Origin of the sequence: Polynucleobacter sp. Nonnen-W13 (assembly GCF_018881735.1) — a bacterium.
Classification (GTDB): domain Bacteria; phylum Pseudomonadota; class Gammaproteobacteria; order Burkholderiales; family Burkholderiaceae; genus Polynucleobacter.
Genome location: NZ_JACVPU010000002.1, coordinates 284,476 through 342,146 on the forward strand (window position 1 = coordinate 284,476; position 57,671 = coordinate 342,146).

Genomic DNA, 57,671 nt, shown 5'->3' on the forward strand with positions numbered 1-57,671 from the left:
GAGCATCAGAAGTTAATTTTGCCCAAGCATCATTTGCAGTCCGATCAAAATAGTCCTGCAACTTACTACGTCTATTTAAATAAGAAATAGCACTCATGATTAGTCAAATCCCAGTAAGTCAAATATTTCACGGTCTTTGAGTGACTCTGTCAGCAAAGGATCGTCGTCTAAAAGTAGGCTAGCAGCTAAACGCATGTATTCATCTTTAACCTTCTCAATCTCCGGGGTCGATTCCATTTCAAAAACGGTACATTTTTTGAGGCGGCTTTTACGAATCGCATCGAGATCTGGAAAGTGCGCCATTGTTTTTAAACCTACCCGCGTATTGAACTTATCAATCTGGTCTGTATCCGCGCTTCGATTAGCGATCACGCCACCCAAACGCACGTTATAGTTTTTTGCTTTAGCACTGATAGCCTGAACGATGCGATTCATGGCAAAAATAGAATCAAAATCATTCGCCGCGACAATGAGGGCTCTGTCAGCATGCTGTAACGGGGCAGCAAAGCCACCACACACCACATCGCCTAAGACATCAAAAATAACAATGTCGGTATCTTCGAGTAGGTGATGCTCTTTCAAGAGCTTTACAGTCTGACCTACAACGTAGCCACCGCAACCGGTTCCCGCAGGGGGGCCACCAGCTTCTACGCACATCACACCGTTAAAGCCTTCGTAGACAAAGTCCTCTACTCTGAGCTCTTCCGAGTGAAAATCGACTGACTCTAAAATATCAATGACGGTAGGGACTAGTTTTTTAGTCAACGTAAAAGTGGAATCATGCTTTGGATCGCAGCCAATCTGAATGACTCGCTTACCTAGCAATGAAAACGCTGCAGACAAATTAGAAGAGGTTGTACTCTTACCAATTCCCCCTTTGCCATAAATGGCAAATACTTTAGCATTCCCAATTTTTTCATTGGGGTCTAGGTGAACCTGTAAGCTCCCCTCGCCATCGGTTGGTTTACTTCGAGTGTTAATCGAAGAAACTGGCACACTAACTGTATTCATTAAATAGGTACTCCCTCATAAACGCCTTCAAGTCGATCTTCAAAGTCATTAGCAACGCGACGCAAGGTCTCTAATACTGATGGCTCTGGCTTCCAATAATTTCTTTCTGATGCTTCCAATAGTCGACTTGCAACTTTTGCTGATGAAGTTGGATTGAGCTTCATCAATCGCTCCCGCATTTCTGGATCCAATATGAATGTTTGTGTTAGATGCTGGTAAACCCAAGGCTCTACCTGACCAGTCGTAGCAGACCAGCCAACAGTGTTAGTCAAATGGCTTTCTAATTGACGAACACCTTCGTAACCATGTTTGAGCATCCCTTCGTACCACTTTGGGTTCAACATGCGTGAACGGGTCTCTAGTGACACCTGCTCATTAAGGGTTCTGACTACGGCAGTACCGCGAGTTTGATCGCCAATATATACGGGTGCTGCTTTTCCACCTTTTGCTCTTCTGACCGCTCTACTAACACCACCCAAGGTATCAAAATAAGTATCGATTGTGGTGACGCCAAGCTCAATGGAGTCAAGGTTTTGATAAGTAAGCTCAACATCAGCAAGGATATTATTAAGAAGCTCACTTTGCAGCATAGGGACACCAGTTCTGCCATATGCAAAACTTTTGCGACGAGTATAAGTTTCAGCTAACTCGTTTTCATCCTTCCATAAGCCGTTATCAATCATCATATTGACATTGGCGCCATAGGCACTCTCAGCATTACCAAAGACACGTAGCGCAGCAGTCTCAAGATCACAGCCGTTTTGAGCTTGATAAGCTAAGGTATGTTTTCTAATAAAGTTCTGCTCAAGCGGCTCATCAGCACAAGCCGCTAAGTAGGCTGCCTCTGCAAGGATACGGATTTGCAAAGGCATCAAATCTCTGAATATGCCTGAAATCGACACCATGACATCAATTCTGGGTCTACCCAACTCTTCTAAAGAAACTAGTTGAGCGCCAGCCAATCTACCGAAGCTATCAAAGCGTGGTAACGCCCCCATCAGCGCCAAAATCTGGGCAATCGGTCCGCCTTCAGTTTTTAAGTTGTCAGTACCCCACAACACCATCGCAATCGACTCTGGCAGTGGATTGCCATCGGCTTTATAACGCTCCAAGAGCATATTTGCTTGAACCAGACCATCCTTCATTGCAAATTTACTCGGAATACGGAATGGATCGAAGCCATGAATATTTCGACCAGTTGGCAATACCTGCGGGTTACGAAGGACATCGCCACCAGGTGCCGGGCGAATATAGCGCCCCTCTAATGCCTTCATCACACCTTGCATTTCGCTATCGGCCTGTAACTCCTTGTACACCGCCAGCAATTCTTCTAGCTCAGCACGTAGTGCAGGAGTCAGACTCATTTTTTGGGCTTTTACAAACTGCTCCAAACTGTCGCTATTAATCAGCATTTCAATACTAGCTCGATCAATATTTTTGAGTTCACCCTCTTGAACAGATAAAAAGCTCACCAACATATCCAAACTCTGTTCCATGCTCAGCGGGCTGCCAAGCACATGAAGTCCGTAAGGAATCAAGGTGTACTCCAACTCCAGAATTTGTTCATTCAGATGCATCACAATCTGGTTTACTTGGCTTGCGCTTAAATTTTTCCAAGCCGGCTCTTGTGAGGAAAATTCGAGTTCAACTGCTTGTGCTTGAATTGAATTCAGTAACTCTTGCTCGGTTTCGCTCCACGCTTGCGCTGTTTCATTTGGAACCAACTTACGCCAGTGCTCAACTGCTTCTTTAAATTCCAGCAAGCCTTGATATAGGCCAGACTGTGAAACAGGTGGAGTTAAGTAGCTAATTAAGGTTGCGCCAGCACGACGCTTGGCAATAGCACCTTCCGATGGATTGTTTGAAGCATAAATATACAGATTTGGTAAATCATGAATCAGGCGATCTGGCCAGCATGCACCTGACATCCCCGATTGCTTACCCGGCATAAATTCGAGTGCGCCATGGGTACCAAAATGCAATACCGCTGAAGCTGCAAAATCTTCGCGAATATAACGATAAAAGGCGGAGAAAGCATGAGTCGGTGCAAAACCTTTTTCATACAACAAGCGCATTGGATCGCCTTCATAACCAAACCCAGGCTGAAGGGCTACAAATACATTACCAAACTGTTTACCCAAAACAAAAAGTGAGGATCCATTGCTCAGAAAGTTTCCAGGCGCTGGGCCCCACTGCGCTTCAATCTCTTTTAACCAAGGCTCGCGACGAATGTGATCTGCCGCACCGATCTGGGCATGTACATTAGCATCTGTACCATGCTCTTTCGCATTGCCAATCAGAATCATGTCCCGAAATTCATCGATGGATGCAGGTACATCAACGCTATAACCTTCTGCTTTAAGGCTTTTTAGGGTATTGAATACGGATTCAAAAACACTTAAATGAGCGGCAGTACCAACCCTTCCCGCATTTGGAGGAAAGTTAAACATCACCAGAGCCACTTTGCGATCAGCACGCTCAGCTTTGCGTAAGGCAATGAGTTTTGATACACGTGCAGCTAACATCGCTGTACGTTCGATGCAGGTATGCATGTCATGACGATTAATGCTGGCCTCAAATACGCAGCCTTTATGACAACCTTTGCACTGCACATCTGCATCACCTGCTCTGCCACCAAATACCATCGGGACAATCGCGCCATCGAGCTCAGGTATGGCAATCATCAGAGTGTTTTCTACGGGCAATAATCCTCGGTCAGAGCTACCCCAGTCATTGAGTGTCTGAAACTCTAAAGGCTGCGCCGCGAGATAAGGGACATCTAAAGAGGCAAGCACTTCTTCCGCCGCTTTTGCATCGTTATAGGCAGGCCCACCTACCAAGGAGAACCCAGTAAGAGATACGACCGCATCAACTACTTTCTCGCCATTCTGATAAAAGAATTGATCGATAGCCGGTCTTGCATCCAAGCCCACTGCAAATATCGGCAGTACTTGTAGTCCTTGCGCCTCAATTGCAGCGATAACTGAGTCATAGTGCAAGGTATTGCCAGCCAAAATATAGGATCTGAGCAACAGCAAACCAACGCGACCCTTAGATTTCTTATCAGAAACCAATTTAGGCAAATCATCGATAGACTCACTCATACGACCTTTGAGCCGTGGGTGATAAATGCCATTATCTGGATAGATGACTGGCTCAACTAGCTTTTCTTTGGTCCTTAAAACTTCTCTTTCACCAGCGGCATAGCGATTGACTAAGTTGGTCACCATATGGAAGAGGTTCTCTTCGGAACCACCTAACCAATATTGCAGCGTTAAGAAATAGGCCCTGACATCTTGCGCATTGCCTGGAATAAATCGCAGAATTTTTGGCAGGCGACGCAACATGCGCATTTGAGCTGCACCACCAGTTTGAGACTTCTCTTTATTTCCGCGTAAACGCTTTAGTAAGCCCATCAAGCCAGTTGCCGGCTTACCCATATCAAACCCACCCATGCGAGTCAGGGAAACCACTTCACCTGCTGACATGGCACAAATCATGGCATCACATTCATTGCGCCGAGCTTTTAAGGCTTCAATCACTGGTTTGTAGTGATCTTCCATAAAGAGCATGGTCACAATCAGAATGTCTGCAGACTCAATATCGGTAATGCAGTTTTCTAGAGCTTTAGCATCCACAGTCCAACTAGAAGCCGCATGAATACTTAGCTCTAGACTTGGTAGCTTTTTCTTCAGAGCATAGCGAGCTCTCTCTGTCGCACTACTCAAGTGCGTATCCATCGTAATGATGGAGACTCTCATGGGGATTTTCTTATCTGCCATAGTGAGCCTTTGCATCGTAGAGCGTTTCAATAGTGATATGGCTAATACCATGCTCAACTGCAAATTTCTCAGTATTGCGTCGTGCTTTGCCTCTAACGAAGAATGGAATTTTTCCCAATTCTTTTTCCGCTTCTACATCCCATAATTTTGCTGGCTCTGTACCGTTAAATGTCTCTGCATTTACCTGGGTATGACTGACAACTGGAGCGACCTCATTGGATTGTGCATCCGGTGAGTGCAGATTTTCTTTCACGGCTGCTGAATGACCTAGATGAGAAGGTGCTGCCTTGGCAGTAAATTCAAAATCATCGCGGAACATCATAATCAGATGCTCTTCAAGACCCATCATAAGTGGATGAATCCAGGTATCAAACAATACATTGGCGCCCTCAAATCCCATCTGTGGTGAGTAGCGCGCTGGAAAGTCTTGAACATGGACTGGCGCAGAAATTACAGCACAAGGAATGCCCAATCTTTTAGCGATATGACGCTCCATCTGCGTACCTAGGACCAAGTCCGGAGTAAGTTCAGCTACCTTTTCCTCAACTTCTAAATAATCATCGGTAATTAAGGCTTCTACCTCGTACAGCTTGGCAGCTTCACGGACTTCGCGGGCAAATTCACGACTATAGGTGCCTAAGCCAACTACCTTAAAGCCAATTTCTTCTGAGGCGACCTTTGCAGCAGCAATGACATGACTTGCATCGCCAAATATAAATACACGTTTATCGGTGAGATAAGTGGAGTCGACTGATTTTGCATACCAATGGGCCCGCTCATCTTGAGACTGTAAAAAAGCCTCCGGATTGATATTGGCCAATGCAGCCACTTCTTGAACAAAGGCTCTAGTTGCTTTAGTGCCAATCGGAATGGTCTTTGTGAAAGGCTGCCCAAATGTTTTCTGTAGCCAAGTGCATGTGAGTTGAGCAACTTCTGGATACAGCATGACATTAAAATCTGCCTGAGGTAATTGGGTGATATCTGCAACTGAGGCATTGAGCGGTGCAACCACCTTCACCTCAATACCCATCACCTCTAATAGAGACTTGATTTCTTGAATATCGTCGCGATTTCTAAACCCTAATGCAGTAGGTCCAAGAATATTGCAGCTAGGCTTTTGATCTTGTTTTGCATTATTAGCTCGTACCTCTTGATACTGCTGAGCACTCACGGACTTATCAACTGGAAGCAATCCACGAACAATGTGATAGAAAGTTTCTGAAGCACCCCAATTTTCTTTTTTCTGATATGAAGGCAATTCCAGTGCAATGACAGGAATCGGCAAAGTAAGCGCTCTTGCCAAACCACCTGGATCGTCCTGAATTAACTCTGCAGTGCATGAAGCGCCCACGATCATGGCTTTAGGCTGGAAACGTTCATATGCAGAATTGACAGAATCCTGGAACAACTGCGCCGTATCCCCACCTAAGTCTCTTGCCTGAAATGTTGTGTAGGTAACAGGTGGACGGGTTTTAGCGCGTCCAATCATCGTAAACAATAAGTCAGCGTAGGTATCACCCTGTGGTGCATGCAAGACATAGTGCAAATCGGTCATGGAGGTAGCGATTCGCATGGCACCAATGTGCGGCGGGCCTTCATATGTCCAAAGTGTCAGTTGCATGTGAGCCCCTTAAGCCGCTAGTTTCAGACTGCGATTTAAAGGTCGCGCAAACAGCTCTGCTAAATCAGCAGCCTGCTCATATCCATGCACGGGGCTAAATACCAACTCAATTGACCACTTAGTCGTAATACCCTCAGATTCAAGGGGATTAGCTAAGCCAAGTCCACAAACCACGATGTCGGGCTTATCACTCCGACAGCGATCTAATTGCTTCTCGACATCCTGACCTTCAACAATGCGAATATTTTCTGGCAATAAATCAAATTCACATTCCAAATGTTGCTTATGAATATAGGGTGTGCCTATCTCCAGAACTTTCATGCCACATTCTTTGGACAAGAAGCGTGCTAAAGGAATTTCTAGTTGTGAATCTGGAAAGAAAGAAATGCTTTTATTTTCCAAAGCTGGCAGGTAGCGTGCGAGACTCTTTTTAGCCCGATCAATTCTGACTTGGGTTACTTGATCAAATTTGCTGTCATCAATACCCCAGGCCTTGGCTGCAGCTTTAAGCCATGCAGTGGTGCCTTCAACTCCAAACGGGAATGGTGCAGATAGTCTCTTTGCGCCCCGCTCCTCAATGAGTCTGGCGGTTTCAGCTAAGAAGGGTTGGGCAAGTAGGTATTGAGTATTGTTGTTGATCTCAACAACTTGCTTTGAACTCTTTGGCGGGAAGAACGATACATTGGTAATTCCCAACTCATTAAAAATGCGTTGGAATTGATCTTCAACGATATCTGGCAAGCAACCAACGATGAGTAAATTTTGCTCGGCTGCAGGAGCTTGTTTTGGTGTGTCAGATATTAAGGATGCCAAGCATGCATCCTCGCCTTGAGTAAAGGTTGTCTCAATCCCGCTGCCTGAGTAACTCAATATGCGACATTGATTGATCATCTCTTTATTCAATCTTTGCGCGGCACGAGACAGATCTAATTTAATCACTTCTGACGGGCAAGAACCTACCAAAAATAGCATCTTGATGTCGGGACGCCTTGTCAGTAAAGCCTTTACAACGCGATCTAGCTCATCATGCGCATCCGCAATTCCAGCAAGATCACGATCATCAATAATGGCTGTCGCAAACCTTGGCTCTGCAAAAATCATGACTCCAGCCGCTGACTGAATCAAATGCGCGCAGGTCCTAGAACCAACAACCAGGAAAAAGGCATCTTGAATTTTTCGGTGCAGCCAAATGATCCCTGTGAGTCCGCAAAATACCTCTCTTTGGCCACGCTCTTTATAGATTGGAATATTTTTACCAACATGGGACTGAGCTTCTTTTGGTAGATCAACGATAGCGTTCATGCTGCAACCTGGTCGTTAAACTGCAGGCGAGCCATCCGAAGCTTATAAATAAATTGGCCTGCATTAATAAAGTAAGACGTATATGCAGCCAGTGCTAGATACATCAGGCTACGATCACTCATACCGCCAGCCATGAGGAAGTAGAGATAAATCGTATGTAGGGAAATGACCAACATACTAAATACGTCTTCCCAGAAGAAACTATCGGCAAATAGATACTTTCCGAAAACAACCTTCTCCCAAATACTTCCGGTAAGCATGATCAGATACAAAAAGAAGGTTTTAACCACTACTGAGATAGTGGCTAATTCATAGTTACTTCCAGAAATGAGATATTGCAATACCAAATACAGACTAATGAGGCAGACTAAAAATTGAACTGGCGCCAAAATTCCCTGAACTAGGGTCCACACAGTAGCATCGCGTTTTGCGCGTTGTTCCTGACTGTATAGAGGCTTATTAATCTTCATTTTTGGACGTCATGTATTTGGCTATGTGTAAACAAAACTTTACGCCAATTAGAACTTACTAATACTAGTACTTTCCCTAATTTATACTGGTGTTTACCCTAGTTAATAGAAAATAATTGCCATTATTAGATCTCTAGTGTAATAATTATTTTACATATGTTTGTAAATAACACAACAATTTAGATCAAGGGCCATTTGGTGAATCCATCTTTTAAAAAAGAACTCATCATGGAAGTGTTCAGTACGCAACTACCCCGCTTAGTTGAGGAAATTGAACGCAAAGTTGAGGGAGCCAATAAGCCCAAAGCCTCTAACGAAGATGGTTGGATTGAGTCTCCAGCACCTTCCCTGGGTAAAAAGGGGGGCATGCTGGATGATGAGGAGATTAATCGGATCACCCAATTACTACTCTCTACTGAAGATGGTGCCTTTGAACTCGCAATCACGGTACTCAAAACTCATGGGGTATCAATCAATTACATCATCTTAGATCTGATACCCACTATTGCAAGAAGATTAGGCAAACAATGGGAAGATGACACTCTGAGTTTTGCTGAGGTATCGATTGGCGTCAATAGACTTGAGCGGGTTATTCATAAGCTCGACTACCTTTTTCAGGTGACTCAGCTAGAAAAAAGGGGGGATCATTCAATTCTCATCTCGGTTTTTCCAGAATCGCAGCACTCTTTAGGTACGCTCATTCTTTCAAATTACTTTATTCATTCCGGCTGGCGTGTTTATCGTCCAGAAAATACCAGCTTAAAGTCCATCAGCCGAGAGCTTGAGTCAAATAAGCATGATGCTATTGCCATCTCAATATCGTGTGACGAGCAATTAGAGCGGCTACCAAATACCATTAGTGTCCTGAGGGAAAAATCGAAGAACCCGAAAATCATCGTTCTTATTGGTGGCCCGCTCTATAATAAAGCGCCTGCAAAATTTGATCACATTCAGGCAGATATAAAAGCATTTACCCCTGAGGAATGTGTCGAAAGATTAAATCTTGTGCTCAGCCAAATACAAAAATAATTATTAGAAAAATCGGTAAATAAAATATAGTGGCCAAAATTTTTAATCTAGATTCTCAAGCAATCGATGCCTTAGATGTGCATCAAGCAGCCGCCATGCTGTCGCTTTCAGTCGATCTTGTTCTTGTGATGAATAATTCAGGCTTAATAGAGAATGTATTAAACGGATCAAAGCCGATTGCTAACAATACACAGTCTTTAATCGGAAAAAATTGGCTCGATACTGTGGCCATTGATAGTCAACCAAAAGTAAATGCCTTACTGAAGACGGGTGAGGATGATTCCGAACAAAAGTGGCGCCAAGTAAATCAATGGGTTGAAGGCTCGCCCTCTCTTCCAATTCAATTCAGTACGATTTTTTTTCCAAAAGAAAATAAGCTGGTTGCCATTGGCAAAGATCTCAGCAGCATCTCCACGCTGCAGCAAAAACTTGTAGAGTCTCAACAAGAAATTGAGCGTGACTATGCCAATCTTCATGCAATACAAAATCGTTACGTCCAACTATTTAATAATATTGATCAAGCCTATTTAATAGTAGACAGCCAAACTTTGAAAATTCTTGAGGTCAATAAATCCGCAGGCTTTTTAGTAGGCGATTTAAAAAAGATTCAAGGGAAACTATTTACTAATTTATTTCCTGTAAAAGATTATGAAGCGATCCAGACCTACTTGGCAGATTCAAAATCCGGAATTATGCAGTCTTCAATTCAATCAACGCTTGAGAATCTCAAGGAGAATGTAGAAATCTCTAGCGTCTTATTGCGTGAAGGCAATCAAAATATTTGCCTTGTGTCTATTAAGCCAAGATCGAAGAGCGTCCAGACTAATAATCTGAATGAGCAAACCACTTTACTTACACAGGCCATTGAAGACTTTCAAGATGGCTTTATTGTCTGCAGTACCAGTGGCGTCATCTTGACTGCCAATAGTACTTTCGTTTCCATGTCTCAATCTGCCCAAAAAGAAAATATTCTTGGCAAGTCTTTGGAAGTATGGCTTGGAAGAGCAGGTATTGATTTAAAAATAATTCTTGGCACCGTACGTGAATATGGTTCCATCAAAGACTACTCAACAACCATTACCGCTGATGATGGTAGCTCACCACGAGAAGCCCAAATTTCAGCAGTCAGCTTTATTAGTGGAAAACTTTCAGCGGTTGGCATCAGCATTCATCTAATCTCAAAATCTGTGCAACAACCCAGCGCTAAATCTGAGAACTTGGGAAAGAATGCAAAAGAACTGACCCAATTGGTTGGCAAAGTTCCTTTGAAGCAAATCGTTACTGAGACCACTGACATTATTGAAAAATTATGTATTTTGGCTGCTTTAGATCTGACTATGTCAAACAGAGCATCAGCAGCTGAATTGCTAGGCTTATCTCGACAAGGTCTTTATATCAAAATGAGACGTTTTGGTATCGTTGATAGTAATGCTGCCGAAGATCTTGATGCCTAATTTCTCATGACTAATCAGACAGCAGTATTAGCTTTAATTAATATTGCTGCTGGTTCTGGTGGATGGGGACTATCACGCTATATTCTGGGTAAATATCCCTTCACTGGAGTGCCCGGACTTCAGTTCTGCAAAGTATTGGGCTCTGGATTTAATGGGGGATTTAGCACAAAACCAAGCCTCACAAAACAAGGTTTCTTTTGTATATTTGATGAACCAGAAAATGCGGGCGCTTTCTTAAAGAAAGCTTCTATCGTGCGTGCATATCAAGATCATTCCAGTGAAATGTTTACCGCCACACTTCAGGCATATTCAAGTCGTGGTTCGTGGTCTACATTTTCAATTCAAGACTTGGTACAAAAACCCATTAGCGGACCTATTGCATCCCTCACTCGGGCCTCAATCAGACCTACTAAAGCGATGCAGTTTTGGAGTAAGGCAAAACCTGCTGAAGATTCTATTAAGCACGCATCTGGAAAAATACTAACTGCTGGACTTGGCGAAGCGCCCTACCTTCGCCAAGCTACATTTACCATCTGGAATGATGAGCAGTCTCTAGATCGCTATGCACAAGAAGGGGCGCACCTCGCTGCTATTAAAGCTGCATACGGTAAAGATTATTTTTCAGAATCCATGTTTACGCGCTTTGTAGTCAACTCAGCTCAAGGTGTATGGCAAGGTAAGTATGTTGACATCGCCTAAGGTTCTGATTATTGGAGCAGGTGTCGGCGGTCTTAGTGCCGCCTTGGCGCTATCTCATCAAGGTCTCGATGTTACGGTGATCGAAAAGAATGCAGGGCCAGGCGGAAAGATTCGCCAAGTACAAGCAGGTAATTCTTTTATTGATTCTGGTCCGACCGTCTTTACGATGAAATGGGTCTTTGAAGAACTCTTTTCAGATTGCGGAGAAGATTTTGATGCAGAATTTGAACTTGAGTCACTTGACATTCTCGCAAGACATAGTTGGGGTGATGCTTACTTAGATCTCTACGCTGATAGCCAAAAAAGTGCTGATGCTATCGGTCAATTTAGTGGAGCAGAACAAGCAAGGCAATTTTTACAGTTTTGTAAAACAGCAAAAAAGGTATACCAGGCACTTAAAACGCCTTTTATTGAGTCCCCTCGCCCCAGCATGATGGGAATGATGTCCTCTTTAGGGCTAGCAAAAAGTAAAGTGCTTTGGGATATTGGCCCCTTTAGTAGCTTATGGTCAGCATTGGAGCGCTACTTTCCGGATCCTCGTCTACACCAATTATTTGGGCGCTATGCAACCTACTGTGGCTCATCACCCTATTTAGCTCCCGCAACTCTAATTTTGATTGCCCAAGTCGAAATGGAGGGCGTTTGGTCTATTAAGGGGGGGATGATCAAAATCCCCGAGGTCATTGCACGCTTAGCCCAAAAGAAACAATGCAACTTTAGATACAACGCTGAAGTCCAATCATTGGATATTGCCGGGGATAAAGTAAAAGGTGTATCACTCTCTTCCGGCGAATATCTTGAATGTGATTACCTGATTTTCAATGGCGACATTAACGCCTTAAAGCATGGCTTACTGGGTCAACCAGCTAGTGAAGCAATTCCTAAAAATCTTCAACAGACAGACTCCCTGTCTGCAGTCACTTGGTCAATGCAAGTAAAAGCATCTGGCTTTCCACTGGTCAGACACAACGTTTTCTTTAATCAACCTTACCGCAATGAGTTTTCGGATATTTTTTCTCAGAATAAGATTCCAGAAAATCCGACGGTGTATATATGTGCTCAAGATAGAACGGATCATGCGATCGAGAGCGACTCACATGAACGACTGTTTTGCCTGGTCAATGCACCAGCAAATGGTGGCAGTTCATCCTACGATACAAAGGAAATAGATCGATGCGAGCAAAAAATCTTTTCACTCATGAGCCAATATGGTCTTCAGCTTCAGAATCTGGAAATGACTCGAACGAGCCCTCAAGAATTCGCCAAACTCTTTCCAGGTCGTGGGGGAGCTCTTTATGGTCAAGCAACCCATGGATGGATGAGCTCATTCCAGAGGCTCGGTTCTCAATCTCAAATCAGCAATCTACTACTGACGGGGGGAAGTACCCATCCGGGTCCGGGAGTTCCCATGGCAGCTATGTCCGGTCGCTTGGTGGCCGCAACCCTAATGGAACACCTCGGTTTGACCAAGCGGTAGATCCAGGCAATTATCTCTGGTGGTATATCGATGGTCTGAGTGATGATGGTCTTTATGGTTTTAGCATCATTGCATTTGTCGGCAGCGTGTTCTCGCCTTATTACGCTTGGGCTAATAAAAAACAGCCTGCCAACGCAAATGACTACTGCGCTATTAATGTTGCGCTTTACGCACCGAATTCAAAATACTGGACCATGACTGAGCGAGCTCAGAATGCAATCAAGAGAACAGAACATACTTTCACGATTGGCCCCAGTCATTTACATTGGGAAAAGGATGTATTAACAATCAATATTAAAGAGCGTGTGCCTTTACTGGGGCAAAAGGTAGAGGGCACAATTAAGGTATATCCAGATCAACTCTTTAATCAGGTTGTTGCATTAGATGATCTTGGAAAGCATCGCTGGGGGCCGATCTCTCCATCGGCAAGGGTCGAAGTCTCCTTTACCAAACCCAATTTGCATTGGAAAGGAAGCGCCTATTTTGACTCGAATGAAGGCGATGAGGCAGTCAGCCAATCGTTTAGCGAATGGGATTGGTCTAGAGCACATCTTAAGGACGGCAGTACAGCTGTTATTTACGATGTCCGTCAAAGCAATGGCGTCGAGCGCATCATTGCCTCCAAATTTAATCTCGATGGCACAGTTGAGCCCTTTGCAGCTCCCGAGAGAGTCTCTCTACGCAAAACTGGCTGGGGCATCAAAAGAAATATGCGCACAGAAAAGTCTCAGTCAATTGAGCTCTTAAATACCTACGAAGATACCCCGTTTTATGCGCGCTCCAGAATCCAATCCCACCTACTTGGGGAGGAAGTCATTTCAATGCATGAGACCCTCAACGTGAATCGCTTAAAGTCCAATATTGTGCAACTCATGTTGCCTTGGAGAATGCCTAGAAACCCGACAATGATTTTTTAAGCTAATCGGGTTTTTAGGCTTGCTGCTGAGCCTTAGCATGATAGCTTGCTGTTTTTCGGAGTTCGACTTTTTCAAGTAGTCCTACAACCCAAATTAATCTTTCCTCGACACTTCCAGTGTAATGAGCGTAAGGCTCTTCTGGCCTGACGACATCAACCAAAAACTGAATAGAGGCAATCTGACTAAAGCTACGGTCTGGCTTTGCAGTAAAAATAGCGGTTCTAAAAGCCTTAACGAGTAAGAGTAGCTTTCTCTTTTTAGAGACTACGGCACGTCGGGAGACTGAATCATAGGCTTGTCGCTCCACCTGGCGACTGATTTCCGAGTAAATAAAGCTAGCAGCGGCAATTGCTGACCTACAGTTACGCGGTAAGCCAGAAAATCCAAAGGATGAACGGTTGTAAAGGTCATCCGCGTAAGTAATCAGTCTTTTAACTACTCTGGATAATGCAGGACTGAATTGTGGATCGAGTAGCCACTGATCCGGATCAATACCCTCCTCTTGAAGCCATTGCTTTGGAAGATAGAGTCTGTGATTTTTTGCATCCTCACCAACATCTCTGGCGATATTACTTAGTTGCATTGCCAATCCGAGCTCGCATGCCCTCTCTAAGACAGCGCGATCTCTGACCCCCATGATTAAAGTCATCATGACTCCTACGGTAGAGGCTACTCTTGCCGAATAATCACAGAGTTCCTCTATCGTGTCATATTGCCTACCATGGCGATCCCACCTAAATCCCTCAACCAGAGCCTCTAGCAATTCCCTGGGAATCAAAAATCGTTCAACCACTAAGGCTAGCGCCCTATCTGCAGGGATATCAGCGGGATTCTGCGCATAAATGCAATCGAGTCGATGCTCAATTTGTTTGATGACATCATCTGGAGCATAGGGGTCGTCCACCATATCATCCAATAGTCGGCAAAAAGCATACAGGGCAATTGCGGAATCTCGTATTTTGCTGGGCAATATGCGCGAGGCGGAAAAGAATGACTTAGAGCCTTCTTTCATGAGATCTTCGCAAGTCTGGAGATCTTGCTGAAATCCAAATTCAGCGGTAATCGCTCTATCGTGCACGGCCACCTGCAACCTTGACGGGCTCGATTAAGGAATCAAGGGCTTTTGCTGAAGACAGCACTCCAGGTATTCCAGCACCAGGGTGGGTGCTGGCACCAACCATATACAGACCGTCAATGTCTTCGCTACGATTATGCGGTCTAAACCAAGCGCTTTGGGTTAGGAGTGGCTCCAGTCCAAATGCAGCACCCTTAAATGATAAGAGTCTATCTTTGAAATCCTCCGGAGTCATCACAAAGGATTCCACAAGATTTTCTTCTAAGCCAGGTAAAACTGTCTCTTCCAACATTTTGGCAATAGCCTGCCTATAGGGCTCAGCCTCTTTTTTCCAATCCGTTCCACTATCTAAATGGGGTACGGGAGACAAAACATAAAATGTGTCGCAGCCATCTGGTGCCAGACTAGTGTCGGTAGCAGTCGGTCGATGCAAGTAAAGACTGAAATCTTTTGCTAAGTGATGACGTTTAAAAATATCCTCTAGTAATTCTTTATAGCGTTTGCCAAGCAACATCATGTGATGCGGGATTTGTGGATACTGTTTCTTGGTTCCAAAATACCAAACAAATAAACTCATGGAATACTTCCCATTGTTTATTTTTCTATCTGTCCAAATCTTTCTATGCTTCGGCTCAATGAGATTTTTATAAGTCCACGCAGTATCTGCATTGGATACCACCTTATCGGCGTAAATTACCTCACCGCTCTCTAGGGTAAGGCCCGTGACCTTACGATCGACGATATTAATTTTCTTAACTGTGCTGTTATAACGAATTGAGACACCAAGCCCATCTAGCAAACCTACCAATCCTTTAATAATGGCGCCAGTGCCACCCATCGCTGAATGTACGCCCCACTTACTCTCCAAGGAATTAATTAAGGCGTAGACAGCTGTTACTGAAAATGGATTACCGCCAATGAGCAAAGGATGAAAGCTCATGACCTCTCGGAGTTGAGGATCTTTCATATGCTTGGCTACCAAGCTGTAGAGAGTTTCCCATGCCCGCATTTTGATCAGACTGGGGAATGCCTTTGCAAGATCGGCCAGACTATCAAAGGCGACATCGCCTAACTCTTCAAAACCCAACTTATAACGGTATTTAGCATCTTCCAGAAAGCGTAAATAACCCGGTAAATCCTTGGGATTAAATTTACTGACCTCCCGCTTCATTTGCTCTAAATCGCCGGTGTAATTAAAGATCCGTCCATCGGCAAATCGTATTTGGTAGAAGGGATCCATGGCTCGAAGATCAACATCGTCAGCCATTTTTTTACCGCACATCTCCCACAACTCTTCCAGCAGAAATGGGGCAGTAATGATGGTAGGGCCAGCATCAAAGGTAAAGCCATTCTTTTTATGAACGAATGCCCTACCCCCTGGACTCTCAAGTCGCTCCAATACTTGCACTTGATAGCCTTTTTTTGCCATGCGAATGGCGGAAGCTAGACCCCCAAATCCCGAACCTATAACTAGCACACGTTCAGCATGATGGCCGTCATTAAAGGTTGTGATTTGTTCCGGAATCTTAAATAGATCGACCTTTTGGTCCATCACACTTCCTTTAGTGAAATCCCCCTCTTACTCCCGATGAATAAGAGGGGGTCTACATCAATTCTTAGCGCTATGAATACTATCGCTCGGCTTAGTCTTAGCAGGTACGAGATATGGATAATCTTGCAGCATGCTTTTTCCTAATAGAGGCTTATTCACTCCTTGGTGGCAAGTTGCGCAATTGGCCTTGGCTACATCACCAGTAGGTCCCAAACGATTTGCTGGGAATACATCCGTTAAGGAGCTAATGAAATTCGTATTAACATCCTTCAGCATTTGGATACCGTGCCAAGCCTGAACGCGCTGTGGAGTACTTTGCTCCCAACTAGAGAAATTATTTGAGTTGTGGCAATAGGTGCAGTTCACATTCAGAGAAGTAGACATGTGAGTCATGAAACCGTACACATTTTCAGTGCTCTGCAGGGTTGCCTTATTACCAGTCGGCAATGCGGTATCACCAATCACTCTTGCAGCCCCAGACTTACTTGTTAAATAGCTTCCAAAAGGTTGATTTGGCAATGAAGTGTATCCAACATTGCTTGAGGGATCATTTTGCCCATTAGCATTGCCGAGCATATTGCCGCCCCGCTTTTCTTCAGGATTAAACCAAACGTTTTGTGGAATGTTATTACCTCGGTGACAGGTATAGCATGTCACCCCAGTAGTTTTCACGTGGTTATTCCAGGTGCCATTGATCTCTTGATTCATCAAGATCATTTTTCTAGCAACAGTCTTGGTATACAAAGAATCATCAGCAAAGTTTTGAACGTTATGACAGTATGCGCAACCCTCTTTTGGCGCAACCCAAGATGTCATCGACACCATGAAAGCACCAAACTGAGCGGTACTTAAGTTATTGAGCACCTTCACGTTCTTGTAAACAGCGCCAGCCTTAGGCCCATCGGCCGATGCTGGAACCCCTGCGGGCATTTCATTAATCTTTGCCAGTTGAGCATCTGTTCTCGGATTATTGATCTGATCCATGCCAGTTCCTCGGAAGCCAGTTTGCTTTGAATCTACTGGCGGCCGCTCGCATGCAGTCAGCATCAAAATACCGAGAATTCCCAATACAACTGTTAATTTATGGCGTAGGTTTTTCATTTTTTCTCCCCTATAGCAACTGGAGCAGCGGGCGCTGTAAGGGCAGGATCTGCCACTGTTCCATATATTGCTGGATAAGCGGGTGCAATGTTGTGCTTCACACCCCATAAATACCAGTTATCAACTACTGTTCCAGTTAACAAGATTCCAATACCACCTGTTAGCGGGGTAAGTACTGCAAACCACCAAGCCCAACGGTGAATGGATTCCATGGTTGCATTGAAACCCATGGTCCATCTCCAAAATAGTGCAGCGCGCTCTGAAGCTGTACCGCGATCAACAATTTGCTCGATTTCTCGCTCGCCACCAAATCGGCTTACCGCCAGAATAGTTGCTCCGTGCATTGCGAATAACAAAACAGACCCATACAAGAAAACAATCGAGAGCATATGGAAGGGGTTGTAAAACAAATTACCGTAGCGAATCGAAAATGCAGATACCCAATCTAGGTGGGAGAAAATTCCGAATGGTACTGCTTCACTCCAACTGCCCATTAAGACAGGCCGAATGAGGCCGAGTACTAAAAATAACCAGATTGCGGAAGCAAATGCCCAAGGAACATGGTTACCCATACCCAGTGCTTGTGCGCGACGGAAAGTTCTAAGCCACCACAACATAATGGAAATCGTGGAAAAGAGACCCACAATAAGCCACCAGCCGCCCTCATTTAGAGGTGGGAAGCTAAGACCATATTTTGGCGAGGGAGCATCCAAGGAAAGCCAAAACAGTTTTTTGACAAACTGGAGTGGATTCCATCCTACCTGGGCCAGCATATTCATACCGATGATGAAAAATGCAGTCATGCCAAAGATAAGTGATGCGACACCAAGTCGTCCCAGGTAAACCGGTCCGAGCTGAGCATTGCCCAGACGACCCAGTAAATGGCTAAAGCCAATTGAGCGAGTTCGCTCACGCATATCGTATGCGTTTATGGGCACGCCATGACTAGCAGGTCCAGTTACTTGAGTTTGAGTAAATAAGTTTTGATATTCCATGATGCTCTCCGCATATTTAAATCAGCTGAAAACTACCCCCAGATAGGCAAATTCAACCACCACGTCCACCACTCAGGCCATCCTTTTGTCCAGAAAGGCCCGCTGATCACGATACAAACTGCACTCCAAAATACGGCTGCTAATGCCAGGAATAAACCAAGACGATGAATTCCCAAGGTTCCTACTGAATAACCAATAATGTCTCTGAAGAAAGTATCTTCATGCTCTGGGGTTTTTACAGTCTGACCTGGAGCAGGATTTGTAGAAGACAAAATCAAAGCGCCATGCAGCGCAAGCGCTAGTGTTGTGGTGAAAAATAAGGTCACCGCAATCATGTGCGCCGGGTTGTAATGAAAGTGCAGATACTGATAACCCGTATTGGATACCCAATCTAGGTGACTCAATATTCCGTATGGGAATCCATATCCCCAGGCACCCATCAGTACCGGACGAATGACCACCAAGGTAAAGTACGCAAAAATTGCCATGCTAAAGGCCAGCGGCACATGAAGACCCATACCCAGTTTTCTGGAGATCTCTACCTCGCGCATAGCCCATGATCCGAATGCGCCCAATGCACAGATCGTGATGATCTGCCAAAGTCCACCCTCCATCATGGGAGCCGGTCCAAGACCATACTTTAGGTCTGGCGGGGCAATATTGATTTGCCAGGGATTAAATACCCCTGCGTGAGAGGCTCCCCAGAAAATCATTGCAGTCCCGAGAAACGTAAAGAAGACTGTAGTGACACCAAAAAATCCCACGTAAAACGGGCCTACCCAGAAATCAAATAGATCTCCACCGATAAGCGTTCCGCCGCGTACGCGGTATTTCTTTTCAAAGTTGAGCATGGCCATTTAGCGCTCCTTGCACTATGAGATTTTTTCTCATAATTAATTAATATTGCGTAGACGAATCACTATCTCTAGAAATTCGTCTACGGTTGGTACATCTACTTACTTCTTCGCTGCAGAAATTGCTGCTTTGTACTGCTCTTGACTCATACCATCCAACCATTTGTATTGAACAGTGCTCAATAAAATGAGATGAATCATCGCTGCCAAAGCAAAGAGAAAAACTCCTTGCGCAACCATTGCACGTAGTGGGTCGTATAACTTCCAAATTCTCCACATAATATTTCTCCTAATTTAAGTAAGACATAAAACCGTAAACACCTGATTCCACTGATTTGAAGAAGGACCCCCCATCAGATCCAGAAAATAACCACGCTTTCTGGGAAGCAGGCAATACAACCAAAAAGAGAGCCGCCATAAAGATCACTACATAGCTAATTACAAAAATAATCTTGAACGACAATGTATCGGGAAGATGATTCTTATTCATTAAATCCGTATTGGTCTTCATATAAAACACTCCTTTTAGTTGAATCTATTTACTATGTACTTACTGCTGCATCAAAAGAACCATGGACGCCATGCCCATACAAGTATGTGCGCGACGACTGCGATAGCAGTAAATCCAAGCAAACCTTGCACATAAAATGCATGGAATTCTTGAGCTTCTGCATCGGTAAGCCCAGATATAGATCTGTTTTCACTCATGATGACTACTCCTTGAAACTGACCTTACGGTCTTTTCTACATCACCCCTGTAGATTTGGGGATACAGCTTTACTACGCCATATACGTTTAGCCTTTTAATAAGGCAATTTCTTTTATCAAAAGTCATACTGTCTCTCCACTCATGTGGGATAGCGTTGACTTTTGAACACAGTCGACTGTCACTCTTTCAATATTTTGTTTGCGAGCCTCAAACTCAGCTTCATCTCGAATTCTTTTTGCAGCTGATATTTGTGTGAGCACGGGCTGATTACTGATTAATTTATTCATTAATGCTTGGGCTTCTTCTTCCCAAGGAATGGATGCGATCTGGCTCTGTATTCTTGCCGGGGTTGGATCCACCTTGTCCATCTCTGTGCCTAAAGGTAGGATGTGAAAAAGCGCATCAAATAGTGAGTTACACACTTCTTGAATCAGATATACCGCTCCGGAATAGCCCATAAATGGAGTTCCGGTATGCCGACGAATAATCGCACCAGGAAAGGAAGCGGGGATATAGGAAAAACGTGCATTCACTTCGCTGCCGTACATCCGTTCGTTATAGCTACCAAACATAACCAATGGTGTTTTTTTCTGTACTAGCTCTCTAATTTCAACGTTATTCGTTTTATTGCCTGGCAGTCTAGAGACGGCAAAGTTACAAGGCAGACCCATTTCTTCTTCTAGGAAATTTCGCACGCCGCGGGTATAGGTTTCGTTAGCAACAATGGCAAAGCTGGCTGTACCAAAGAAATCTTGGGTCACAGAGCGCCATAAATCCCATGCTGGCTTGAGTGTTGTGTGCTTTTCTTTTTCAATAAAGCCTTCCACATCGATCTCACAAAGTTCGCCAAGCTTACGAAGGAAGGCTGTAGTGGATTGCATCCCAATTGGTGCTTGTAAATATGGGCGCTCTAGCGTCTCACACAATAAACGTCCGTATTCGCGATACATACAAATATTGACATCTGCATTGACTAACTTGGCAACATCGGCAAGATGAGAGCTCAATGGGAATACCATATTGACCTCTGCACCAATACCTTCTACTAAACGTCTAATTTCTGCAAGGTCACTATATAAATTAAAGCTGCCATAGGCTGGTCCAATAATATTGACCCTTGGCTTTTCGCCCTCTGCTCTTTCGCGCTTTGGAATCTTTTTGAGGCCGTACTCTGTCCATAACCAATTCATGGCACGATTTGCGCACTGCCACTGATCTTCATCAATGGTTCTTGGTAAGAAACGCTTAATTCCAGTTCCTTCTGGTGTCACACCGCCGCCAATCATTTCAGCAATAGAGCCTGTAACTACTACTGCTGGTAAATTGGGATCGAGCACCTTATGGGCCCGCTTCATGGATTCTTCTGTGCCTTCTCTACCGAGCTGCTCTTCTGCTAATCCAGTAACCACAATCGGCAACTCATGCGGAGGCAATGCATCGGTGTAATGCAAGACTGAAGTCACTGGTAAATTTTCACAACCGACAGGTCCATCAATGACAACCTGCAGCCCCTTGATAGCTGTAAAAACATACACAGCTCCCCAATAGCCGCCAGCGCGATCGTGATCAATGACTAGCATTAGCCCATCTCCTCCGCTTTTTGCTTAGCGATTGCCTTTTCTAACTTACGGCGAACTTCAGCTTTGAATTCAGGGCGATCTACCGGTATGTCTTCCCACACACCAGTTGTGTGCTCGGTACCAACGCCTTCAAAGAATTCAGTCATATTATTGAATCGCTCTTTGTTAGCTAGAGCTGCATTAATAACCTGGGCTAATGATCCCGCACCTGCGGCACCCATTAGCGGACGTGCAGAAATTAAATTTGTGAAATACAAGGACGGTATAGCCAATTCTTTTGCTTTTTGGACCACTGGCGTAGTACCAATCACTAAATCTGGTGAAAACTCTTTCATTGCAGCAAGGTCTTGCTCAAGAGAAGCGCGGTATTGGACATGTATGCCCCTGGATTCGAGCCAATCTAAGTCTTTGCTGCTCCAAATTGTTTTTGGACAAGCTGTTCCAACATAGCGAACATCTGCCCCACTCTCAACCAATAGTCGAGCAACCAGCAACTCTGATCCCTCGTAACCACTGACAGTAATTCGACCTTTGATGGGCTTAGCATCTAAGGCCGCCTTAATCATTGGTAGAAATTTTGACTTTGCATTCCCAATTTTTTCAGCACTGACACCGCAGGCCTTGCCAATTTCATCAAGCCAGTCAGCTGTACCGTCATATCCTATTGGTGCAGAGCCAACAATTTGTCTGCCTGCAGTCTGAAACTCACGAATACTGGCTGTATAAAAAGGATGAATAGCAGCAACTACTTTTGAATCCATCGCTTGATACAGCTCGCGCCATTCTCTAGTGGGAACAACAGTTCCAACAGCCAAATCCATGGGCTCCAACATCATCCCAATACTGATAGGGTCTACCGGGAACATTTCTCCAAGTAAAGTGATGGTTGGCTTCTCTGATACACCGTTACGAGGAGCTTGAACTGGTCCGCTTTCAATTTCATTCCGCGCATAGCGCAACATAGCGCTAGCTAAAACATCTTTTGCCTCGGCATGGGTTGGAACTCCAAAGCCAGGAACATCGATACCAATGATACGAACACCATTAATTTCTTTTGGTAGTAATTGAAGTGGTACACCACTAGCAGTCGGTACGCATAAATTAATGATGACAATGGCGTCGTAAAGCTCGGGGTTAGCCTCTTTGTAAACTGCTTCACGAATGTCTTCGAATAACTTACCAGTTACCAAGGATTCCGAATTAAATGGCACATAACCTACACTGCGACGGGCACCATAAAAATGCGAGGTAAAAGTTAAGCCATAAACGCAACAAGCTGAACCCGACAGAATGGTAGATGTACGACGCATTCTTAAGCCAACTCGTAAAGATCCAAATGCAGGGCACATACTCTGCGGTTGGTCATGAGGCCCCTTTGGATAATCTTGAGCGTACTGCCCCAAGATCTCGCTCTTACTAGCATTTTTTGCTGCAGCGAGTAATCCTTCTGCGCCAGAGTGGCAAGCAATCCCCGATACATCGGCAGATGCATTTTGAATAGGAATTACTTTAGATGATTTCATTTGGCTCTCAGTCTCTATGCTTTGTCATAAATGACTTCGAGAGTTGGCTTAATCACTTCATTTTTGCCAACCATGTCAAAAATAGTTGCGGGCTCTAGTACCACATCTCTACCGACTTGGCTTGCAGAAAATAGTCCTAGCAAATCATCTGGAGCCATTGGTTTTGGTCTTACAGGTGGCGCCTCTGCAACATTGCTAGCTAACTCTTCAAAGAGTGGGCCCCATTGTGAATCTGGTCGACCGATGATTTCGTAACTAGCACTCTTTCTTCTAATATCGTCGTTTGCAGGAATAACAGAAAGGATAGGAATTCCAACTTGTTCAGCGAAGGCGGTGGCTTCACCAGTGCCATCATCACGGTTGATAACCATACCTGCGACACCTACATTGCCGCCCAACTTCCTGAAATACTCCACTGCAGAGCAAACATTGTTTGCTACATAGAGAGACTGCAAATCGTTACTTGCCACCACAATGACCTTTTGGCACATATCGCGAGCAATTGGAAGACCAAAGCCACCGCAAACTACGTCACCCAAGAAATCAAGCAATACATAGTCAAAGCCCCAGTCATGAAAGCCAAGCTTTTCCAAGGTTTCAAAGCCATGAATGATTCCGCGTCCACCGCAGCCTCTGCCAACCTCAGGTCCACCAAGCTCCATGGCGTACACGCCATCGCGCTTAAAGCAGACGTCACCGATTTTGACTTCTTCGCCGGCTAATTTTTTCTTTGAGGATGTTTCGATGATGGTTGGGCATGCCTTACCACCAAAGAGTAATGATGTCGTATCACTTTTAGGATCACAACCAATCAGCAGTACTTTTTTACCTTGCTGCGCCATCATGTAAGACAGGTTAGCCAAGGTAAAACTTTTACCGATACCACCCTTGCCATAAATGGCAATGATTTGAGTTTCTTTTTTGATCTCGCCGGTATGAACCTGATCAGGCTCGATAGCAGCTTCTTTCTTTAATGCTGCGAATTGAATCGTAATTTCTTTTGGGACGCTTGGCGCATTCATGATGCTTCTCTCCAGTCAACAATCATTTTGAGACAGTTTGGATCCTCAAATGCGGTGTGATAAGCCTCACCAATTGAGCTTGGGGTTCTGTGATGCGTAATTAATCCTCGCAGATTGAGGTGTCCGCTTGAGATCATTTGTTTAACATCGGCTAGATCCTGAGGCGCCCACTGAGCGGCAATTCTGAATCTTGCCTCCTTCATGAAAGCCTGTGGAAAGTTAAATTGAATATCTTTGTTATAAAAACCAGCTAAGGTAATTTCTCCGCCTGGCAACAGTTGTCCAACCAGTGAATTTAAGACGTCCACCTGGCCGCTAGCATCGCAAATGTTTTTATATTTACTCTCTTGATCTTCACTAGGATGAACGACGGTATAACCATCAGCCTTACCCATGCGATCTGAATTAATTTCCCAAACAACGGGGTGGCCACCTAACATGACCGCAATTCTGGCGATCAAGCGGCCCAGTACGCCATGCCCAACAATCAGGTCTGGTTGCAAAGCCTTCTTACCCTGAGTCACGTGATATGCAGTTGCTGCTAGAGCCAGCAATACGCCCTCCTCACCAATCGTTTCTGGGAGGGCAATAATTCGATCGCTTGGCACCACAACATGAGAAGAGGCACCGCCAAATAATCCCTTCACATCACCAAAGCATTTAGCGCCAGGCACGAACACCCGTTGGTTCAAGCTAAATTTGGATTTTTTACCGACTTTAGTGATGCGGCCAACAGATTCGTATCCAGGCACTAATGGATAGCCCATACCAGGGAAATCAGGCATGGTTCCATTCCAGAGTAATTTTTCTGTGCCAGTGCTGATTCCGCTCCACTCAATCTGAACAACTACGTCCTCATCCCTTGGCTCATCAAGCAAAAGACGCTTCAACCGAAGCTCGCCTGGAGACTCTAGTAAGACTGCTGTTGAATGAAGTTGACCTGGCATTTGTATATTTTTATTTACTTTGCTGTATGTAAACTAATTTATACACATTATAGGATATGAACATCAGTATTTACCCTTAATTAAAGGCTAATTAGCAAAACTTGGGCGTTAATCGGCATATTGGAGGGAAGAACTTCCACTTTTTTGAAGCCTGAACCGATCGCCAGGGCCGAAATCTCAGAAATACTCCTGGGTTTGCCGCGACCCATAGCAAGTAGATAAAAACCAAAATAAGCGCGTCCCATTGCAGGATGCCCCGGGGTATCAGCCATCGGCTCAGCAATCAATAGCTTTCCATTGGGTGGGAGTGCTTCAAAAATTGAACGTAAAAGAATTTTGACTCGCGCATCATCATGATCAAAGATCACCCGAATCAATGTAATCAAATCGGCTCCATGAGGCAGTGGATCCTTAAAAAAATCACCACCGAATACTTGAATATCTTTTTGTTTTTGGTCTTTCAAAAAACCATCTTGTGCAAGCTCCGCTACGCCTGGAAGGTCAAATAGTTTTCTCTGCAAGTGAGGCGCATTCAGATGCACTCGTTTTAAAAAAGTTCCTTGACCACCGCCAACATCCAGAAGACATTGGTGCCTAGAAAAATCGTATGCATCAACTACTTGGTCGGCGACTAGTGGGAGTGATGCCGACATCAAATCTGAATAATTTTTTACCCGCTCTTTATCCAATAAGGATTCTTGTTCCTTTTCATCTTCAGAAACATAAGGCCAAAATTTTTCTAGATTTTTATTTTTAATTCCACCTGATAGCAATAACAAAGGATCTTTAAGATCTTCATAAAGTACAGTGTGATGCTCGATCATGGCAGACAATGCGGTGTTACCAACCATGGGGGCGCCGAGTGTACCCAAGCCATATCTTTGGTGAGAGCGCAGCTCTAGTAGATGAATAGATACTGCACCATCGAGCAACTTCTGTAGCGCACCCAACTCAAGACTGCAATTATTTTTTATCTGCCCAATTTCTAATGGGCCATTTTTTAAGAGGTTAAATAGATTAATTCGAACGCAAGCAAGCAGTATTTGTGTATAGACAAATCCGGCCATTAAATCAAACAGTTGATTGGCTCTTTTTTTTGCAATTCGATTGATAAAAGGGATTTTTGAAACTGCATTTTGAAAACGACTATTTGCAATGAGCTTATCTCGATAGATACAGAGTTTGTCCCAAAGGCTATATTCCCCAAAGCCTGTATTGACCGCAGATGATTCTAGTAAGGACATATTGAATAAACGATTCGAGTTTAGGCAAGTTGTCTTTGGGTTGCTATCGCAATTTGTCTCTCGCCACGCTCGAACCAGGATGAAGGGAGTAGTCTCTCCGCCTCAAATGCCACCAGTTTTTTAAGTGCCACATCACCCGCACAACTTGGGATCGAAAGTATTGCTTTACCAACGAGAGAGTCAAAGTGTTCAACAGCGCCATTGAGTCCCAATTCTTTTGCAGAACTTGGACGATGGTGCTCTTCATCTTGTCCTGCTGGCTTACCAAGAAACTGAGCGTCCCCCAATACATCACGAATATCGTCGGCGATTTGATAGGCCTCACCTAGCCATTCCCCCAAGCCCATCCAGGTTTGTGCATCAGCACCAGCAGCTTGTGCGCCGCTAGCTGTTGCTGCGGCAAACAGCGCTCCTGTTTTTGATCTTTGGTAGTCACTGAGAACTGCTTGCGATTCACACTCCCAGGATTGGCCAGCAATAATTCCGAAGGGCGCTCCCACTCCCTCAGAAATTGTTTTAATAATTGGGGCTAGGCGTTGCGCTGATCTTCTCGAAGCAGCAGCAACTGTTTGGTATGCCATCACAATCAGAGCATCACCCGCAAGCACCGCTAGTCGCTCTCCAAACTCTTTGTGAACCGAGGTTTGACCTCGACGCATTTCTGCATCGTCAAAGCAGGGTAAATCATCATGCACCAGAGATCCGCAGTGAATCATCTCAATGGCAATTGCACTTGCCATCGATAGTTGTGGATCATCGTTACCGCAAGCATGTGCTACTGCCAAGGTGAGTTGGGGTCTAATGCGCGCACCCCCAGGAAACACTGCATGTCTAATGGCTTTACTCAGTAAAGCTGGGCCTTTTGCTGACTCATGTGACTTCAAGGCTTGCTCTAAGGCTCTATCCAAATGCTTGATTGGTGACATGTTCTGGCCCCTAAAAGGAATAAATTACTTTGTCAAAATAAGAATACGATTTAATATGTAAAAAAATATAGACACTATTTGGATGCCTGTCAAACCAATTTATTCGGGTAAACCCTTAATTTTTAAATGTAAGTTACTGAGGATGATGAAAAGAGTTCCAAAAGATTGGCCCAATAGCGCCTATAGCCAAGAAGTTCAGGTTGGGGATTTATTTTGGCACGTGCAAATTGCAGGAAATTCACCAAGTCATCTGCTTTTGCTTCATGGCACTGGATCATCAGCACATACTTGGGGACAAATCTTCACAGAGCTATCAAAGCATTACACCGTAATTGCAGTGGACCTGCCAGGTCATGGCTTTACAAAAAACTTAGGCAATAAAACACTTAGCCTGGATCAATTGGCTGACAGGCTTACAGACCTGAGGAAGGCTTTAAAGATTGATTATTTCGACAGCATTGTTGGGCACTCTGCTGGAGCAACGCTGGCCTTAAGTTACGCACTAAAAAATAAACAGCCAAAAACGATTATTGGACTAAACCCCTCGCTCATTAGCTTACCCAATTTTTACAACAAGTTCATAGCTCCGTTTCTCAATCCCATTGTGACCTCATCATTTTTTACGGCCGTGTTATCTGACTTGCTACCAAAGACAAAGATGATTGATAGCCTATTGGATTCGACCAAATCAGTCCTTCCGCCTGAAAAAAGAGAGCGCTATAAAACACTCTTCAAAAGTGCAGATCACCTCAATGGTTCCATGAGCTTCATGGCTGGGGCGGATATCCCGAGCCTACTCAATCAGTGCAAGAAAATTAACTCTAGATTGACATTTATCGTCACAGAGGATGATGGGTGGATTCCGATGAAGCAACTCTGTGAGGTGATTAGAAAAGACTTTATCAATCCTCATATCGTAGAGAAAAAGGGTGGACATTTATTTCATGAGGAATCAGAAAAACAAGCCCTTGAATTAATTATGGGCGCACTAACAGAAAAAGAGGTAAAGCATGTTCACGCTGATTAATATTGGACTATGCCTAGGTGCTGCAATAGGACTAGGACTTTTTATGAATGCTTACCTTAAAGGCAAGAAAGTCTTGAGTAAGCTTTCTCAAAAGAAACCTTATTGAACACTCGCAAGCTGTATAGCTGCATGCGAGATCATCTTGCCCGAGCCGTTATAGGGTAGAGCTAAATATTGTGCAGCCATCATGTCAGAAAGCTCTTGCGCCAAGACTTCAGGCTGAGGCGAGGTATCAACAAACAAAACGCAGTGATTTTTTAATCTCAGCTCTTTAGCCGCTAACAGGGCATCACTGTGAGCCTCAGATCTACCGCCCACTCCCTTGAGATTCACGTTTGCTTTGCCGTCACTCAGGATGACAATGATGGGGGTTAAGCCTTTTCTCTTCAGCACTACAGCCATTTCATTTGCCGCTCTAAATCCCGCTGCCAGAGGGGTGCCTCCACCACCTGGGAGTGTCGCTAGGTTTCTTTTTGCCCTCACAAGTGATCGAGTCGGCGGCAGAATTAACTCCGCTTTGGAGCCTCTCATCGACAGCATGGCCACTTCATCACGACGAATATAGCATTGCGCCAGGAGCTGCTCCAAGGCCCCTTTTGCCTCAGCTAGGCGCTGTGTCGCAGAAGATCCTGATGCATCGACTAAAAAAATGGTGACCGTTCCCCGTCTTTTTAGATACTGTTTTATATGTAAATCTTCAGACCGAAAATCGATTTTATTTTTTCCGGAACTATATTGCTGTGAGCTGACCTGTCTCTCGCGCAAACGCTGCCAAGGAATCGCAGCTCGAATGCTCTTTAATACATCCAAGCGCCGGCCACCTCCTGGTTGACCCTTGCGTGAACTCATTGGTCTCCCACTGATAAAGCTATTTTGAGACTCGCCAGATTTTCCAGAAATATGCGATGCTGCATTAGTCGAACGAGCGCCTTGTTTAGACTGAGCCAGGAAATCCTTGGGGACAGATGCTTTAGCCGCAGCAACTACGATATCTTCGAGCTCTTCCTGAGATGGTGGCTGGGGATTGGATTGCTGATCTTCAAGCTCTTGATTGTTGTCTACATCCTCTTCAGGACGATTACTTTCTGGATTCTGAGAATGACTCTCTTCATCTTTGGGGTTTTCTCCATCACCTTGATTTGGCTGCTCTGCCTCTGGTGGTGCATGTAGTATTTTGGAAAAGGTATAGACCAGGCGCGCTGCATCAACAACCTCATCTTGGCCAACCTCCTGTAAACCGCGCAATGCTGCCAATGTCTTAGCAGTCTCCACCGCAAATTGGTTGGCCCTAAAAGAACCAATACCAATCTTGAGGGCTGATTTAGTCAATACCTCGATGAAATCAATACTACAAACTACTCGGGGTAATAATGTTTTGGCGCTCTGAATGTCATCCGCATGAATCGCTAAATTTTCTTTCATGTCAGCGAGAGAAAATTGATCGAGATAGACTTCAAAAGCAAGTCTATCCATCATCCTAGGGCTAAACCTATCGCCCGCAGCTTCTGATTCATCTAGGGCGATTACTCCAAATTCAGAACCGTGCAAATTGCCGCTATCCAATGCTTGCGAGATTAACGCCAGCACCTGAGTATCCATGCGCTCAGCCATTGATAACAATAAGAAGTTGCCTTGAGCCTTCTCTAAAAGTCCTTGACTAAGTACTAAGGAACCTTGATTGAGAGTAGCTTCAATATCTAAGGAGCCCATTAATTGCTCTGCCACTAGGTTGGCAGGCGCCTTGATTAAGCGAGCTGTCGGGGCACAGAGATCTGAGAAATAACTAAGCCATGCATCTCTCACCGGACCAAACTGACCCTTGAGGCAGATACCCTTAAGCCCCCGAGGATTAATCGCTACTAGCGCAGCAACTATATTTGCATCAAACCACGCTACTTGATCTGAATTCACTTCGATGTATCGGCAAAGAATTCTTGCATTGCACGTTCAATGCGCACATTAGAGCTGCTGTCATCTAGTGGATTGCGGCGTAGACGATGACCTAGCGCAATAGGAGCAATTTTCTTTAAGTGCTCTAAGTTTGCTTTTTTCTTGCCCTCGAATGCGGCAAGTGCCCTTACCGCCCTCAACACAGTCAGCTCACCTCTTAAGCCATCTGTACCCAAGTGTGCGCAAAGCTTGGTTGCTAGCTCCAGAAGGCTGTCATCAACCTCAACTTTATCCAGCATTTTTTTGGACTTACTAATTTTTTTCTTAAGCTCTAACTCTTCTGCTTGGCATTGAGCAATAAATTGTGCGGGATTACGCTCAAACTCATCACGTTTTTTAATAATCGATACCCGCTCTTTAAAGTCTGCAGGGGTTCGCACTTCAATTGATAACCCAAAACGATCTAGCATCTGGGGGCGAAGTTCGCCCTCTTCAGGATTACCACTTCCAATCAAAACAAATCGTGCCGGGTGCCGAATACTCAAGCCCTCGCGCTCAATAATATTTTCTCCGGAGGCAGCAACATCAATGAGTAGATCCACCAAGTGGTCCTCGAGCAAGTTGACTTCATCAATATAAAGATAGCCACGGTTTGCTTTAGCCAGCAGACCCGGCTCAAATGACTTGATTCCTTGTGTCAGCGCTTTTTCAATATCTAAGGCGCCAACTACTCTATCTTCAGTTGCCCCCAAGGGGAGATCAACTACGGGTACGGGAATTAGCTGTGATGTGAGCTTTTGCCCGCTTGCTTTTTTAGCCAAGCAGTCTGTACACAGATTAGTGGAGTCTGGATCACAGTGATAGTGGCAAGCAGCAACCGATTTCATTTCCGGGAGCAAGGAAGCTAAGGAGCGAATGGTAGTAGATTTTCCTGTACCGCGATCTCCAAAAATAAGTACTCCACCAATTGAAGGGTCGATCGTACAGAGTATGATGGCAAGCTTCATTTCAGCTTGTGAGACTATTGCTGTGAACGGAAAATTAAGGGCCATCGTTATTCCAGGGCAGTTTAGTATTGAGTTTTAATTTTACTTAGATTAGTGTAACTAAAAGTGTGCGGAACCTCTCAATATTTGAGGGTTTTCATATAGTTAGCATCAGAAATAAACGCGCTTAGCCTATTCCTGCAACTGAAAGCCTCATTTCTAGGGACTTATCCTCCCTATTACCGATACCCTAAAGTGCACCCAGCACAATGCATCAATAAAAGAACTCTCAATGCCTGAAAACGAAATGCCAGCAAGCAATAAGCTAAAAGCCTTAAAAACGCTTTTGCCATTTATAAAACCCTATAAAAGACAGCTTTTATTAGCAGCAATTAGCTTAATTCTTGCCGCTGGGGCAACTCTAGTCATTCCGCTGTGCTTTCGAACCATCATTGACCAAGGCTTTAGTGAGGCAAGCCAAACCCAAATAAACCGCACTTTTATTAATTTATTTGGGGCGGCAGTCGTCTTGGCATTTGCTAGCTCTCTGCGCTATTACATCGTCTCATGGCTCGGAGAAAGAATCACTTGTGATATCCGAAAAAAAGTCTACTCCCATATCATTTCTCAAAGTCCTGAGTTTTTTGAAACCCAGCAAAGTGGTGAAATCTTGTCACGAATCAATAATGACACCACCATCATTCAAATCTTGCTAGGTACCAGCATTTCAATGGCAGTAAGAAATCTATTTCTGTTGCTTGGTGGCATGGCGATGATGTTCATTACCAGTATTGAGCTATCCCTACTGATTTTATTAACCCTCTTGCTTACGGTCATTCCCATCGTTTTGATGGGGAAGAAAGTTAGACAACTTTCTAGAAACTCTCAAGACAAAATCGCCCTGACGTCCGCAATCGCTGGAGAAAAGATTAATGCAATCTTTACGGTGCAATCTTTTGCAAATGAAGAAAAAGAAATCAAAGTCTTCAATGAATCGATTGAAAAATCATTTTTAGCGTCAAAAAATCGTAGCGCTGCACGTGGAAAACTGACTTTTGTTGCCATCCTTTTGGGATTTACTAGCATTATCTTAGTGCTATGGCTGGGCGCCTATGCCGTCAGCAATCAGGAGATATCTGGCGGTCAACTCACTCAGTTTTTTCTTTATGCGGTCATTGTCGCCGGTGCTATAGCGGCACTATCTGAAGTTCTTGGAGATACTCAAAGGGCGATGGGGGCGGGAGAGCGACTGCTAGAGCTTTTGAACTCTCAGTCCAAGGTGGTGAGCCCATTAACACCCCATATCAGGACTCAGAGTGCAGATAAAGCCATTCATGTTCAGATCGAGAACCTCAGCTTTGCTTATTCATCAAACCCCAATCTCGTGCTCTCTGATATCAATCTGTCAATTAAGGCGGGTGAGAAAATTGCTCTAGTGGGCCCTTCAGGGTCTGGAAAAACAACCCTCTTTAAATTAATACAACGCTTCTATGATCCCCAATCGGGTTGCATCAAATTTGATCATGTTGATATTAAAGAATTTAAGTTAGCGGATTTGAGAAGATTAATTGGTGTTGTGCCACAGGACATCAGTATATTTTCTGAAAATGCACTTGAAAATATTCGCTATGGTAAAGAAGATGCGACTGATGATGAAGTACATGAGGTAGCTGTGCAAGCTGCTGTTGATGAATTCATCTCCAGACTTCCAGAACGCTATGAGTCCTTTTTGGGAGATCGAGGGGTCAGATTATCGGGTGGACAAAAACAGCGTATAGCCATAGCCAGAGCGCTACTGAAAAATCCTCCATTACTACTTTTAGATGAAGCAACGAGTTCCCTAGATGCAGAATCAGAGAGGCTTGTCCAACAAGCTCTTGAAATTGCCATGAAAGGAAGAACTACTATTGTGATTGCGCATAGACTCTCTACCGTTAAACAGGCAGATCGAATTATTGTGATGGAACATGGTCGAATTATTGAGACTGGCAACCATGCAAGTTTGATAGCCCAATCAGGACTGTACTCACAGCTAGCAAAATTACAATTTACGGATTTGTAATATCAGAGCTCGATAGAGGGCTACTCTTTACGCTCAGAAATTGAGTTTAGATACAAACCAGACACAAGCGGCGATCGTTGAGAAAATGCCTGTAAATATCAAGATGCCTGTAAGGTAAATATTTCTTGATTTATCGCGTATCAAGCTGATGCGTTTTTGATTCATTGTTATGCACACAGGTTCTATTAGTTAATGCATATTAATGCATTTAGCTTAATGACGCAGGCACCCAGATCACATCTCTGAAAAACTGCTCACTAATTCAGTTTCTTACCTTCACCGCGTAAGGCCAATAGCAGGGGGTGACCAACTGGAAAGTTAACCTCATCTATGGCAGCACTCACCTCAGGCAAGCCCTTGAATAATTCTTTATCGCCTTGAAACACCATGGTCCACTTTTCAAAGTTTCTAGCGTCAATACTTTTCTTCTCTATCAATCGAATATTTTTATGGCGATCATCTTTTTGTATTTTTTCCCATAATGCATGAATCACATCCTCGGGACCCTCAATCACCTGACCAAATTGATTATTTTCGTAAATGAGTGCGCCAGTAATTTCTAATCTGAGATTTCTTAAATAGGAATGATAGAGAAGCCGCATGAGACCTAAAAAGGACATCCCCTGAGCGGGCTCACTGACATAGGTTAATTCCATGAGTTTTGACATCACTCCATACTATGGAGGAATAATGATAGTTTCTGTAGGCATATACCCTAAAGTAGGTGCCCGAAAGATTTACATCTCCATTGCTGCCTTCGATTAATCCCGAACTGTGATCAGGATTTCATTACGGCGTATGAAGGGTATAGACCAAGGAGGGTTATACCGGGCAAATTGGGGGTTGCCAATTGACTGCCATTGCTTACTTTTGATCCAATCTTCCAATGCCTTTGTTTTTTCAAGGACTTTCGCTTCATTATAAAAACCAGAAAAGGTGATTGCCGCACGTCTTTGTGCGGGTAACTCCCGAATACTCACCAATGGATTTAATGGCTTGGGTAGTGTCGCCATAGTGTACTCAGAGGGCATTACAAATGAGAATACCCATTGACTCACACCTTTCGCAGAATCCTTACTAGCCTCAATACCTACTGGCACGGTCATCGCAATCTTAGTGCTTTGTGCTGTTTCAATCGCTACTGGAGCAGTCATGGATATTTTTTCACTAACTTGGTTCTGACCAAAAATGAAAGCTGCTATCAGACGAAATCCTTGACTAGAGGCTGTGTCTAAATCACCCTCCACTTTGACCTCGGCAATCAACTGAGGAGCATAAGAACGAAGTTCAAAAGGTTCTGATTTTTCAATAATAGAAAATCGAGGTTCTTCAGTGGCCATTACAGTACTCGCAATCAATATGCTGGTCAGAAATACTAAGAGTCGGGAGATGGAAATGTTCATGATTAATTACTTACCAAGCTGAGTGAATAGTAAACCCCGATGCATCATATTGAATGTGGGCTTGCGCACCTACTGGCAAAGTAAGCTTCTCGGCTTGATGCCCAAACGGTAAGCCGGTTAATACCGGAATATTTTTTGGAAGACGCTGATTAATCGCCTCAATGGCAGTTGCTAGCTCATAGCCACGATCATTATCATAAAGACGATAGGACGAGAATCCACCCAAAAGAATGGCACTTTGATTGGCTAATATGCCTGCATCCAATAATTGCATCAACATCCGCTCAATTCGATAAGGATGTTCATTCACATCCTCTAGAAATAAAATCCCACCTTGAGTTTGCTGCTGATTTGGCAAGTAAGGCGTGCCAACTAAACCTGCCAACACGGTTAAATTTCCACCCCATAGCATTCCGGATGCTTGGCCTGAGGCAGGATTTCTTAAGAAGGGTTGCGCAGCCCGGATAGTGCAATCCAATTTACGCTCTGTAATTGCTTTCTGAAAATGCGCCCACATAAATGCATTCGGTGTAACGCCATCACCCTGCTCGCCTTGGCAAGCAAAATCAAAATTGAGCATGGGACCGGCCAAAGTAATTGAGCCAGTTTGAGCCAACAAGCCCAACTGAAAAACTGTGAAATCACTGTGTCCACAAATTTGTATGCCACTCTTAATAGCTTTACTAATCGCACTCCACTCAATCCCTGGGAGGAGGCGATGCAATCCATAGCCGCCGCGCATAGCTACAACGACACTATCTGGAGAAAGTGTGGCGATTTGATTGATTTCAGCTAAACGCTCAGCATCCGATCCAGCAAAACGTTGTTCGACTCGGCTTACACAGGTGGAATTGAGAACTTCAATACCCTGCTTCTGAAGCCACTCGATTCCAGCTAATGGGCTGCGTACATCAAGGCTTGCTCCAGAAGGGGCAATTAAATGAATTGACTTCAACGCCGCTCCTTAAAAAAATTGCGCAGTATTTGCCCGCACTCTTCGTTCATGATGCCACCTTCAACCTGGGTCTGGTGATTAATCCGCTTTTCCGAGAATACATTAAGCACACTGCCTGCAGCACCAGTTTTAGGATCCGCAGCACCAAATACCACGCGCTCAACCCTGGCATGCAGCATCGCTCCAGCACACATGGTGCAGGGTTCTAGCGTGACATAAAGAGTTGTGCCAGGCAGACGATAGTTTGATTCAATTTGAGCTGCGGCACGCAATGTCATCATCTCGGCGTGGGCGCTAGGATCGCTACTACTAATCGGCCGATTAAAGCCTGTTGAGATTACTTGACCATCTCGAACTAATACAGCACCTACAGGTACCTCACCAGCTGCCGCAGCGAGCTTAGCTTGATCCAAAGCTTGCTGCATAAATTGACGATCAAGCTCTGCTTGCATATTACTTTTTATGAGTGAGAAACATCAGCCCAACAATTGGGGGTTTCATAAAGACGAATAGATGCTAGCTTAAGACGGCCATCAAAGGCTTTTTCAAAAACTGGCTGCAATACTCTAAAGGCTGCGCTGGCTAAGTTCTCGACAGTGGGGACATGCTCCATCACCACCGTCTTGTGGTTAGGAATGGAATTTAAATAATTTACTAATCCAGCATCTTCTTTAGCTACCAGAAACGCATGATCCCAAGGCTCTACTACATATTGATTGGTAAGGCGCTTGATATCCCCAAAGTCCAAGACCATGCCATCATCCGCTTTACCAGGATGATCTGCAATCACCCCTGTTAGCGTGACTTCAATTGCATAGCGATGACCATGCAGGTGACGACACTGTCCATCGTGATTCGGAATGCGATGACCTGAATCAAACTCAAGTCGACGGGTGATGGAAATAGCTTCTTGCTTTGCAGTCATGTTATGTTTTCTAAGTACTTAAAAATTACTTGATCAGACTCTTATCGGATACCAATGATCTTATGAGTTTGAACACTCAAACGCCACAAGGGACGCTTCTGACAGAGGCGAACTGCCAATGCGAGGTTTTCTTGGAGATGTGGACCATCCATCGCTTGCAAGAAACGGTTGCGATAATCCATCTTCTCAAACCGAGCTAATAAGGTTTCAATAGAAGTGTGTCCAGCTTGAGGTATTACCAACTTCATTTCATCAGCCTGCAACACAATTAGTTCAGAACCGGCTTTAGGACTGACACATACCCAATCAACCCCCTTAGGCACCTTGATTGTTCCATTCGTCTCAATGGCAATGGCAAAGCCCTTGGTATGCAAAGCATCGATCAAGTCAGCATCTAGTTGCAGTAGAGGCTCGCCACCCGTAAAGACGACGTAGCGTTGCTGTGGTCCTGCAGAAGTACTGCTCCATACTTCTTCAATGGTATCAGCCAATAGAGAGGCAGTTTCAAACTTTCCGCCACCAGCGCCATCACTTCCAACAAAGTCGGTATCGCAAAATTGGCAAACCGCAGTAGCACGATCTTCTTCGCGACCGCTCCACAGATTGCAGCCAGAAAATCGGCAAAATACAGCCGCACGACCAGCGTGGGCGCCCTCACCCTGAAGGGTTGGAAAGAGTTCTTTTACGGTATACATAGCTATGCCTCGATTTTAAGCGCTTTGCTTACTTCCAGGACACAAGCTCCCACTCTAAGTAATCTTCCCAAAGGGCACCCGCCCACGACATGCCACCCCATAAGTATTGTCCAGAGCTTCGTCTAATGACCCAGCGACCGATTTCTGGCGAAAGCCAGACGTCTTCTTGGCGATAATTAGCCACTCGTGAGAAGTCATTGCTAGTGAAATAAGGCGCCTCACTTTGATACTTCAAGACCGGAAATTGCCCTGCAGGAGTGCTGACACCCTCCCACCCTACTGCACTTATATTCAAGCCCCAGTAGTAATCATTGTCTGGATAAGCAAGCACCTGATAACGATTACGATAAAACCCAGACCATCCTGGAGCCAGTTGCTCAGGCCACAAAGGGATGGGCTGTAAAAACCGTTGAGGAGGATTCCAATGGGGATCTTGAACAATGTAGCCCCAAGGTTGCTGGATCTCATCCGGGAGCGGCCCAGCCTTCAGTCCACTGCGCTCAATCCGAACCTGAGGTCCAACCGAAACCACTTTCTCGGTAACGATATCCACTAGCTCTTGGTTAAACACATTGCGTACGTTATAGACCCACTGCTGACCAACTTGTGGCGACCTCACCTGAGGAGGGTTGATCGGTTGCGGTAAGGGTGTTGAAACTGGATAGGGCTGAGACGCAATACATGCCACCAGCAATGCTGGTGACAGCAGCACAACTAATCTACGTACGACACTTATTTGTAAGAGCTTAATTGCCATTGATAACTACCCTCTAAAATCACTGGACCAATCTGCCCTTGAATTTGATAAGAACCAGATGCCTCACGCGCAACCCAGCGGCCAATCTGGGGAGCAAACCAAACCGTTTCCTTACGGATGCAATCAACCTTGTTTGGATCTTCACTCTCATAACTAATCAGAGTCTGAAAACGTAGTGCCACAAACTCTCCGGCAGGAACAGTAATTTTTTCCCAGCCCTGAACGGACATATATTCTTGCCAATTCATTCTTAAGTCTGAATAGCCAGCAATGCTGTATTTAGTATTGAACTGCTTAGCCCAGGTAGGGGATAGTTGCTCTGGCCAAAGCGGCAAGGAAGGACTGAAGTTGAGTAAACGTGACCACTGCGTATCGGTAGTAACCATTCCCCATGATGTTTGGATTTCACTGGGTAAGCGAGCGCCATCAGCCGTAGACCGGTCAATCACAATAGTTGAGCCAATATTAGCAACACGCTCAGTAATGACATCTAGCGTTTTGCCATCAAAAATATTTTTCTTAATATAGGTCCACTCCTGCCCCACTTGCGGAGGACGCACAACGGGCAGTGGTTTTGGTTGAGCAACTGGAATCCCATGCTCATAAGAAAGACTTCCGCAAGCTACAGGAGCTAGAGCGGCTGATACGATGAAAGTACGGCGAGATAAATTCATATTCTTACCCAAAATAATTAGACTTAACAACTACAGAAGTAATGCAGCAAATAAAGTTTATACATGCTTCAAAGCTTTTGCTATTTTATTGCGCCCCACCGAGGTCTTTGGGATATCAGGCATATCAAACCACCGATGGGTTTCTTCCTCAAAACCTACGCCATGCATAAAGTTGTATATCGCCTTTTTGAGGCCAATACCAAGATGATCGTGATCTACACCTGTGGGGTCGATAAAGGCAACATCATTCTTCGCAAAACTAATAGGCGGTAATGGGACGAGTTCGATGCCATAGGCTGCTGGATCAAGACCTACTGGGGAATGGACCGTACAAGTAAATCGATGAAAAAAGCCACTCTGAATACAGCCATTCTCGAAAAGCTGACGAACATACTCAAGAGAGTCAACAGTTTCTTGAACAGTTTGCGTTGGGAAACCATACATCAGATAAGCATGCACCAAGATACCCGCGTCTGAAAATCCTTTTGTTACCTGGGCCACCTGCTCTACAGAAACGCCTTTTTTCATCAGATCAAGAAGTCTGTCAGAAGCCACTTCCAAGCCACCAGACATCGCGATACACCCGCTCTGAGCTAATAATTCAGAGAGCTCTGGAGTAAAGGTTTTTTCGAAACGAATATTACCCCACCAAGAAATTACCACCTTGCGCCGAATTAATTCTTCAGCAAGTGCTTTTAAGATCTTCGGTGGCGCAGCTTCATCTACAAAATGAAATCCTGTTTGACCGGTCTCCGCAACAATCACTTCGATACGATCTACCAATAGACTGGCTGAAGCAGTTTCATAACGAGAAATATAATCTAGACTGACATCACAAAAGCTACATTTTTTCCAATAGCAGCCATGTGCAACAGTGAGCTTATTCCAGCGCCCATCACTCCAGAGGCGATGCATGGGGTTGAGCATATCCAACAAGGATAAATAAGAGTTGAGCGGCAGCCCATCCCACGTCGCAGTACCTACCTCTTCAAAAGGTATATCAGGCTCTTGCCAGTTGACGTAACGCACTTCATTACCAGTAGTTCGAACATATGTACGAACCAATCTTTCCGAAGACCGCTTGCCATTTAAATGCTCTAGCAATGCAAGCAAAGGTCGCTCACCAGAATCTAGCGTGATGTAATCGACAAAATCAAATAGGCGTGGATCGGTGAGCTCACGTAACTCGGTATTCACATAGCCACCGCCAAGACCAATTTGGATACTGGGGTGATGTTGTTTGATGGTTTTCGCAATACGAAGTGCAGCGTACATTGCCCCAGGAAACGGTACCGACAATAGCACTAAAGTTGGCTGATGTTTTTCTATGGAGGACTTTGTTAGATTCTGTAAATGCAAATCCATTAATGTGGGACTTGCCGTCAAGGCATCTGCCAGCGGTGTAAAAGTAGGCTGGCTACCTGCCAAGGATTCCGCATAGCGAACAAATTCAAAGCGCTCGTCCACCGCATCACGTAGAACGTCAGATAAATCGTTGAGATAAAGAGTAGCCAAATGACGTGCTCGATCCTGGGAACCTAGCGCACCAAAGGCCCATGCCAATGAATCCCGACCCTCTTCTTCCTCATAAGAATCTAAGGATAAAAAGCGTGGGCCTTCAGGTAGCAAAGTACGACTATTAATGCGATGGGCAAGCGTACTATCTCTTCCTTGCAAAAATGCAATAGCTAAAGCAATGGTGCTTTGGTAATCTGCAAAATAATCCAGAAAGAAGTTAACACTGGCACTTCGATTTTCTTCAGGGAGCTTCAAGGCTTGGCTTTTAATCTCCAGTAAACCCTGAGGAGTAAAGAAACCAAGAACCAAGGCCAAAGCTAAATCTTCTTGAACCGCCTCAAAACCACGTGAACGTAAAAATCCCGTGAGATAAGCAGTTGATGGATACGGCGTATTGAGCTGCGTCATTGGCGGAATGAGGCTCAGAATTTTCATGCTGCTTGCGTCCGCTTATCACCAAGGGATTCCAGCAACTCTAACTCTTCTGCAGTAAAGCCAGCCTGCTCACGCGCTTCAAAATTAAACGGCCCCCTCAAAGTGGGTGCACGGTATTTCTCGGCCAATTCTCGATAAGTCGTAATCGGAGATAAGTTCTCATTAGCGCACAAGAAGTTAAACCAGCGATTGCCAACGAGCACATGGCTGATTTCATCATGAAGAATAATTTCCAAAATCTCAACAGCACGTTCATCTTGAATTTGCTTAAACCGATCCCGAATCTCTGGAACTGCATCAAGACCTCTTGCCTCCATGGTTCTGGGAACTAATGCCATACGAGCAATAACTGAATCTGAAGTTCTCTCTACCATCTCCCACAGACTATTATGGGCTGGAAAATCACCATAGCCAAATCCAAAAGACTGTAAATGGGTATTGATCAAGCTGAAGTGATATGACTCTTCCTTAGCTACCTTTAACCATTCCTCGTAGTAAGTCTTAGGCATATTTGGAAAACGCCAAATCGCATCTAGAGCGAGATTCATGGCATTAAATTCAATGTGCGCAAGAGAGTGCCAAAGAATAGCTCTACCCTCAACTGTATCCATTTTTCTTTTAGGAACAAACTTCGGCGCTACTAAATCTGGCTTATTGGGACGACCAGGCAGATGAAGATTCTGACTATCGAAGTTAACAGAAAGATTGATCGCAACACGCTGAGTCAAGTGATCATTGAACAAGCCAAATAGTTGGGCAACTTTAGATTGCGGGTCAGTATTTGCCAGTATTGCTAGGGCGGTTTCTCGTAACTCAAGCATGGGTATGGGTCGGACTTAATAAGGCCTATTGAAGAGCTAAGCCAAATCTACTAGTTTGAGCCCCATCCCAGTACTGAACATACTCTTGAGGTACATCTTTTTGCGAAGAAGCATCAGCACCTGGCAATAGCGCTCCAGCTGTTAGGGTTGGGAGCTGAGATGCCAATGAGGTTATCTTGCCTGAACCATCTCTGCATAATAGATAATCAGGCGTAATTTGATTAGGATGCATGAGACCTGCAGAGCCAATTAAATCCGCCAAAGATGCAACAGTATTCTGATGGAATGCAAATACTCGCTCAGCCTTATCAGGAACTACCAATGCTCTTTGACGACCTAAGTCCTGAGTTGCAACACCTGTAGGGCACTTGTCCGTATGACATGTTCGTGACTGAATGCAGCCTAATGCGAACATAAATCCTCTTGCAGAATTGCACCAATCGGCCCCCAATGCAATGGCCCGAATGATGTCATAGCCAGAAATAATTTTTCCCGAGGCCCCGATCGCAATCTCCTTGCGTTTATTAATTCCGACTAAGGTGTTATGTACCAATCTAAGGCCATCACGAAGCGGCATCCCCACATGATCTGTAAATTCAACAGGGGCGGCACCAGTACCACCCTCGCTGCCATCGACCACTATGAAGTCAGGACTAATGCCTGTCTCTAGCATCGCCTTAGCAATACCAAAGAACTCCCAGGGCTGGCCTACACATAATTTGAAGCCAACAGGCTTCCCACCACTCAACTTACGTAAGCGCGCAATAAATTTCATGAGCTCCAATGGAGACGAAAATTCAGCATGATGGGCTGGAGAGATGCAATCCTCACCGATGGGTACGCCTCTAGTAGCAGCAATTTCAGCAGTGACTTTAGCGCCAGGCAGGACCCCGCCATGACCAGGCTTAGCGCCCTGCGACAACTTAATTTCTACCATCTTAATTTGCGGATCAACTACTTGAGCAGCAAATTTTTCCTCCGAAAATCGACCATCTGCAGTACGACAGCCAAAATATCCAGATCCAATTTCCCAAATAATATCGCCACCGAACTCGCGATGATATGAAGAGATTGAGCCTTCACCAGTATCGTGAGCAAATCCACCCAGCTTTGCACCTCTATTAAGTGCTCGAATTGCATTTGGTGAAAGTGACCCAAAACTCATCGCAGAAATATTAAATATGGACAAAGAGTACGGCTGAAGACAACTTGGGCCGCCAACTTGAATACGAAACTGACTTGGGTCAGGATGGCATGGGGAATTTGAGTGTCCCAACCATTCACCCTCAGAACCATACATTGACTTGATTGAACCAAATCCCCGCTTATCGTTATCTTTTTTGGAGCGGCTATAAACCATGGCCCTTTGATTTCTTGAAAAAGGAATTTTTTCCTCATCATCTTCTAAGAAATATTGGCGTATTTCGGGGCGGATATATTCAAGTAAGAATCGAAAATGTCCTATCAAAGGGTAATTTCGTAATACTGAATGATGCTTTTGAATTGAATCCTTTAGACCAATCAAAAATAATCCCAAGAAAAATATAGCTAAATATGGACTGTAAGAAAAAGAAAGGGGGGCAAGTATGCCGGTTGAAAGCCAAAAAAAATATCTTGAATAATGCATTTGAAGACCTCCTGCCCAAGATTTTGATAATCAGTATTGAAAAATAGATGCCTATTTAAATCTACAGCAAGAAGTACAGAAGCGATAACTTGATTGCGATTCTATTCCCACTCGATTGTCAACTGGGTGGGGAAGGCAGGTGTAACAAAAGGCATAGCGGGTATCCATGAAATCTAATACCGTCAATGTTACCGTCTTCCCTACCTGTAGTCGAGTCAACCGGGTAGAAACAGTGTTGATTGAACCTCAACACATTAGCTTCACATTGGACTACTTATGCTTTGATGACGGTAAATTTTAGTGATTTAGGACTGTATCTTGACGGCATATTCAGAGCTTTTACGGTATTTCAAAAGACAGTTCCAAAATAACTATGCTCCATCCTCCGGCTCCGGTCGCCGATTCGGCGAGGGGGTCACAGCCAGGTTGAACCTCTGTTCCCGCCTGCTGCTCTGATTCTCTAGCCCAACGATTTGCTCCTTCAACCCCTTCACGAATGGATTGTCCGGCCCAAACTCCGGCTCCAGCCTTGTTACGGCAGCCTGTAGTAGTTCGAGTTGTGATGGCATCAATATCTTTCTTGAAAGTTACTCATCATTTCTTTCGCCATGTGCCTCTATAGCTAATCGGCCTGCCCATTCAAACATTGCCTCTGCTTCTGCTGAAGTCTTTGGCCCAATTTTTCTAGCTTTCGCCAATGCTCTCATTTCAGCGCACCATCTAGCGGGGTCCTTAAGGTTTTCCTCCCTTACGCATATGGCCAGCATGAATTGCTCATCTGGAAGATCTAAAAAAGACTTGTAATCATGATTTGAGCTTGTCATCTTCAGTTGGTCCAATCAACTTACTTGTTTTTCATGCGACTCATCGCTTCGGGAACTTGCCATCCAAATATTTTTGATAGCGGCAAAAACACAAGCGTAGCTAATATTGCACTTGGGGCATTTATGACTACTGAAGTCAACGGAACTTTTCGAAGAATACCAATTGAAAGAACGATCGCCCAGGTAGGAGCAAAGCTTATAGAAAATGAATAAATGGCTGTAAAGACTGCTGAATAAGCTACAAAGCAAGAAAAAAACCACCCAAATTCTTGGTTTAGACGCGTTATAAAGGGCCATAGCATTGCGCTGAATGCTTTTTTATACATTGGTCCGTTAACGTATTGCGGACGATCAATAGCATGTGAAATGGTGTGAAACTCAACCATCTCAAACCCAGTCCAGTAGTAGCCAAGAAATAAACCAATAACTAGACTTTCCATCTCAATCACCCTTTTGAGTTCTGCGCAAGGATTTCATATTCAACGTACAGATCAATTGAGCCATTGACTAGTCTTCTTATGAGTTGGCAAAATGATTGATGCTTAATTGGCAAGAGTCTTTTTTTGAACGAATACGTTTTTATCGTATTCATCCCAAAACTTTCTCAACGCTATTTCAAGGCCTTTGGGGGGAAATTGCGTAACTGGAATTATTTGAAGCGTGCTACCCGTGAATTTCAAGTTCCCACGGATTGAGATCTGAACTCCGCCTTTAGTCTCAAGTGCAACGGCATTAAAAACAGACTCAAAATAAACCAGGTTGTTCCACCCAATAAATGGAGCTACAGACCTTGATCTTGGGGCCTCAACTTCCTCAACAATTTTGAACTCATCAAACGTCAAGGGTTTTGGTGCCTTGGCTGATGCCGTCATTGTCCCGGCCCTGTAGTCAGAGCTTGTCGTAATTAAGTCGAGATTCTGAAAGGTTATGGCCAAAGCGCTCATGGCCTGTTCCTTGGTAACTCCTTGGAAGTCGCGTGTACCCAGCTTCTTGAAGACTTGCTGGTTATCTTTATCCCACATTGCGTCTAAATTCTGCATTTGGGATTGAGTGACACACCCGCCTAGGAGAACTGTTAGAGCAAGAGATAGGGTTAAGAGTCCTACTCTCATTAGTATCCCCCTACACGCATGCTGAAGTCTTCTACAACGCCTGAAGTACTGAAATCAATAATTACGGTAATCGTCTTAACTCGCGTTGAGCTGGTGGTGCTTGACTTGCTGCCACCAGCCAAAATTATTGTTCCGTATCCACTAGCTGTAGTCGTATCTGTTTCAACTCGATATCGGTCGTATATCCATATTTCTTTGCTCTTGCGCATGACCATGTTGTCAGGAGAGCCGAACAGTTTTACAACATCCTCTTGGGTTGATTGGCCAATTTTGATGTTCTTTTTCACCATGCCATAAGTGAGGGTGTTGGGGGATGGGCTGCCATCAGTGTCGGAGGCCCAAATCGGGCCTTGTAGCCCTACAAATATTGCAAGTGCTAGGCTGATAGTCGTTATAAATTTATGCCGCATTCAACGTCCAATTTCGATTTGGGGGCCATCATAATTATACGAATTAGTGTGTATGTGATTTACAGCATAACGTAGATAGTAGCCATGTGCAACCTAGCTTATCAATCCGCTTTGGACAAGTCATCAGGACCCTCCGCAATGAGGCGGGGATGTCACAAGTTGTCTTTGCAGAACGCTGCGGCTTCTATCAAACCTACTTAAGTCGAATTGAAACTGGTCAGGCAAACCCCTCTCTAAATGCTATCGAGGTAATCAGTAATTCTTTAGGGATAACCGTCTTCGAACTGTTTGAACGAATTCGAGAGCATTCTCGCAAGCGATCTTGAAGGCAATGTCCAGAGGCTTGAAATTCAAGTATTCCGCCTCGCGCGCGCACGCGATGCGTGTAGTAAAGTATTAAGCATTCGCATAACAAGTCTTCAAAAAACTGCTTGTAACGACGAATAAAGCATCCAGATGTAGAAGATTGTGGGTAAACAGTACGAACAAAAAACTATCCGTGTCAGCATAAATGACGGTAATGTTGATTTGCGCTTGTTTTTTTCTTTTTTGCCACAATGACTTAAGTTAGTCATTCACAATCCGTTACGCATAGTTCGCTCGTCTATCAGTGATTCCATATGCTCATGAAAACAAGCATTGAATGGCGTATTACATTGTTCCCGCATCACGGGACAGTCAGCCGACTAGATTTAGGGTCTAACGACCCGTGACACGGGCCATTGCCACTCTGTTCTGCCCCGCAATATGGGTCGGAGCTGCCCTGTGACGCAGGCTGCGATCTTCGTTTAATTTGAGAAGCCTTCAAGGCCTCTGGTTGAGGTCTATTCGGTAATTGACAAGGCCTGGACCAAGCACCAGGGTGATACTGATTTGGACTAAAGTCGAGTCCCACAAAATTGCTAATGCGGAGCCAGGTCAAGGCAAACCAAGAAGCCCCACCAAAGGTGGTTTTCCCTCCGTTTCGAACTGGCAATCCACCCTGCCTAGTAAGAATTATTAAATTACGGGCTATCAACTCATCCCGCCCCTTTGCAATTTGATCTTTTGATCTGAAGCCCTGTTCTCGCATGTAAACGTATGACAAATGCAGCCGGCCGTTGTTGCCACCGTTATGCTGGTCAGCAAGCTCAATAAGCAAGGCTCTAGCTAGTGGGGAGCAAGCTTTGAATGCTTCGGATCTTTTTACGCTGCGTGGAATTGCAAGAATCTGTCCGATGTATGCTTCTGGAACTTTTTTAATCCTACCCATACTGATTGGCCTTAAGTATTTCAACGGTAGGAGTTGGATTTCTTGGGAAGCGATGCTGGGGAGTGGCTATGAACCGGAGCTACTCCATTAGCAGGTCGGCCACGAGCGGTTTTCCTCAATAAAACATTTGGCCATTGAGCCGCTTTAATTACAGCCTTTCGCCTAACCTCTAACCAAGAGTCAATCTCATCTTCAAACCAGACTGCGCAGCGAGGAGTCAACAGAAAATGGGCTGGAAATTCACCCTTCTTTTCAAGCTGATATAGGGTGGTTCGGCATAGGCCTGTTTTTGAAAGAACTGCAGCTCGACGAATCGTACGACGGGGTTGGGTTACTTGCATTTTTCGATCTCCGTTGATGGCTAATGAATGAGATCGATACTAGATAACAAGAGGATTTCTAGATATTTGGTGATATTTGAATATCCCCCACTTAATTTGATCGCCAGTCGGAGTGCCAATCTATAACAGTTTCTGGCTTCACATCAAATCCACATTCGGCCAAAATTTCACTAGTTCGCTCAAAAGCGGAAATTTTCTTTTTAGTTTCGCTTCGCGTTTTTGGAAGCTTCTCTGTCTTTGCAACGATTTCCACAATGATGGCAGCAGTCTTCTTTAAAGAAATGGGGTAACCCTTTCTTCCCTTACCTCGTTTGGGTTGAGGCACAGATGTTGCCTGATCAAGCATTTCCCCAAGTATCTGCTGGCGTGCGCGATCAGAAACTCCAATTTTGATCAAGGCTGCTTTAACCTCTCGAGACATTCTTTCCAGACTAACGCCACCAACTTGGTACTCAAGGAGCCATATTCCCAATGCAATAGTCTCTGCCTTCCTAACCTGCTTATCCATCTTTTGTCGATAGATTATCTGATCGTTTGTTAGGGGTGAGGTCAGTAGAGTCTCTTTCATAGGTCTATTCCATCATCATCGTGAGCTGCGTTATCAATCCTGCATTTGGTTAAGGCGACTATCTCTCTTGCACTCTCCCCTTTACACCATGCATCGATCATGTCAGCCCATCCTTGCATAAGAGCCTTTCTAGGACCAGGGAGCTTGGCGTGGTTATAAGCTGCAGCCACTTGATCTTTTTTAACGTGAGCGAGACAAGCTTCTACAAGCGCTTCAGGAAACAATGCTTCATTTAATCTTGTGGAAAACGTACGACGCAAATCATGAACAGAGAATGCCTCAAAATCATCATCTTCAGGATTTCGTTTGTCATTTATAACCTTCACTGCTGCATCAATGGTTCGGTTTAATGTTGCGTTGCTAATCGATTCATCAAATTCGTAGCGTCCTGGATGAAAGTAAATAGCTGCTGGAAAGCAAGCTTTTAATGTGGTCAGAATATCCAATGCCTGCTCTGATAGAAACACTTTATGCTCTCTACCCGCCTTCATACGCAAGGCGGGAATTGTCCATACAGAGCGCTCCCAGTTAACTTCCTTCCATGTTGCATAAATAAATTCTGATTTCCTCACACCTGTCAGCAGGACGAATTTCACGGCCAAGCGTAATGTCGGCGAAGTTGCGGTCTCTTGAAGCGCTTCGAAAAACTCTTTAATCTCGTATCGAGTCAAATTTCTCTCTCGAGCCTTAAAGGTTGCAATCGATTTTCGTTGAATAGACTCTACCGGACTCACAAGATCAACTCCTTGTCCAATAGCATAACGAAACACAAGAAGAACAAGTTCACGCGCATGAACAGCAGGGCCGGGGCCTCTCTCATCTTTCGCCCTCCTAAACAGTTCTGCTAACTTCAGCGGTCGAATTTCTTGCAGCCGCAAGCTAGCCAACTCTGGTGCAAGAATACGTCGATAGATTGACTTTCGCAGCTCAAGTGTTGAGTCAGCCAACATTTCATCCCCGCTCTTCGGATCAGATTTAAATTCGAAATATCTCTCAACCCAGCCGCCAAAGGTGTCAGCCTGATCTTTCTGAATTCGCTTTTCTGCCTTGGCTTTTGAGGGCGACATCCCTGACTGCACCATGCGTCTAGCTCTATCATGCAAGGCTCGTGCATCAGCAAGAGATATCACACGGCCGAAGTCGAGACCAACTAATTCGTCTTGCGTCCGACTTGGAATTCCATCTTCATAACGGCCAATCGTTAGGGTTTCACGTTTCCCGTCGACCCTGTAATCAAATCGGAAGGACTTTCCACCTGCAGGGGAAACGGCTACATAAAGCCCTTGGGAATCTGTAACTTTATAAACCTTTGCACTAGGCTTAAGAGTTTTAAGTTGAGTATCAGTCAGCATTTAGGCATCCTTTTGTTTCCACCTTAATACCGTCAGACCATCTGGCGGTATTGCTCGGGCAGGACTCGAGACACCGAAAATTTACCGACTGAAATACCGTTACGCAAATAAACTGCTCAATGAACGCAGATGAACGTTCAGGACACTTAACTCATTGAAGCAGCTAAATAATTTCGGTTTTGCGGTACGTAGTTGAACGATGCAAAACAATACTAGGTCATTCCCACTCAATAGTTGCCGGCGGTTTTCCACTGATATCGTAGACCACACGATTAATGCCGCGCACTTCATTGATGATGCGATTAGATACTTTACCAAGTAGATCATGAGGCAAGTGAGCCCAGTGCGCAGTCATGAAGTCTTGTGTTTGGACTGCTCTAAGCGCAACAACGTATTCATAGGTTCTGCCGTCACCCATGACACCCACTGATTTCACAGGCAAGAAGACGGCAAAGGCTTGGCTGGTGAGGTCATACCAAGATTTTTGACTCGCTTCATCAATCGTATTACGCAGCTCTTCAATGAAAATAGCGTCAGCACGTTGCAAGAGGCTGGCGAATTCTGCTTTCACTTCACCTAAGATACGCACACCAAGACCAGGTCCTGGGAATGGATGGCGATATACCATCTCGCGAGGCAAACCTAATGCAACACCAAGTTCACGCACCTCATCTTTAAACAATTCACGTAATGGCTCAAGCAACTTGAGGTGCATATCTTCAGGCAAACCACCCACATTGTGGTGACTCTTAATCGTATGCGCGCCCTTCTTACCCTTACCAGCAGACTCAATCACGTCTGGGTAAATCGTTCCTTGAGCAAGCCACTTGGCATTTTTAATCTTGCCAGACTCAGTTTGGAAAATCTCTACGAATTCTTTACCGATGATCTTGCGCTTGGCCTCAGGATCTGCAACACCTGCGAGTTCAGACATAAACTTTTGTTTGGCGTCCACTCGAATTACCTTAACGCCAAGGTTTCGAGCAAACATTTCCATCACCATGTCGCCTTCGTTCAAACGAAGTAGGCCATGATCAACAAACACACAAGTGAGTTGCTCACCAATGGCGCGATGTATTAAAGCTGCTGCCACACTAGAGTCAACGCCCCCGGATAAACCGAGAATCACCTCTTCGTCACCAACTTGCTTACGAATATGCTCAACCGCTTCACTAATGTAGTCGCCCATGACCCAATCTGGTTTGCATTGGCAAATCTCATGCACAAAGCGACTTAAGATGGCTTCGCCTTGCAACGTATGGGTTACCTCTGGGTGAAACTGGAACGCATAAAAACGACGCTCTTCATCAGCCATACCAGCAATAGGGCAGGAGTCAGTTGAAGCCATGAGCTTAAAAGATGATGGCATTGTTGTTACAGAGTCACCATGACTCATCCATACCTTCAGAATGCCGTAACCTTCACTAGTAGAAAAGTCCTGAATACCTTTTAACAAATTAGTGTGGCCATGGGCACGTACTTCTGAATAACCAAACTCACGGGCTTTACCCAAAGACTCAGCAGAAGCCACGGCGCCACCCAATTGGGTTGCCATGGTTTGCATGCCGTAGCAAATACCTAGAACGGGAACGCCTAATTCAAAAACGATTTGGGGTGCACGAGGACTACCGTCTTCTGTTACAGAGCTTGGCCCACCTGAAAGAATGATGCCTTTACCACCCTGCTCTTGAATGAACTTACGAATAAATTCTGGATCGCAATCGTAGGGATGGATCTCAGAATAGACGCGCGCATCACGCACACGTCGGGCAATCAATTGGGTAACTTGTGAACCAAAGTCGAGAATCAGTATTTTGTCGTGCACGAAAGGATTACCTTAAATTCAAGCTGCTGTTACTTCTTAATCAATATGGTAATTCGGCGCTTCCTTGGTGATCTTCACATCATGAACATGTGACTCACGCACACCCGCTGAAGTGATCTCCACAAAATTCGCTTTCTCGTGAAGCTCATCAATGGTCTTGCATCCAAGATAGCCCATTGAAGAACGAATACCACCAGTCAGTTGATGCAAGATGGCAAGGACGCTACCTTTGTAAGGTACTTGCCCTTCAATACCTTCCGGTACTAGCTTCTCAGCATTCGCAGCACTGATATCGCTTTGGAAATAACGATCTGCAGAGCCATCCGCCATCGCGCCCAAAGAGCCCATGCCGCGATAGCTTTTGTATGAACGACCTTGGTAGAGAAACACTTCACCAGGAGCTTCTTCAGTACCAGCAAACATACCACCCATCATGACTGAGCTTGCTCCAGCAGCCAAGGCTTTTGCAACGTCACCTGAGTAACGCACACCACCATCAGCAATGAGAGGAATGCCTGTACCTTTGAGGGCAGCAGCCACATTGACGATGGCGCTAATCTGAGGCACACCAACACCTGCAACAATCCGGGTAGTGCAAATAGAGCCAGGACCAATCCCGACCTTCACGCCATCAGCGCCGTGGTCAGCCAATGCTTTAGCAGCATCACCCGTGGCAATGTTTCCACCAATTACTTGTACGTGAGGGTAATTTTTCTTAACCCACTTCACGCGATCTAAGACGCCTTGGCTATGTCCGTGTGCGGTATCCACCACAATCACATCGACGCCCGCACGAACTAAGAGCTCAATACGCTCATCATTATCAGGACCAACACCGACTGCAGCGCCAACGCGCAATTTACCTTCACTATCTTTACAGGCATTTGGATGCTCAGTCGCCTTCAAGATATCTTTAACGGTAATCAGACCACGTAATTCAAACTTGTCGTTGACTACCAGTACGCGCTCTAAGCGATGCTGACTCATCAAGCGCTTTGCCTCCTCTAGAGAGCAACCTTCTTTGACTGTGATTAAGCGCTCACGGGGAGTCATCTTGGATTTCACTGGCGCATCCAAGTCTTCTTCAAAACGCAAATCGCGGTTGGTAATAATGCCCACCACTTCTTTGCCAGTCAGCACCGGGAATCCGGAGAAACCATGCTCACGAGAGAGTTGAATAACTTGGCGTAGAGTGGCATTTGGATCCACCGTAATAGGATCACGCAAAATACCGGATTCGTAACGCTTCACCTTAGCCACTTCCCTGGCCTGTTCAGCAGGCTTGAGATTTTTATGAACAATGCCAATACCACCTTCGCTAGCCATGGCAATTGCCAAGCGGCCTTCAGTGACGGTATCCATTGCCGCAGACACCAACGGTGTATTGAGTGAAATTTCTCGAGTTAACTTACTTGCCAAGCTGGCATCTCGAGGGAGTACCGATGAATAAGCCGGTACAAGGAGCACATCGTCAAAAGTGAGTGCTTTTTGAATGAGTCGCATGCAAAACCCCTAGTCGCAAAAACCGATTATAGCCTCCTAGCCTTTCTTTTAGCTGCGGCAGCCTGGAATTTGGCATCTTGATTCTGATTGGCCTTCTTGCGACGGACGACCTTAGGGTCAACTAGGAGCGCAGAATATAGCTCTAGGCGATCACCCTCATAAATAGGGCTGTCCCAATCCTTACGCTTGCCAAAGACGCCAAAACAGCCTTTTCTTGCCAAGATGGGATCATTTGGGCCTTGAGCAATTCCGGCTCTCAAAAGGGCAAGCCCTACAGTAGGAGCCTCGGAAGGCAATAAGTGCAGTGTGAAAGGGTTTAAACGAGGCTCATCTAAGCGGGCATCACAAATCAGAATCTCCATAGACTGACTAGCCATAGAGGTCTTCAGCTCGTTTGACGAAACAATCCACAAAGGTGCCTGCAATATGTCCGAAGACCGGGCCAATGATCTTATCTAGGATGACGCTCTTGAACTCCCAGTGAAGTTTAAATTCCACCTTGCAGGCATCTTCCTTGAGGGGAATGAAGTTCCACTGCCCAGAAAAATGCTTAAATGGTCCATCTACAAACACCATATCAATGCTTTCAGGGCGACGATTGCTATTGCGAGTATGAAAATACTGATTAATGCCCTTGAAGTGGATATTGATTTTGGCGTCCAAAATAGTCTCGGATTGCTCAAAAATTTCTACACCACCGCACCAGGGCAAGAACTCTGGGTAGCGGGCAACATCAGTTACCAAACCATACATGCGGTCCGCGGATTGGCCAATTAAAACGGTCTTGTTGACGTCTGCCATAATCGATCTTGAGAAGCTAAATAAATATGAGTATCGTCGATAACAAAAAAGCCTTCTTCGATTATTTTATCGAGGAACGGTTTGAGGCAGGGCTGGTTCTGGAAGGCTGGGAAGTAAAAGCTATCCGCGCCGGTCGCGTGCACATCAAAGAAGCGTATGTTGTCATCCGTCGGGCGGAGCTGTTCCTGATCGGTTGCCATATCACCCCCCTGCTATCAGCTTCCACTCATATAGTTCCAGATAGCACCCGAACCCGCAAACTCCTCCTCAATGCAATTGAGATTAAAAAACTCATCGGCAAAGTGGAGCAAAAAGGCTATACCCTTGTTCCATTGAACCTGCATTTCTCCAAAGGGAATGTGAAGTGTGAGATTGGATTGGCCCGCGGCAAGAAGCAGCATGACAAACGCGCTGCCACCAAAGAGCGTGAATGGGAAGTCCAAAAGGGTCGAATTGCTCGAGGCGACCTCAACGCCTAATTTCTTGCACCAATAAAGTGCATTGAAGCACCAAGCTGCCCCATCCCTCTACACGAGGCCAATCTAAAGGCATTAGTTTGTAAGTATGAAATTGCCTTTTGATGAAATGCTCGACGCCAGCGGAAAAGCGCGCCCCCATTACCAAGTTTTCCACCATTGGCTCAAGCAACAAAGCGATACCCTCATGGGTCTTAAGCGCGCCGAAGCTGACCTCATCTTCCGACGTGTTGGCATTACCTTTGCAGTCTATGGAGATGATCTTGGATCTGAGAGGACCATTCCCTTTGATCAAGTTCCCCGTATCTTTACTGCCAAAGAATGGGCGCAGCTAGAGGCTGGCTTACGTCAACGGGTTAAAGCACTCAATCGCTTTATCTACGACGTCTATCACGAAGAAGACATTATTAAAGCAGGCATTATTCCCGCTGAGCAAATTTATAACAACGCGCAATACCGACCAGAGATGCGCAACGTGAATGTGCCACGGGATATTTATGCCCAGATCGCCGGAATTGATATCGTGCGGGCTGGAGAGGGCGAGTTCTACGTCTTGGAAGATAACTTGCGTGTTCCGTCCGGCGTCTCTTATATGGTTGAAGATCGCAAAATGATGATGCGACTCTTCCCCGACCTATTTCAACAATATCGTGTTGCACCTGTTGAGCACTATCCCGATTTTTTATTGGAATGTTTAAAGTCAGTAAAACCTGATGATGTCAAAAAGCCTAACGTCGTAGTGCTCACTCCGGGCATGTACAACTCTGCCTATTTTGAGCACAGCTACCTAGCCCAGCAGATGGGTGTTGAATTGGTTGAGGGCAAGGACTTGTTTGTGAAGAATGAGCAAGTCTTTATGCGCACTACCCAAGGCCCTGAGCGGGTAGACGTTATTTACCGCCGCGTTGATGATGACTTCTTGGACCCCCTGGCATTTAGGTCCGACTCGACTTTAGGTGTTGCAGGACTACTTTCTGCACATCGCGCGGGCAATGTGACCTTGGCAAATGCCATTGGCACTGGTATTGCTGATGACAAATCCATCTATCCTTATGTACCCGACATGATTGAGTTCTATTTGGGTGAGAAACCGATTCTCAATAACGTGCCGACTTTCCAATGCCGCAAGCCAGATGACCTTGCTTACACCTTAGCGAATTTAGATAAGTTGGTTGTGAAGTTGACGCATGGTGCTGGTGGTTATGGCATGTTAGTGGGGCCGGCGTCGAGTAAAGCGGAGATAGAGGAATTTCGAAAACATCTGATTGCCAATCCAGATAAATACATTGCCCAACCAACACTTGCACTATCCACTTGCCCAACCTTCGTAGAGTCTGGTGTGGCGCCCCGCCATATTGATTTGCGCCCATTTGTTTTATCGGGCAAAACCATCAAGATGGTGCCAGGCGGACTTACTCGTGTGGCGCTCAAAGAAGGCTCTTTAGTCGTGAATTCATCACAAGGTGGCGGCACTAAGGACACCTGGGTACTCGAAGAATAAAATGGATAAGTCAATATGCTAAGTCGTACCGCTGATTGCCTTTACTGGATGGCTCGCTACACAGAACGCGCAGAAAATACTGCTCGAATGTTAGATGTCAATCACCAAACCTCCCTCCTCCCACAGCCTGCAGAGTTTTTAGAGCAAAGCTGGAAAAAGCTCCTCACGATTTCTAAGCTGGAAACATTATTCCTAGAGAAATACGATGTAATTACTCGTGAGAATGTCTTGGATTTTATGATTTATGAAACCAGCAATCCATCTAGCATCGTATCTTGCCTATTTGCCGCTCGTGAGAATGCGCGCGTCATTCGAGGGAAGATTACTTCCGAAGCATGGGAAACACAAAATACTACTTGGCTGGAATTACAACGCATTCTGGAATCCCGTAATCAAACTGATCCAAGTAGATTGCTGGAATGGGTCAAGCACCGCTGCCATCTATTTAGGGGCGTGATGCATGGGACTATGCTCAAGAATGAAGCCTTCTACTTTATGAATGTCGGCACATTACTGGAGAGGGCCGATAACACCGCTCGTATTTTAGAAACCAAATACGAAGGTCAAGTGGCCCTGAAAGCATTAGGTAAAGGCAAGGAGGGTAAAGAAGGCAAGTCAGTTGATGAGACTGATGGCAATTTCTTTGATTTCTATCACTGGGCCGCCCTACTACGCTCAGTCTCTGCTTTTGAGATCTATCGGCAGATTTACTCTGATCAAGTAAGCCCCAAGAAAGTTGCACAACTCTTAATTTTTAACAGGCAAATGCCACGCTCACTAGTATGCTGCGTTAATGAGCTCATTCCTTTGATTGCAGAAATGAAAAATCAACAATCCAAAGAAATTGAACGCCTGCTAGGCAAGCTCAAGGCAAGCTTAGACTATTCCGATATTGATGAAGTTTTTTCTCAAGGGCTGGAAGAGTTCATTAAAGAGTTCTTGGAACGCATCAACCACATTGCTGATGAATTCAGTAATGCCTATCTCATACCATTAGCTGTAGCTTAAAGATCGCCATGCACCTGAAGATTCGCCATCGAACCGAATACCGTTATGAAACACCTGTTCGCTATTCCATTCAAGAGTTGCGCCTAACACCCCCCGATGTAGCAGGTCAAGCCATTGAAAAGTGGAAGGTCAGCACCCCTATTAAGGCAAGTAGCTCACTCGATGCATTTGGAAACGTTTACAGCGTTTTCGTTCAAGAAAGCGCATACACCTCCATGATGATTGAGGCAGAAGGTGAAGTCACGACGCAAGATGCTTTTGAGTTCCTAGATGCCCCCAAGGCAGTTTCGCCCTACCACCTCCTACAGCAAACCAATCTCACTGAGCCTACCGCAGCAATGCTGGAGTATTTCTCATCATCGCTGCCCAAGAAGAACGCTGTTGATGAGGTATTGGAATTGGCTGCGGCAGTGCAAGAGACAATTCTTTATTTTCCAGGACAAACGAATTTTGCAACCACCGCTGCTCAATCATTTGCTATGAAATCCGGTGTTTGCCAAGATCATGCACACATCATGCTCGGCTTGTGTCGTGCCTCTGGCATTCCAGCGCGCTATGTCAGCGGCTACTTCTTTGCAGAAGATTCGCCCAATCTGGCAAGCCATGCCTGGATAGATTTTTGCGCTGACCTTACTAAGGGACTCTGGTTGAGCATTGACATCACCAATGCCTGCTTTACTGATGCGCGTCATGTACGCCTGGCGATTGGTAGAGATTATTACTCAGCAGCTCCAGTAAAAGGAGTTCGCTCTGGTGGAGGTGGTGAAGAGTTAAGTGCCAGTATCTCAATTACCCAGCTGAATTAAAGAAGCTCCTGATCAAGTCAAGTAAGAGATAATTAAAAGAAATCATTAAAGGGACTGCAGGATGACGTATTGCGTTGGACTTTGCCTCAAAGATGGCCTGGTGTTTTTATCCGATACCCGCACTAATGCGGGTGTTGATCAAATCGGCACCTTCAGAAAGATGTCCTTATTCCAAAAGGATAAAGACCGCTTTTTTACGCTAATGAGTGCTGGCAATCTCGCCATTACGCAAGCTGTTAAAGAAATTCTCTTGCAAGGCCAGCTTCTCAATGGGAAGAATTTATGGAATGTAGAAAGCACCCACGATGCAGCTGTGGTCATTGGTGATGCCATCAAACAGGTTTATGACAGAGACCATCAAGCACTAGAAAAAGCAGGTATTGATTTCAACTGCAATCTCATCTTTGGTGGACAGATTAAAGGTGAGCGTCCAAGACTGTTTAATATTTATTCAGCTGGTAACTTTATTGAAGCTACGCCTGAAACATGCTACTTCCAGATTGGAGAATCCAAATACGGCAAACCCATCTTAGATAGGGTTATTACCTTTGATACACCCCTCAACTTAGCAACCAAGTGCGCCCTGATTTCTATGGATTCCACGCTCAACAGTAATATCTCTGTTGGCCTACCACTGGATCTCATGGTTTACGAAAAGAACTCCTTGCAAGCCAGTAAGCTGGTCACTATGGATGAGTCAAATCCCTACTTCCAAATGATCCACCAGTTGTGGGGCGAAAAATTACGGGCCGCATTTAACTCGATTGCAGAGCCTAGTTGGTCTGGAGCTACGCCCTCGCGCTCGATTGCATCGCCCGCTAAGAAAA

57 protein-coding genes (2 of these 57 only partly in view) are annotated in these 57,671 nt (G+C 44.9%); 13 read left to right on the plus strand and 44 right to left on the minus strand.

Features of this window, described 5'->3' with window-relative positions; genetic code table 11:
• The 6 genes in view from bchM to bchF are tightly spaced (at most 9 nt apart) and all read right to left on the minus strand, a layout consistent with a single transcriptional unit that may run on beyond the window.
• Positions 1-97, minus strand: the beginning of a protein-coding gene (gene bchM / locus ICN27_RS06770; protein ID WP_216269447.1) for a magnesium protoporphyrin IX methyltransferase. The gene continues 605 nt to the left of window position 1, outside the view; the window shows 97 of its 702 coding nt (coding positions 1-97); the start codon lies at positions 95-97; the stop codon falls past the left edge of the window.
• Positions 98-99: 2 nt separating this feature from the next.
• Positions 100-1,011, minus strand: coding sequence for a ferredoxin:protochlorophyllide reductase (ATP-dependent) iron-sulfur ATP-binding protein (gene bchL / locus ICN27_RS06775; protein WP_215307735.1), 912 nt, complete (start codon positions 1,009-1,011; stop codon positions 100-102).
• Positions 1,011-4,793, minus strand: coding sequence for a magnesium chelatase subunit H (locus ICN27_RS06780; RefSeq protein WP_216269448.1), 3,783 nt, complete (start codon positions 4,791-4,793; stop codon positions 1,011-1,013). The genes bchL and ICN27_RS06780 overlap by 1 nt, the downstream gene beginning before the upstream one ends.
• Positions 4,783-6,414 (minus strand): ferredoxin:protochlorophyllide reductase (ATP-dependent) subunit B, encoded by a 1,632-nt coding sequence (gene bchB / locus ICN27_RS06785; protein WP_216269449.1) that lies wholly within the window; start codon positions 6,412-6,414, stop codon positions 4,783-4,785. Before bchB ends, ICN27_RS06780 begins: the two co-directional genes overlap by 11 nt.
• A 9-nt stretch (positions 6,415-6,423) precedes the next feature.
• Positions 6,424-7,716: a ferredoxin:protochlorophyllide reductase (ATP-dependent) subunit N gene (locus tag ICN27_RS06790; protein WP_215307738.1), complete on the minus strand. Its 1,293-nt coding sequence runs from the start codon at positions 7,714-7,716 to the stop codon at positions 6,424-6,426.
• Positions 7,713-8,186, minus strand: a complete 474-nt coding sequence (bchF, locus tag ICN27_RS06795) for a 2-vinyl bacteriochlorophyllide hydratase (protein WP_216269450.1) — start codon at positions 8,184-8,186, stop codon at positions 7,713-7,715. The genes ICN27_RS06790 and bchF overlap by 4 nt, the downstream gene beginning before the upstream one ends.
• 198 nt (positions 8,187-8,384) lie before the next feature.
• Between bchF and ICN27_RS06800 the strand changes: the two genes are divergently transcribed.
• From ICN27_RS06800 to ICN27_RS06820, 5 genes are all read left to right on the plus strand, one after another.
• Positions 8,385-9,215, plus strand: coding sequence for a cobalamin-dependent protein (locus ICN27_RS06800; RefSeq protein ID WP_216269451.1), 831 nt, complete (start codon positions 8,385-8,387; stop codon positions 9,213-9,215).
• Between the two features lie 29 nt (positions 9,216-9,244).
• Positions 9,245-10,669, plus strand: coding sequence for a transcriptional regulator PpsR (ppsR, locus tag ICN27_RS06805; protein ID WP_216269452.1), 1,425 nt, complete (start codon positions 9,245-9,247; stop codon positions 10,667-10,669).
• 6 nt (positions 10,670-10,675) lie between these two features.
• Complete coding sequence (locus ICN27_RS06810; protein WP_216269453.1) at positions 10,676-11,368, plus strand: spheroidene monooxygenase; 693 nt, start codon at positions 10,676-10,678, stop codon at positions 11,366-11,368.
• Positions 11,352-12,845, plus strand: coding sequence for a 1-hydroxycarotenoid 3,4-desaturase CrtD (crtD, locus tag ICN27_RS06815; protein ID WP_216269454.1), 1,494 nt, complete (start codon positions 11,352-11,354; stop codon positions 12,843-12,845). Before ICN27_RS06810 ends, crtD begins: the two co-directional genes overlap by 17 nt.
• Before the next feature lie 86 nt (positions 12,846-12,931).
• Positions 12,932-13,762: a carotenoid 1,2-hydratase gene (locus ICN27_RS06820; protein ID WP_370624491.1), complete on the plus strand. Its 831-nt coding sequence runs from the start codon at positions 12,932-12,934 to the stop codon at positions 13,760-13,762.
• A 13-nt stretch (positions 13,763-13,775) separates the two neighbouring features.
• Here ICN27_RS06820 and ICN27_RS06825 read toward each other — a convergent pair whose 3' ends face one another.
• The 14 genes from ICN27_RS06825 to ICN27_RS06890 form a co-directional block, all read right to left on the minus strand.
• Complete coding sequence (locus ICN27_RS06825; protein ID WP_370624492.1) at positions 13,776-14,846, minus strand: phytoene/squalene synthase family protein; 1,071 nt, start codon at positions 14,844-14,846, stop codon at positions 13,776-13,778.
• The gene (locus tag ICN27_RS06830) at positions 14,830-16,389 is read right to left on the minus strand and encodes a phytoene desaturase (protein WP_216269455.1); all 1,560 of its coding nucleotides are present in this window, start codon (positions 16,387-16,389) and stop codon (positions 14,830-14,832) included. The genes ICN27_RS06825 and ICN27_RS06830 overlap by 17 nt, the downstream gene beginning before the upstream one ends.
• Positions 16,390-16,446: 57 nt before the next feature.
• The gene (gene pufC, locus ICN27_RS06835; protein WP_216269456.1) at positions 16,447-17,490 is read right to left on the minus strand and encodes a photosynthetic reaction center cytochrome PufC; all 1,044 of its coding nucleotides are present in this window, start codon (positions 17,488-17,490) and stop codon (positions 16,447-16,449) included.
• Positions 17,487-18,485: a photosynthetic reaction center subunit M gene (pufM, locus tag ICN27_RS06840; protein WP_216861255.1), complete on the minus strand. Its 999-nt coding sequence runs from the start codon at positions 18,483-18,485 to the stop codon at positions 17,487-17,489. Before pufM ends, pufC begins: the two co-directional genes overlap by 4 nt.
• A gap of 32 nt (positions 18,486-18,517) precedes the next feature.
• Positions 18,518-19,342, minus strand: coding sequence for a photosynthetic reaction center subunit L (gene pufL / locus ICN27_RS06845; protein ID WP_215307752.1), 825 nt, complete (start codon positions 19,340-19,342; stop codon positions 18,518-18,520).
• Between the two features lie 99 nt (positions 19,343-19,441).
• On the minus strand, positions 19,442-19,618 hold the full coding sequence (gene pufA, locus ICN27_RS06850; protein WP_071608677.1) for a light-harvesting antenna LH1, alpha subunit: 177 nt from the start codon (positions 19,616-19,618) through the stop codon (positions 19,442-19,444).
• Positions 19,619-19,628: 10 nt separating this feature from the next.
• On the minus strand, positions 19,629-19,850 hold the full coding sequence (locus tag ICN27_RS06855) for a hypothetical protein (protein WP_215307754.1): 222 nt from the start codon (positions 19,848-19,850) through the stop codon (positions 19,629-19,631).
• Between the two features lie 50 nt (positions 19,851-19,900).
• Positions 19,901-20,047 carry a light-harvesting antenna LH1, beta subunit gene (pufB, locus tag ICN27_RS06860; protein WP_046330418.1) on the minus strand — a complete coding sequence of 49 codons (147 nt, stop codon included), beginning with the start codon at positions 20,045-20,047 and terminating at the stop codon, positions 19,901-19,903.
• A gap of 123 nt (positions 20,048-20,170) precedes the next feature.
• Positions 20,171-21,628 (minus strand): chlorophyllide a reductase subunit Z, encoded by a 1,458-nt coding sequence (gene bchZ / locus ICN27_RS06865; protein ID WP_216269457.1) that lies wholly within the window; start codon positions 21,626-21,628, stop codon positions 20,171-20,173.
• The gene (bchY, locus tag ICN27_RS06870) at positions 21,628-23,151 is read right to left on the minus strand and encodes a chlorophyllide a reductase subunit Y (RefSeq protein WP_216269458.1); all 1,524 of its coding nucleotides are present in this window, start codon (positions 23,149-23,151) and stop codon (positions 21,628-21,630) included. The genes bchZ and bchY overlap by 1 nt, the downstream gene beginning before the upstream one ends.
• A 14-nt stretch (positions 23,152-23,165) precedes the next feature.
• Entirely contained in the window at positions 23,166-24,173 is a 1,008-nt protein-coding gene (locus ICN27_RS06875; RefSeq protein WP_215307760.1) for a chlorophyllide a reductase iron protein subunit X, read from the minus strand.
• Complete coding sequence (bchC, locus tag ICN27_RS06880; protein WP_216269459.1) at positions 24,170-25,120, minus strand: chlorophyll synthesis pathway protein BchC; 951 nt, start codon at positions 25,118-25,120, stop codon at positions 24,170-24,172. Before bchC ends, ICN27_RS06875 begins: the two co-directional genes overlap by 4 nt.
• Before the next feature lie 80 nt (positions 25,121-25,200).
• Positions 25,201-26,364, minus strand: coding sequence for a methyltransferase (locus tag ICN27_RS06885; protein WP_216269460.1), 1,164 nt, complete (start codon positions 26,362-26,364; stop codon positions 25,201-25,203).
• 20 nt (positions 26,365-26,384) lie between these two features.
• A complete protein-coding gene (locus ICN27_RS06890) occupies positions 26,385-27,290 on the minus strand; it encodes a polyprenyl synthetase family protein (protein WP_216269461.1) in 906 nt (301 codons plus the stop codon).
• Positions 27,291-27,432: 142 nt separating this feature from the next.
• On the opposite strand from ICN27_RS06890, the gene ICN27_RS06895 reads away from it, so the two are divergent.
• Entirely contained in the window at positions 27,433-28,317 is an 885-nt protein-coding gene (locus ICN27_RS06895; RefSeq protein ID WP_216269462.1) for an alpha/beta fold hydrolase, read from the plus strand.
• 99 nt (positions 28,318-28,416) lie between these two features.
• Here ICN27_RS06895 and ICN27_RS06900 read toward each other — a convergent pair whose 3' ends face one another.
• Entirely contained in the window at positions 28,417-30,228 is a 1,812-nt protein-coding gene (locus ICN27_RS06900; protein ID WP_216269463.1) for a magnesium chelatase subunit D, read from the minus strand.
• On the minus strand, positions 30,225-31,259 hold the full coding sequence (bchI, locus tag ICN27_RS06905; protein WP_216269464.1) for a magnesium chelatase ATPase subunit I: 1,035 nt from the start codon (positions 31,257-31,259) through the stop codon (positions 30,225-30,227). Before bchI ends, ICN27_RS06900 begins: the two co-directional genes overlap by 4 nt.
• Before the next feature lie 226 nt (positions 31,260-31,485).
• Here bchI and ICN27_RS06910 point away from each other — a divergent pair, with 226 nt between their 5' ends.
• Positions 31,486-33,255 (plus strand): ABC transporter transmembrane domain-containing protein, encoded by a 1,770-nt coding sequence (locus tag ICN27_RS06910; RefSeq protein ID WP_216269465.1) that lies wholly within the window; start codon positions 31,486-31,488, stop codon positions 33,253-33,255.
• Between the two features lie 257 nt (positions 33,256-33,512).
• On the opposite strand, the gene ICN27_RS06915 is transcribed toward ICN27_RS06910, so the two are convergent.
• The 15 genes from ICN27_RS06915 to ICN27_RS06985 form a co-directional block, all read right to left on the minus strand.
• Positions 33,513-33,923: a BLUF domain-containing protein gene (locus ICN27_RS06915; protein ID WP_215307777.1), complete on the minus strand. Its 411-nt coding sequence runs from the start codon at positions 33,921-33,923 to the stop codon at positions 33,513-33,515.
• A 93-nt stretch (positions 33,924-34,016) separates the two neighbouring features.
• Positions 34,017-34,658 carry a heme-binding protein gene (locus tag ICN27_RS06920; protein WP_255535062.1) on the minus strand — a complete coding sequence of 214 codons (642 nt, stop codon included), beginning with the start codon at positions 34,656-34,658 and terminating at the stop codon, positions 34,017-34,019.
• A 10-nt stretch (positions 34,659-34,668) separates the two neighbouring features.
• The gene (locus tag ICN27_RS06925; RefSeq protein ID WP_216269466.1) at positions 34,669-35,613 is read right to left on the minus strand and encodes an LD-carboxypeptidase; all 945 of its coding nucleotides are present in this window, start codon (positions 35,611-35,613) and stop codon (positions 34,669-34,671) included.
• The gene (tadA, locus tag ICN27_RS06930; protein WP_215307781.1) at positions 35,610-36,065 is read right to left on the minus strand and encodes a tRNA adenosine(34) deaminase TadA; all 456 of its coding nucleotides are present in this window, start codon (positions 36,063-36,065) and stop codon (positions 35,610-35,612) included. The genes ICN27_RS06925 and tadA overlap by 4 nt, the downstream gene beginning before the upstream one ends.
• An 8-nt stretch (positions 36,066-36,073) precedes the next feature.
• Entirely contained in the window at positions 36,074-36,538 is a 465-nt protein-coding gene (gene queD, locus ICN27_RS06935; protein ID WP_215307783.1) for a 6-carboxytetrahydropterin synthase QueD, read from the minus strand.
• Positions 36,539-36,579: 41 nt separating this feature from the next.
• Positions 36,580-37,233, minus strand: a complete 654-nt coding sequence (queE, locus tag ICN27_RS06940) for a 7-carboxy-7-deazaguanine synthase (RefSeq protein ID WP_216269467.1) — start codon at positions 37,231-37,233, stop codon at positions 36,580-36,582.
• Positions 37,234-37,261: 28 nt separating this feature from the next.
• Positions 37,262-37,990 (minus strand): hypothetical protein, encoded by a 729-nt coding sequence (locus tag ICN27_RS06945; protein ID WP_215307787.1) that lies wholly within the window; start codon positions 37,988-37,990, stop codon positions 37,262-37,264.
• Positions 37,966-38,664, minus strand: a complete 699-nt coding sequence (locus tag ICN27_RS06950; protein ID WP_216269468.1) for a hypothetical protein — start codon at positions 38,662-38,664, stop codon at positions 37,966-37,968. The genes ICN27_RS06945 and ICN27_RS06950 overlap by 25 nt, the downstream gene beginning before the upstream one ends.
• Positions 38,665-38,721: 57 nt before the next feature.
• Complete coding sequence (locus ICN27_RS06955) at positions 38,722-40,617, minus strand: radical SAM protein (protein WP_216269469.1); 1,896 nt, start codon at positions 40,615-40,617, stop codon at positions 38,722-38,724.
• On the minus strand, positions 40,614-41,438 hold the full coding sequence (locus tag ICN27_RS06960; RefSeq protein ID WP_216269470.1) for a ferritin-like domain-containing protein: 825 nt from the start codon (positions 41,436-41,438) through the stop codon (positions 40,614-40,616). Before ICN27_RS06960 ends, ICN27_RS06955 begins: the two co-directional genes overlap by 4 nt.
• Positions 41,439-41,463: 25 nt before the next feature.
• Positions 41,464-43,065 carry an FMN-binding glutamate synthase family protein gene (locus ICN27_RS06965; RefSeq protein ID WP_216269471.1) on the minus strand — a complete coding sequence of 534 codons (1,602 nt, stop codon included), beginning with the start codon at positions 43,063-43,065 and terminating at the stop codon, positions 41,464-41,466.
• 587 nt (positions 43,066-43,652) lie between these two features.
• A complete protein-coding gene (locus ICN27_RS06970; protein WP_216269472.1) occupies positions 43,653-43,889 on the minus strand; it encodes a hypothetical protein in 237 nt (78 codons plus the stop codon).
• Positions 43,890-43,909: 20 nt separating this feature from the next.
• Positions 43,910-44,329, minus strand: a complete 420-nt coding sequence (locus ICN27_RS06975) for a hypothetical protein (protein ID WP_216269473.1) — start codon at positions 44,327-44,329, stop codon at positions 43,910-43,912.
• A gap of 102 nt (positions 44,330-44,431) precedes the next feature.
• On the minus strand, positions 44,432-45,001 hold the full coding sequence (locus tag ICN27_RS06980) for a hypothetical protein (RefSeq protein ID WP_216269474.1): 570 nt from the start codon (positions 44,999-45,001) through the stop codon (positions 44,432-44,434).
• On the minus strand, positions 45,001-45,411 hold the full coding sequence (locus ICN27_RS06985; RefSeq protein WP_216269475.1) for a hypothetical protein: 411 nt from the start codon (positions 45,409-45,411) through the stop codon (positions 45,001-45,003). The genes ICN27_RS06980 and ICN27_RS06985 overlap by 1 nt, the downstream gene beginning before the upstream one ends.
• An 86-nt stretch (positions 45,412-45,497) precedes the next feature.
• On the opposite strand from ICN27_RS06985, the gene ICN27_RS06990 reads away from it, so the two are divergent.
• Positions 45,498-45,737, plus strand: a complete 240-nt coding sequence (locus ICN27_RS06990) for a helix-turn-helix domain-containing protein (RefSeq protein ID WP_216269476.1) — start codon at positions 45,498-45,500, stop codon at positions 45,735-45,737.
• A 946-nt stretch (positions 45,738-46,683) separates the two neighbouring features.
• On the opposite strand, the gene ICN27_RS06995 is transcribed toward ICN27_RS06990, so the two are convergent.
• The 7 genes from ICN27_RS06995 to ICN27_RS07025 form a co-directional block, all read right to left on the minus strand.
• Positions 46,684-47,004 (minus strand): AlpA family transcriptional regulator, encoded by a 321-nt coding sequence (locus ICN27_RS06995; RefSeq protein ID WP_216269477.1) that lies wholly within the window; start codon positions 47,002-47,004, stop codon positions 46,684-46,686.
• Between the two features lie 91 nt (positions 47,005-47,095).
• Positions 47,096-47,572: a hypothetical protein gene (locus tag ICN27_RS07000; protein ID WP_216269478.1), complete on the minus strand. Its 477-nt coding sequence runs from the start codon at positions 47,570-47,572 to the stop codon at positions 47,096-47,098.
• Positions 47,569-48,924, minus strand: a complete 1,356-nt coding sequence (locus ICN27_RS07005; protein WP_216269479.1) for a site-specific integrase — start codon at positions 48,922-48,924, stop codon at positions 47,569-47,571. Before ICN27_RS07005 ends, ICN27_RS07000 begins: the two co-directional genes overlap by 4 nt.
• A gap of 217 nt (positions 48,925-49,141) precedes the next feature.
• Positions 49,142-50,749, minus strand: coding sequence for a glutamine-hydrolyzing GMP synthase (gene guaA, locus ICN27_RS07010; RefSeq protein WP_216269480.1), 1,608 nt, complete (start codon positions 50,747-50,749; stop codon positions 49,142-49,144).
• Between the two features lie 36 nt (positions 50,750-50,785).
• A complete protein-coding gene (guaB, locus tag ICN27_RS07015) occupies positions 50,786-52,252 on the minus strand; it encodes an IMP dehydrogenase (RefSeq protein WP_215307799.1) in 1,467 nt (488 codons plus the stop codon).
• A gap of 26 nt (positions 52,253-52,278) precedes the next feature.
• Entirely contained in the window at positions 52,279-52,629 is a 351-nt protein-coding gene (locus ICN27_RS07020; RefSeq protein ID WP_216269481.1) for an RnfH family protein, read from the minus strand.
• Complete coding sequence (locus ICN27_RS07025) at positions 52,622-53,053, minus strand: type II toxin-antitoxin system RatA family toxin (RefSeq protein ID WP_215307802.1); 432 nt, start codon at positions 53,051-53,053, stop codon at positions 52,622-52,624. Before ICN27_RS07025 ends, ICN27_RS07020 begins: the two co-directional genes overlap by 8 nt.
• A 26-nt stretch (positions 53,054-53,079) precedes the next feature.
• Between ICN27_RS07025 and smpB the strand changes: the two genes are divergently transcribed.
• The 5 genes from smpB to ICN27_RS07050 form a co-directional block, all read left to right on the plus strand.
• Complete coding sequence (gene smpB, locus ICN27_RS07030; protein WP_015421400.1) at positions 53,080-53,532, plus strand: SsrA-binding protein SmpB; 453 nt, start codon at positions 53,080-53,082, stop codon at positions 53,530-53,532.
• Between the two features lie 85 nt (positions 53,533-53,617).
• Positions 53,618-55,030 (plus strand): circularly permuted type 2 ATP-grasp protein, encoded by a 1,413-nt coding sequence (locus ICN27_RS07035; protein WP_215307804.1) that lies wholly within the window; start codon positions 53,618-53,620, stop codon positions 55,028-55,030.
• Positions 55,031-55,045: 15 nt separating this feature from the next.
• Positions 55,046-56,038 (plus strand): alpha-E domain-containing protein, encoded by a 993-nt coding sequence (locus tag ICN27_RS07040; protein ID WP_216269482.1) that lies wholly within the window; start codon positions 55,046-55,048, stop codon positions 56,036-56,038.
• 8 nt (positions 56,039-56,046) lie between these two features.
• Positions 56,047-56,844: a transglutaminase family protein gene (locus ICN27_RS07045; protein WP_216269483.1), complete on the plus strand. Its 798-nt coding sequence runs from the start codon at positions 56,047-56,049 to the stop codon at positions 56,842-56,844.
• A 61-nt stretch (positions 56,845-56,905) separates the two neighbouring features.
• On the plus strand, positions 56,906-57,671 hold the 5' portion of the coding sequence (locus ICN27_RS07050; protein ID WP_216269484.1) for a proteasome-type protease. Its footprint extends 95 nt past the window's final position; the window shows 766 of its 861 coding nt (coding positions 1-766); it begins with the start codon at positions 56,906-56,908; the stop codon falls past the right edge of the window.

What these genes read in the sequence shown, in the direction of transcription:
- ICN27_RS06910 (WP_216269465.1), top strand. Translation starts at nt 31,486, where the DNA reads ATGCCTGAAAACGAAATGCCAGCAAGCAATAAGCTAAAAGCCTTAAAA.
- ICN27_RS07020 (WP_216269481.1), bottom strand. Translation starts at nt 52,629, where the DNA reads ATGGCTAGTCAGTCTATGGAGATTCTGATTTGTGATGCCCGCTTAGAT.
- ICN27_RS06890 (WP_216269461.1), bottom strand. Translation starts at nt 27,290, where the DNA reads ATGTCACCAATCAAGCATTTGGATAGAGCCTTAGAGCAAGCCTTGAAG.
- queD (WP_215307783.1), bottom strand. Translation starts at nt 36,538, where the DNA reads ATGACTGCAAAGCAAGAAGCTATTTCCATCACCCGTCGACTTGAGTTT.
- ICN27_RS06885 (WP_216269460.1), bottom strand. Translation starts at nt 26,364, where the DNA reads ATGTCCTTACTAGAATCATCTGCGGTCAATACAGGCTTTGGGGAATAT.
- ICN27_RS06965 (WP_216269471.1), bottom strand. Translation starts at nt 43,065, where the DNA reads ATGCATTATTCAAGATATTTTTTTTGGCTTTCAACCGGCATACTTGCC.
- ICN27_RS06995 (WP_216269477.1), bottom strand. Translation starts at nt 47,004, where the DNA reads ATGCAAGTAACCCAACCCCGTCGTACGATTCGTCGAGCTGCAGTTCTT.
- ICN27_RS06895 (WP_216269462.1), top strand. Translation starts at nt 27,433, where the DNA reads ATGATGAAAAGAGTTCCAAAAGATTGGCCCAATAGCGCCTATAGCCAA.
- ICN27_RS06920 (WP_255535062.1), bottom strand. Translation starts at nt 34,658, where the DNA reads ATGAACATTTCCATCTCCCGACTCTTAGTATTTCTGACCAGCATATTG.
- ICN27_RS06970 (WP_216269472.1), bottom strand. Translation starts at nt 43,889, where the DNA reads ATGACAAGCTCAAATCATGATTACAAGTCTTTTTTAGATCTTCCAGAT.
- ICN27_RS07025 (WP_215307802.1), bottom strand. Translation starts at nt 53,053, where the DNA reads ATGGCAGACGTCAACAAGACCGTTTTAATTGGCCAATCCGCGGACCGC.
- bchC (WP_216269459.1), bottom strand. Translation starts at nt 25,120, where the DNA reads ATGCCAGGTCAACTTCATTCAACAGCAGTCTTACTAGAGTCTCCAGGC.
- ICN27_RS06855 (WP_215307754.1), bottom strand. Translation starts at nt 19,850, where the DNA reads ATGAAGACCAATACGGATTTAATGAATAAGAATCATCTTCCCGATACA.
- pufL (WP_215307752.1), bottom strand. Translation starts at nt 19,342, where the DNA reads ATGGCCATGCTCAACTTTGAAAAGAAATACCGCGTACGCGGCGGAACG.
- ICN27_RS06915 (WP_215307777.1), bottom strand. Translation starts at nt 33,923, where the DNA reads ATGTCAAAACTCATGGAATTAACCTATGTCAGTGAGCCCGCTCAGGGG.
- ICN27_RS06810 (WP_216269453.1), top strand. Translation starts at nt 10,676, where the DNA reads ATGACTAATCAGACAGCAGTATTAGCTTTAATTAATATTGCTGCTGGT.
- bchF (WP_216269450.1), bottom strand. Translation starts at nt 8,186, where the DNA reads ATGAAGATTAATAAGCCTCTATACAGTCAGGAACAACGCGCAAAACGC.
- pufB (WP_046330418.1), bottom strand. Translation starts at nt 20,047, where the DNA reads ATGAGTGAAAACAGATCTATATCTGGGCTTACCGATGCAGAAGCTCAA.
- bchZ (WP_216269457.1), bottom strand. Translation starts at nt 21,628, where the DNA reads ATGCTAGTCATTGATCACGATCGCGCTGGCGGCTATTGGGGAGCTGTG.
- bchL (WP_215307735.1), bottom strand. Translation starts at nt 1,011, where the DNA reads ATGAATACAGTTAGTGTGCCAGTTTCTTCGATTAACACTCGAAGTAAA.
- tadA (WP_215307781.1), bottom strand. Translation starts at nt 36,065, where the DNA reads ATGCAAGCAGAGCTTGATCGTCAATTTATGCAGCAAGCTTTGGATCAA.
- ICN27_RS07000 (WP_216269478.1), bottom strand. Translation starts at nt 47,572, where the DNA reads ATGAAAGAGACTCTACTGACCTCACCCCTAACAAACGATCAGATAATC.
- ICN27_RS06980 (WP_216269474.1), bottom strand. Translation starts at nt 45,001, where the DNA reads ATGAGAGTAGGACTCTTAACCCTATCTCTTGCTCTAACAGTTCTCCTA.
- pufM (WP_216861255.1), bottom strand. Translation starts at nt 18,485, where the DNA reads ATGGAATATCAAAACTTATTTACTCAAACTCAAGTAACTGGACCTGCT.
- pufC (WP_216269456.1), bottom strand. Translation starts at nt 17,490, where the DNA reads ATGAAAAACCTACGCCATAAATTAACAGTTGTATTGGGAATTCTCGGT.
- ICN27_RS06960 (WP_216269470.1), bottom strand. Translation starts at nt 41,438, where the DNA reads ATGCTTGAGTTACGAGAAACCGCCCTAGCAATACTGGCAAATACTGAC.
- ICN27_RS06830 (WP_216269455.1), bottom strand. Translation starts at nt 16,389, where the DNA reads ATGGACCAAAAGGTCGATCTATTTAAGATTCCGGAACAAATCACAACC.
- ICN27_RS06790 (WP_215307738.1), bottom strand. Translation starts at nt 7,716, where the DNA reads ATGAACGCTATCGTTGATCTACCAAAAGAAGCTCAGTCCCATGTTGGT.
- guaB (WP_215307799.1), bottom strand. Translation starts at nt 52,252, where the DNA reads ATGCGACTCATTCAAAAAGCACTCACTTTTGACGATGTGCTCCTTGTA.
- ICN27_RS06950 (WP_216269468.1), bottom strand. Translation starts at nt 38,664, where the DNA reads ATGAATTTATCTCGCCGTACTTTCATCGTATCAGCCGCTCTAGCTCCT.
- ICN27_RS07040 (WP_216269482.1), top strand. Translation starts at nt 55,046, where the DNA reads ATGCTAAGTCGTACCGCTGATTGCCTTTACTGGATGGCTCGCTACACA.
- ICN27_RS06985 (WP_216269475.1), bottom strand. Translation starts at nt 45,411, where the DNA reads ATGCGGCATAAATTTATAACGACTATCAGCCTAGCACTTGCAATATTT.
- smpB (WP_015421400.1), top strand. Translation starts at nt 53,080, where the DNA reads ATGAGTATCGTCGATAACAAAAAAGCCTTCTTCGATTATTTTATCGAG.
- ICN27_RS07035 (WP_215307804.1), top strand. Translation starts at nt 53,618, where the DNA reads ATGAAATTGCCTTTTGATGAAATGCTCGACGCCAGCGGAAAAGCGCGC.
- ICN27_RS06955 (WP_216269469.1), bottom strand. Translation starts at nt 40,617, where the DNA reads ATGAAAATTCTGAGCCTCATTCCGCCAATGACGCAGCTCAATACGCCG.
- bchY (WP_216269458.1), bottom strand. Translation starts at nt 23,151, where the DNA reads ATGAAATCATCTAAAGTAATTCCTATTCAAAATGCATCTGCCGATGTA.
- ICN27_RS06945 (WP_215307787.1), bottom strand. Translation starts at nt 37,990, where the DNA reads ATGGCAATTAAGCTCTTACAAATAAGTGTCGTACGTAGATTAGTTGTG.
- ICN27_RS07045 (WP_216269483.1), top strand. Translation starts at nt 56,047, where the DNA reads ATGCACCTGAAGATTCGCCATCGAACCGAATACCGTTATGAAACACCT.
- ICN27_RS06975 (WP_216269473.1), bottom strand. Translation starts at nt 44,329, where the DNA reads ATGGAAAGTCTAGTTATTGGTTTATTTCTTGGCTACTACTGGACTGGG.
- queE (WP_216269467.1), bottom strand. Translation starts at nt 37,233, where the DNA reads ATGTATACCGTAAAAGAACTCTTTCCAACCCTTCAGGGTGAGGGCGCC.
- crtD (WP_216269454.1), top strand. Translation starts at nt 11,352, where the DNA reads ATGTTGACATCGCCTAAGGTTCTGATTATTGGAGCAGGTGTCGGCGGT.
- bchB (WP_216269449.1), bottom strand. Translation starts at nt 6,414, where the DNA reads ATGCAACTGACACTTTGGACATATGAAGGCCCGCCGCACATTGGTGCC.
- ICN27_RS06780 (WP_216269448.1), bottom strand. Translation starts at nt 4,793, where the DNA reads ATGGCAGATAAGAAAATCCCCATGAGAGTCTCCATCATTACGATGGAT.
- ICN27_RS07005 (WP_216269479.1), bottom strand. Translation starts at nt 48,924, where the DNA reads ATGCTGACTGATACTCAACTTAAAACTCTTAAGCCTAGTGCAAAGGTT.
- bchI (WP_216269464.1), bottom strand. Translation starts at nt 31,259, where the DNA reads ATGGCCCTTAATTTTCCGTTCACAGCAATAGTCTCACAAGCTGAAATG.
- ICN27_RS06875 (WP_215307760.1), bottom strand. Translation starts at nt 24,173, where the DNA reads ATGAATGCGCCAAGCGTCCCAAAAGAAATTACGATTCAATTCGCAGCA.
- pufA (WP_071608677.1), bottom strand. Translation starts at nt 19,618, where the DNA reads ATGTGGAGAATTTGGAAGTTATACGACCCACTACGTGCAATGGTTGCG.